General features: G+C 74.5%; 49 protein-coding genes and 2 riboswitches (2 of these 51 running past the window's edge). Of the genes, 25 read left to right on the top strand and 24 right to left on the bottom strand.

Going from position 1 to position 56,978, the window contains the following annotated elements:
- Positions 1–238, top strand: the 3' portion of a protein-coding gene (locus IE295_RS06920) for a hypothetical protein (RefSeq protein WP_190062618.1). The gene continues 146 nt to the left of window position 1, outside the view; the window shows 238 of its 384 coding nt (coding positions 147–384); its start codon lies off the left edge, out of view; the stop codon is at positions 236–238.
- 518 nt (positions 239–756) lie between these two features.
- Here the strand turns inward: IE295_RS06920 and kilB are convergent.
- A complete protein-coding gene (gene kilB / locus IE295_RS06910) occupies positions 757–1,224 on the bottom strand; it encodes a plasmid transfer protein KilB (RefSeq protein ID WP_190062616.1) in 468 nt (155 codons plus the stop codon).
- A 137-nt stretch (positions 1,225–1,361) separates the two neighbouring features.
- A complete protein-coding gene (locus IE295_RS06905) occupies positions 1,362–2,345 on the bottom strand; it encodes an NAD-dependent epimerase/dehydratase family protein (RefSeq protein WP_190062615.1) in 984 nt (327 codons plus the stop codon).
- 81 nt (positions 2,346–2,426) lie between these two features.
- Here IE295_RS06905 and IE295_RS06900 point away from each other — a divergent pair, with 81 nt between their 5' ends.
- The 3 genes from IE295_RS06900 (at position 2,427) to IE295_RS06890 (ending at position 6,058) form a co-directional block, all read left to right on the top strand.
- Positions 2,427–3,962 (top strand): FAD/NAD(P)-binding protein, encoded by a 1,536-nt coding sequence (locus IE295_RS06900; RefSeq protein WP_190062614.1) that lies wholly within the window; start codon positions 2,427–2,429, stop codon positions 3,960–3,962.
- An 82-nt stretch (positions 3,963–4,044) separates the two neighbouring features.
- The gene (locus IE295_RS06895) at positions 4,045–4,980 is read left to right on the top strand and encodes an oxidoreductase (protein ID WP_224323145.1); all 936 of its coding nucleotides are present in this window, start codon (positions 4,045–4,047) and stop codon (positions 4,978–4,980) included.
- 169 nt (positions 4,981–5,149) lie between these two features.
- The gene (locus tag IE295_RS06890) at positions 5,150–6,058 is read left to right on the top strand and encodes a 2OG-Fe(II) oxygenase (RefSeq protein ID WP_190062613.1); all 909 of its coding nucleotides are present in this window, start codon (positions 5,150–5,152) and stop codon (positions 6,056–6,058) included.
- A 7-nt stretch (positions 6,059–6,065) separates the two neighbouring features.
- Here IE295_RS06890 and IE295_RS06885 read toward each other — a convergent pair whose 3' ends face one another.
- Complete coding sequence (locus IE295_RS06885; protein ID WP_190062612.1) at positions 6,066–6,752, bottom strand: response regulator; 687 nt, start codon at positions 6,750–6,752, stop codon at positions 6,066–6,068.
- Entirely contained in the window at positions 6,745–8,814 is a 2,070-nt protein-coding gene (locus tag IE295_RS06880) for a GAF domain-containing sensor histidine kinase (protein WP_190062611.1), read from the bottom strand. The genes IE295_RS06885 and IE295_RS06880 overlap by 8 nt, the downstream gene beginning before the upstream one ends.
- 187 nt (positions 8,815–9,001) lie before the next feature.
- Between IE295_RS06880 and IE295_RS06875 the strand changes: the two genes are divergently transcribed.
- The 4 genes from IE295_RS06875 (at position 9,002) to IE295_RS06860 (ending at position 16,049) form a co-directional block, all read left to right on the top strand.
- Entirely contained in the window at positions 9,002–10,057 is a 1,056-nt protein-coding gene (locus tag IE295_RS06875) for a radical SAM protein (RefSeq protein ID WP_224323144.1), read from the top strand.
- A 47-nt stretch (positions 10,058–10,104) separates the two neighbouring features.
- Complete coding sequence (gene lanKC / locus IE295_RS06870; RefSeq protein WP_190062609.1) at positions 10,105–12,711, top strand: class III lanthionine synthetase LanKC; 2,607 nt, start codon at positions 10,105–10,107, stop codon at positions 12,709–12,711.
- Between the two features lie 118 nt (positions 12,712–12,829).
- A complete protein-coding gene (gene lanKC, locus IE295_RS06865) occupies positions 12,830–15,367 on the top strand; it encodes a class III lanthionine synthetase LanKC (protein WP_190062608.1) in 2,538 nt (845 codons plus the stop codon).
- A gap of 151 nt (positions 15,368–15,518) precedes the next feature.
- A complete protein-coding gene (locus tag IE295_RS06860) occupies positions 15,519–16,049 on the top strand; it encodes a hypothetical protein (protein ID WP_190062607.1) in 531 nt (176 codons plus the stop codon).
- A 71-nt stretch (positions 16,050–16,120) separates the two neighbouring features.
- Here IE295_RS06860 and IE295_RS06855 read toward each other — a convergent pair whose 3' ends face one another.
- From IE295_RS06855 to IE295_RS06845, 3 genes are all read right to left on the bottom strand, one after another.
- Complete coding sequence (locus IE295_RS06855) at positions 16,121–18,310, bottom strand: FUSC family protein (protein ID WP_190062606.1); 2,190 nt, start codon at positions 18,308–18,310, stop codon at positions 16,121–16,123.
- A gap of 130 nt (positions 18,311–18,440) precedes the next feature.
- Positions 18,441–18,971, bottom strand: coding sequence for a MarR family winged helix-turn-helix transcriptional regulator (locus IE295_RS06850; protein WP_263453559.1), 531 nt, complete (start codon positions 18,969–18,971; stop codon positions 18,441–18,443).
- A gap of 76 nt (positions 18,972–19,047) precedes the next feature.
- Positions 19,048–19,560 (bottom strand): hypothetical protein, encoded by a 513-nt coding sequence (locus tag IE295_RS06845; RefSeq protein ID WP_190062604.1) that lies wholly within the window; start codon positions 19,558–19,560, stop codon positions 19,048–19,050.
- A 254-nt stretch (positions 19,561–19,814) separates the two neighbouring features.
- Here IE295_RS06845 and IE295_RS06840 point away from each other — a divergent pair, with 254 nt between their 5' ends.
- On the top strand, positions 19,815–20,231 hold the full coding sequence (locus IE295_RS06840) for a YchJ family protein (RefSeq protein WP_190062603.1): 417 nt from the start codon (positions 19,815–19,817) through the stop codon (positions 20,229–20,231).
- A 65-nt stretch (positions 20,232–20,296) separates the two neighbouring features.
- On the opposite strand, the gene IE295_RS06835 is transcribed toward IE295_RS06840, so the two are convergent.
- Together IE295_RS06835 and IE295_RS06830 are read right to left on the bottom strand one after the other, a co-directional pair.
- Positions 20,297–21,796: a carboxylesterase/lipase family protein gene (locus tag IE295_RS06835; protein ID WP_190062602.1), complete on the bottom strand. Its 1,500-nt coding sequence runs from the start codon at positions 21,794–21,796 to the stop codon at positions 20,297–20,299.
- A 119-nt stretch (positions 21,797–21,915) separates the two neighbouring features.
- Complete coding sequence (locus IE295_RS06830) at positions 21,916–23,112, bottom strand: ABC transporter substrate-binding protein (RefSeq protein WP_190062601.1); 1,197 nt, start codon at positions 23,110–23,112, stop codon at positions 21,916–21,918.
- Positions 23,113–23,815: 703 nt separating this feature from the next.
- Here IE295_RS06830 and IE295_RS06825 point away from each other — a divergent pair.
- The 9 genes from IE295_RS06825 to IE295_RS06785 all read left to right on the top strand — a co-directional run bounded on the left by IE295_RS06825 (position 23,816) and on the right by IE295_RS06785 (position 34,239).
- Positions 23,816–25,975: a hypothetical protein gene (locus IE295_RS06825; protein ID WP_190062600.1), complete on the top strand. Its 2,160-nt coding sequence runs from the start codon at positions 23,816–23,818 to the stop codon at positions 25,973–25,975.
- Positions 25,976–26,040: 65 nt separating this feature from the next.
- Positions 26,041–27,558: a GT4 family glycosyltransferase PelF gene (gene pelF / locus IE295_RS06820; RefSeq protein ID WP_190062599.1), complete on the top strand. Its 1,518-nt coding sequence runs from the start codon at positions 26,041–26,043 to the stop codon at positions 27,556–27,558.
- Positions 27,555–29,009: a hypothetical protein gene (locus IE295_RS06815; RefSeq protein WP_190062598.1), complete on the top strand. Its 1,455-nt coding sequence runs from the start codon at positions 27,555–27,557 to the stop codon at positions 29,007–29,009. The genes pelF and IE295_RS06815 overlap by 4 nt, the downstream gene beginning before the upstream one ends.
- A gap of 88 nt (positions 29,010–29,097) precedes the next feature.
- Complete coding sequence (locus tag IE295_RS06810; protein ID WP_190062597.1) at positions 29,098–30,099, top strand: SDR family NAD(P)-dependent oxidoreductase; 1,002 nt, start codon at positions 29,098–29,100, stop codon at positions 30,097–30,099.
- A 44-nt stretch (positions 30,100–30,143) separates the two neighbouring features.
- On the top strand, positions 30,144–30,857 hold the full coding sequence (locus tag IE295_RS06805) for a sugar phosphate nucleotidyltransferase (protein WP_190062596.1): 714 nt from the start codon (positions 30,144–30,146) through the stop codon (positions 30,855–30,857).
- Between the two features lie 9 nt (positions 30,858–30,866).
- Positions 30,867–31,784, top strand: coding sequence for an NAD-dependent epimerase/dehydratase family protein (locus IE295_RS06800; protein WP_190062595.1), 918 nt, complete (start codon positions 30,867–30,869; stop codon positions 31,782–31,784).
- Positions 31,781–32,488 (top strand): spherulation-specific family 4 protein, encoded by a 708-nt coding sequence (locus IE295_RS06795; RefSeq protein ID WP_190062594.1) that lies wholly within the window; start codon positions 31,781–31,783, stop codon positions 32,486–32,488. The genes IE295_RS06800 and IE295_RS06795 overlap by 4 nt, the downstream gene beginning before the upstream one ends.
- Positions 32,485–33,363: an endo alpha-1,4 polygalactosaminidase gene (locus tag IE295_RS06790; RefSeq protein WP_372478832.1), complete on the top strand. Its 879-nt coding sequence runs from the start codon at positions 32,485–32,487 to the stop codon at positions 33,361–33,363. Before IE295_RS06795 ends, IE295_RS06790 begins: the two co-directional genes overlap by 4 nt.
- A 233-nt stretch (positions 33,364–33,596) precedes the next feature.
- Positions 33,597–33,762, top strand: a riboswitch (cyclic di-AMP (ydaO/yuaA leader).
- Positions 33,763–33,765: 3 nt separating this feature from the next.
- Positions 33,766–34,239, top strand: coding sequence for a C40 family peptidase (locus tag IE295_RS06785; RefSeq protein WP_190062593.1), 474 nt, complete (start codon positions 33,766–33,768; stop codon positions 34,237–34,239).
- A 73-nt stretch (positions 34,240–34,312) separates the two neighbouring features.
- Here IE295_RS06785 and IE295_RS06780 read toward each other — a convergent pair whose 3' ends face one another.
- The 3 genes from IE295_RS06780 to IE295_RS06770 form a co-directional block, all read right to left on the bottom strand.
- The gene (locus IE295_RS06780) at positions 34,313–35,236 is read right to left on the bottom strand and encodes an NADP-dependent oxidoreductase (protein ID WP_372478834.1); all 924 of its coding nucleotides are present in this window, start codon (positions 35,234–35,236) and stop codon (positions 34,313–34,315) included.
- 121 nt (positions 35,237–35,357) lie between these two features.
- Positions 35,358–35,888, bottom strand: coding sequence for an SRPBCC family protein (locus IE295_RS06775; protein ID WP_190062591.1), 531 nt, complete (start codon positions 35,886–35,888; stop codon positions 35,358–35,360).
- 74 nt (positions 35,889–35,962) lie between these two features.
- A complete protein-coding gene (locus tag IE295_RS06770; RefSeq protein WP_190062590.1) occupies positions 35,963–36,691 on the bottom strand; it encodes a 2OG-Fe dioxygenase family protein in 729 nt (242 codons plus the stop codon).
- A 116-nt stretch (positions 36,692–36,807) separates the two neighbouring features.
- On the opposite strand from IE295_RS06770, the gene IE295_RS06765 reads away from it, so the two are divergent.
- The gene (locus tag IE295_RS06765; RefSeq protein WP_190062589.1) at positions 36,808–37,614 is read left to right on the top strand and encodes a glycosyltransferase; all 807 of its coding nucleotides are present in this window, start codon (positions 36,808–36,810) and stop codon (positions 37,612–37,614) included.
- A gap of 12 nt (positions 37,615–37,626) precedes the next feature.
- Here IE295_RS06765 and IE295_RS06760 read toward each other — a convergent pair whose 3' ends face one another.
- Together IE295_RS06760 and IE295_RS06755 are read right to left on the bottom strand one after the other, a co-directional pair.
- On the bottom strand, positions 37,627–38,394 hold the full coding sequence (locus IE295_RS06760; protein ID WP_190062588.1) for a CbtA family protein: 768 nt from the start codon (positions 38,392–38,394) through the stop codon (positions 37,627–37,629).
- A gap of 20 nt (positions 38,395–38,414) precedes the next feature.
- Positions 38,415–38,639, bottom strand: a complete 225-nt coding sequence (locus tag IE295_RS06755) for a CbtB domain-containing protein (RefSeq protein ID WP_190062587.1) — start codon at positions 38,637–38,639, stop codon at positions 38,415–38,417.
- 295 nt (positions 38,640–38,934) lie between these two features.
- Between IE295_RS06755 and IE295_RS06750 the strand changes: the two genes are divergently transcribed.
- A complete protein-coding gene (locus IE295_RS06750; RefSeq protein WP_190062586.1) occupies positions 38,935–39,531 on the top strand; it encodes a histidine phosphatase family protein in 597 nt (198 codons plus the stop codon).
- A 93-nt stretch (positions 39,532–39,624) separates the two neighbouring features.
- On the opposite strand, the gene metE is transcribed toward IE295_RS06750, so the two are convergent.
- From metE to aceA, 3 genes are all read right to left on the bottom strand, one after another.
- A complete protein-coding gene (gene metE, locus IE295_RS06745; RefSeq protein WP_190062585.1) occupies positions 39,625–41,952 on the bottom strand; it encodes a 5-methyltetrahydropteroyltriglutamate--homocysteine S-methyltransferase in 2,328 nt (775 codons plus the stop codon).
- A 139-nt stretch (positions 41,953–42,091) separates the two neighbouring features.
- Positions 42,092–42,311, bottom strand: a riboswitch (cobalamin riboswitch).
- Positions 42,312–42,362: 51 nt separating this feature from the next.
- Positions 42,363–43,244, bottom strand: coding sequence for a 3-hydroxybutyryl-CoA dehydrogenase (locus tag IE295_RS06740; protein ID WP_224323143.1), 882 nt, complete (start codon positions 43,242–43,244; stop codon positions 42,363–42,365).
- Positions 43,241–44,518 (bottom strand): isocitrate lyase, encoded by a 1,278-nt coding sequence (aceA, locus tag IE295_RS06735; protein WP_190062584.1) that lies wholly within the window; start codon positions 44,516–44,518, stop codon positions 43,241–43,243. Before aceA ends, IE295_RS06740 begins: the two co-directional genes overlap by 4 nt.
- Before the next feature lie 184 nt (positions 44,519–44,702).
- Here aceA and IE295_RS06730 point away from each other — a divergent pair, with 184 nt between their 5' ends.
- The 4 genes from IE295_RS06730 to IE295_RS06715 all read left to right on the top strand — a co-directional run bounded on the left by IE295_RS06730 (position 44,703) and on the right by IE295_RS06715 (position 50,186).
- Positions 44,703–46,112 (top strand): short-chain fatty acyl-CoA regulator family protein, encoded by a 1,410-nt coding sequence (locus IE295_RS06730; RefSeq protein ID WP_190062583.1) that lies wholly within the window; start codon positions 44,703–44,705, stop codon positions 46,110–46,112.
- Positions 46,113–46,237: 125 nt separating this feature from the next.
- Positions 46,238–47,356, top strand: coding sequence for an alpha/beta hydrolase (locus IE295_RS06725; RefSeq protein WP_190062582.1), 1,119 nt, complete (start codon positions 46,238–46,240; stop codon positions 47,354–47,356).
- A 117-nt stretch (positions 47,357–47,473) separates the two neighbouring features.
- Positions 47,474–48,835 carry a serine/threonine-protein kinase gene (locus IE295_RS06720; protein ID WP_190062581.1) on the top strand — a complete coding sequence of 454 codons (1,362 nt, stop codon included), beginning with the start codon at positions 47,474–47,476 and terminating at the stop codon, positions 48,833–48,835.
- Positions 48,836–48,926: 91 nt separating this feature from the next.
- Positions 48,927–50,186, top strand: coding sequence for a DUF6777 domain-containing protein (locus IE295_RS06715; RefSeq protein ID WP_190062580.1), 1,260 nt, complete (start codon positions 48,927–48,929; stop codon positions 50,184–50,186).
- Between the two features lie 46 nt (positions 50,187–50,232).
- Here the strand turns inward: IE295_RS06715 and IE295_RS06710 are convergent, their stop codons facing one another.
- From IE295_RS06710 to IE295_RS06690, 5 genes are all read right to left on the bottom strand, one after another.
- A complete protein-coding gene (locus IE295_RS06710) occupies positions 50,233–51,366 on the bottom strand; it encodes a ferritin-like domain-containing protein (protein WP_190062579.1) in 1,134 nt (377 codons plus the stop codon).
- Entirely contained in the window at positions 51,363–53,264 is a 1,902-nt protein-coding gene (locus IE295_RS06705; protein ID WP_224323142.1) for a GMC family oxidoreductase, read from the bottom strand. Before IE295_RS06705 ends, IE295_RS06710 begins: the two co-directional genes overlap by 4 nt.
- Positions 53,261–53,797 carry a hypothetical protein gene (locus IE295_RS06700; protein WP_190062578.1) on the bottom strand — a complete coding sequence of 179 codons (537 nt, stop codon included), beginning with the start codon at positions 53,795–53,797 and terminating at the stop codon, positions 53,261–53,263. The genes IE295_RS06705 and IE295_RS06700 overlap by 4 nt, the downstream gene beginning before the upstream one ends.
- A 110-nt stretch (positions 53,798–53,907) precedes the next feature.
- Entirely contained in the window at positions 53,908–54,849 is a 942-nt protein-coding gene (locus IE295_RS06695; protein WP_190062577.1) for a serine/threonine dehydratase, read from the bottom strand.
- Positions 54,850–54,934: 85 nt separating this feature from the next.
- Positions 54,935–55,498, bottom strand: a complete 564-nt coding sequence (locus tag IE295_RS06690; protein WP_190062576.1) for a TetR/AcrR family transcriptional regulator — start codon at positions 55,496–55,498, stop codon at positions 54,935–54,937.
- 102 nt (positions 55,499–55,600) lie between these two features.
- On the opposite strand from IE295_RS06690, the gene IE295_RS06685 reads away from it, so the two are divergent.
- Complete coding sequence (locus IE295_RS06685; protein WP_190062575.1) at positions 55,601–56,044, top strand: nuclear transport factor 2 family protein; 444 nt, start codon at positions 55,601–55,603, stop codon at positions 56,042–56,044.
- Here IE295_RS06685 and IE295_RS06680 read toward each other — a convergent pair.
- Positions 55,989–56,552, bottom strand: a complete 564-nt coding sequence (locus IE295_RS06680; protein WP_190062574.1) for a cupin domain-containing protein — start codon at positions 56,550–56,552, stop codon at positions 55,989–55,991. The two genes, IE295_RS06685 and IE295_RS06680, sit on opposite strands and share 56 nt — an antisense overlap.
- 43 nt (positions 56,553–56,595) lie before the next feature.
- On the bottom strand, positions 56,596–56,978 hold the 3' end of the coding sequence (locus tag IE295_RS06675) for a cytochrome P450 (RefSeq protein WP_190062573.1). The gene runs 835 nt beyond the window's last position; 383 of the gene's 1,218 nt are visible here — the last part of the coding sequence; the start codon falls outside the window, past its right edge; the stop codon is at positions 56,596–56,598.

Raw genomic sequence — 56,978 nt, 5'->3', positions numbered from 1 at the left:
TTGGGGCCACAACGCCGGCCCCGCCGCCGTCGCCCGGCCGCGCGTGAGCTCCAGAGGCAGCCGGGTCGTTCTGCGGGGAAGACTCACGCTCGAGCCGGACGGCGTCGCGGTGCTGGAACTGGCCGGTACCCACATACTCCTCGACACCGCGGACCCGTTTCCGCGGGACGTCGACGGTACGTGGGCCGAGCTCCATTGCGAACGCGACAGCGTCTCCCTCTACCCGTACGAGCTCTGACGGCTCATGGCCGGTGGTAGTCAATTCCCCGTCGGCGTCAGCGGATCGACACGCGACAGCGTCTCGGCCAGCGGCAAGCCGGCACGGGTGGCCGCGATGCGGCGCGCCCTGAGTTCGGAGCGCCGGCGAGGGCGGAATTTCGGCTCCTTGCCGCAGCCGCAGGGTGTCTTCCCGTCGTAGCGAAGTCCTTCCGCCAGGACGGCGGCCACGACGGACCACGCACGGACGTCACGCCGCCGCGGCGGGGCGAAGTCACGGCCGGCGCACACAAGCGGCCGAGTGCAGCAAGGACACACGTGCCTGCGCTCCGGACCGGCGTCCTGCTTGAAGCTGACACGGCAGGCAACGCACACGTAGTGCGATGCGTGGGACACGAAGCCGTAGAAGCACATCCGCAGACCGTAATCGGCGACCCGTTGAACCAGCCACGCATTAACGTACGCGGTCGCCTTGCGGGGCTGCGCCGCCTCCGGCCGATGCTCCGGCTCCGGAGGTTCACTTCGAGATACATGTTCGGCTCAGCGAACCAGCGGTGAGGCACGGGATATGAACGCCTCCACAGCCCGCCTCGCTTGGGCATCCCGCGTGTCCCGGTCCGCCTGGTCCTGTGCGTTCGACACCTCTCGCGTGCATTCGTAGGCCCGCTCGGCCGCAAAAATCACTTCGCGGTCATCGGTGAGCAGTTTGACCTGATAGAGCCCTTGCCGGGCCACCGTCCGGAGGCGGTGTGCCTCGTCCCGGGCCGTGATGAACGCCTCTCCGTCCGGGTCCTCCTCCTTGCGGTACCAGCGGGTCGCCTGGCCATGGCGGTAGTCCTCCACCGCCGCGGCGAACGCGCCGTACGCGGCCATGCGCTCCTGCCGGAGCGCCTCGGCCCGCGTGAACAACTCACCGCGCCGGGAGGCGAGGCGCTGGAAGGCGTGCGTGATGACCGAACCCAGCAGTGTGCCTGCAACGGCCACGACACTTGTCCAGATGGCTTCCACGGCATCAGTCGATCACAGAAGAGACAGTCGGCAGTGGCAGCCTCAAGGTGATCGGCCTCGCCTTGAAGCCTCCAGCCACGGCATGCCCTACGACCGCGCGGCCGCCTGGCCCGAGCAGGAAAGCCCGTAGCGTGACGTCACCCCCGCAGCAGCTTCGCCTCCGTGTCCGGGTCCAGGCCCACCGGGTCGCGGTCCGGGCGCTGGGGGGCCACTCCGCCGAGGGACTGGAGCCAGGACCAGGTGTCGGCCACGGTCTCCTCCACCGGGCGGCAGCGCAGGCCGGCGGCGAAGGCCTTCTCCACGTCGCCCTGGTGCACGGCCTCGTGCAGGTCGCCCGGGGGCACCCAGACCGGGAGCTGGTTCCAGGGGGTGATGCCGGCCTCGAGGATCGCCTCGGGGGCGGTCCACCGCAGTTCGGCGCCGGCGCCCGTGGTGCGTGCGCAGGCCTCCAGCAGGGCGGCCATCGTGGCGTGGCCCGAGCGGCTGACGAGGTCGTAGGGGCCGCTGAGGCGGCGTTCGGCGGCGTCCAGGGTCCAGATGGCCAGGTCGCGGACGTCGATGTACTGCAGGGGGAGGTCGCGCGGGCCGGGGGCCAGGACGGGGCCGCCCCGGGCCGTGCGCTGCAGCCACCAGGGGAGGCGGCCGATGTTCTCGCCGGGGCCGAGGATCAGGCCGGCGCGGACGAGGAGCGCCCGGTCGCCGAAGGCGTCGAGCGCGGCCAGTTCGCCGCCGCGCTTGTCCTCGGCGTAGGCCACCTGCCCGGCGTCGGGCGAGGCGTCGACCACCGGCGCGCTCTCGGCGAGGCCGGGGTGGCGGGGGGAGCTGTAGACCGACCGGCTGGAGATGTAGACGTAGTGGCCGGCCCGGGAGGCCAGCAGCCGGGCGGCGTCCCGTACGGCCGTGGGGGCGCCGGACCAGGTGTCGACGACGATGTCCCACTCGCCTTCGGCCAGCTCCGCGAGCCCGCCCTCGGCCAGGCGGTCGCCCCGCAGCACGGCGACGCCCGGGGGAGCCTCGTGGCGTCCCCGGTGGAAGACCGTGACGTCCCAGCCGCGCGCCAGGGCCTCGTCCGTGACGGCCCGTCCGACGAATTCCGTTCCACCCAGCATCAGTACTCGCATGACGCAACCCTGCACGTCCGGCGTCACGTTGAGAACAGGCGCACGCTCTCAGCAGAATCGCCCAGGGCATAACATCGCCCCATGACGACCATGGGGCGGGACGTTGTGATCGTAGGGGCCGGTTTCGCGGGCACCAGTGTCTTCCTGCACCTGGTCCGCGCGGCGGCCGCGGCGTCGGAGCGCGGCGGCCGCCCGGCCTTGCGCTCCGTCCGCCTCGTCGACCCCCACCCCGTCGGCTGGGGGGTCGCCTTCGGCGACCGCGATCCCCTGCTGCTGTGCAACAGCGCCGCCGAGGTGAACTCCCTCCTCGCCGACGACCCCGGCGACTTCGTCGCCTACCTGCGGCAGCGGCACGCCTGGACCGGCGGGCCGCAGGACTGCGTCCCCCGCGCCCGGATGGCCGAGTACTGCCAGGACCGCCACGCCGAGGCCCGCGCGCACGCCCGCGCGCTCGGCATCGAGGCCGAGCACGTGGCCGCCACGGCGGAGTCGGTCGACGCGGGCCCCCACGGCCGCCGGCTGGTGCGGCTGAGCACGGGCCGGGAGCTGCCGGCCGACGCGGTCGTGGTCTGCACGGGCGTCCACCGGCCCCGGGTGCCGGACGGCTTCGCCGGCTTCACCGGCCATCCCCGCTATCTGGACAGCCCCTACCCCGCCGACCGGATGCGCCGGCTGCGGCCCGGCAGCCGGGTGCTCGTCCTGGGGACGCGGCAGTCGGCCGTCGACGCGGCGCTGCTGCTGGGCCGGGACGGGCACCGGGTCACCATGACGTCGCCGTCGGGGCTCCTGCCCGCCGTACGGCTGTCGCTGGGCGCGCCCGTACGCCCCTTGCCGCCCATCGACGGCATCGCCGGCCTCGACCCCGACGACCCGGCCCTGGAGGACAAGGTGCTGCGGCGCGTGGTGGAGGGGGTCCGGCTGCTGAGCGACCGCCCGCTGCGCCGCCAGGTCTCGACGGCGCCCGACCCCGTGCGGCGGCTGCGCGAGAACACCGCCCTGGTGGACGCGGGCGTGTGCGCCTGGCCGGGGGTCGTGGTGCCCGCGCTCGAGGCGGTCATCGCGCTGAGCGAGAGGCTCTCCGCGGAGCGGCGCGAGGAGCTGATGCGGCGCTTCTCGTGGTTCACCGGCCGCTACGCCACGGCGATGACGGTCGTCAACGCCCGTCGGCTGCTGGCGCTGTTCGACAGCGGCGCCCTGCGCGTGGCCGGCTCCTACCCCCGCGCGGTGTCCTTCGACGACGGCGCGTGGCGGGTGCGCCGGCCGGGCGGAGACGGGGACGGGGACGAGCGCTTCGACTACGTCGTCAACGGCACCGGCTTCCAGCAGCCCGTGCTGTACCGCTCCCCCGACGGCGCGAGCCTCACCTTCTCCTCCGGCGCCACGACCGTCGACCGGCTCGGCGCGGACCTGCGTGTGCGCCCGTACCCCGGCGCACCGCCCGAGCCCGTATGGCTGGTCGGGGTGGGGACGCACATCCGGATCCCGTTCTCCAACCACCTGCGCAACGTGGTGCGCCAGGCCCGCCTGGTCGCTCAGGCGCTGACGGGAGCGGTGCCGGGAGAGGTGCCGGAAGCGCCCGTGGGCGCGGTCGTGCCGGGCGCGCCGTCCGGCTCGTGACCGGGCAGAAGCCCGACAATGGCGGACAATACGGTGGCGGACAATACGGTTGCCCGTCCGCGCCCGGCCGCCGAGGAGTCACGTGCACGACAGCTGGACCACCGCGGACATGCCGCGTCAGCAGGGCCGGCTGGCCGTCGTGACGGGCGCCACCGGCGGCATCGGCTACGTCACCGCCCTCGAACTGGCCCGGGCGGGGGCCGAGGTCGTGGTGACCGGCCGGGACGCGGGCAGGACGCGGAACGCCGCCGAGCGCATGGCCGCCGCCCTGCCCGGCGCCCGGGTGCGGCCCGGCCTGCTCGACCTGGCCGACCTCGCCTCCGTCACCGGCTTCGCGCACCGCATGGAGCACGGCGGCCGCCCCGTCGACCTGCTGATCAACAACGCGGGGGTGATGGGCGTACCGGAACGCCGCACCACCAAGGACGGCTTCGAGCTCACCTTCGGCACCGACCACCTGGGGCACTTCGCCCTCACCGGCCGGCTGCTGCCCCTGCTCCTGCGGGCCCCCGACCCCCGCGTGGTCACGGTCTCCGCCGCCATCTGCCGCAGCCCGATCGCCGAGCTGTCCGACCCGCAGAGCACCCGCAAGTACCACCCGATGGCGGCCTACGCCAAGTCCAAGCTCGCCAACGTGCTGTTCACCCTGGAGCTGCAGCGCCGCGCGGACGCCGCGGGCGCCGCGCTGACCGGCGTCGCGGTCCACCCCGGCAGCAGCCCGACCGGCCTGCAGCGGTACGCCTCGCGGCCGGTGAGGGCCCTGGCCCGGCTGACCCTCGGCCACATCGTGGGCCAGAGCGTGACCGAGGCGGCGGGGCCGTCCCTGTACGCGGCCACCGCGCCCGGCGTCGTGCCCGCCGCGTTCTACGGGCCCACCGGCCGCTTCGAGCAGCGCGGCGCCCCCGGCCCCGTGGAGCTGCCCACCCTCGCCGGGGACCCGGCCCTGGCCCGTACGCTCTGGGAGACCTCCGAGACCCTCACCCGCGTCCGCTACCCCTGGCCGTCGCCCCCTGCGTGAGACCCGGTGCGCCCCCATGGCGAATCGGGCGGATGCTCATGGCGGGAACCGGTGCCTTGCCGGGCGGCGGGCCCGGCGCTGCAATCGGCTCATGACGACGACCCGAGAAAGACGCGACGGAGCCGGCAGAGGCGGCTCCGGCAGAGGTGGTCTCCTCAGCCATCCGAGCATGGCCACCGGGTTCGACCAGTTCGTCCACGCCCTGCGCGGCAGGCCGCCCCGGCGCCCGGCCGCGCTGCCCGGCGAGCCCCGCTGGCGGGGCGAGTTCGTGGCCCGGGACGTCAGGGGCCCGCGCGTGGGCCTGCGGGAGTTCGGTTACGCCGCCCACGAGCTCAACCGCGGCTACGGCACCGTGGACGACACCGCCCTCGTCGGCCCGGTGCGGATCCTCACCCCCGAGGGCCTGGAGTGCCTCACCGAGGTGTGCGACCGGCTGGAGAGCTCCGCCGGCACCGCCCGCTTCATCACCACGCGGCGGGTGCGCGGCGCCGACCTGATGTCGGCGTTCATCAGCAACATGATCCGCGACCGGGGCTTCCTCCTGGCCTGCTCCCGGCTGGCGGGCGTGCCGCTGATCCCGCATCCGCTGCGGATCCCCACGGTGCAGATCAACTACTTCGAGGCCGACGGCCGCTCGGACATCGTCAAGTGGCACCACGACGGCATGGACTACGTCCTGACCCTCCAGCTCAACAGCTACGCGGACTACGACGGCGGGCGCTTCAGCTACTTCCAGGGCCGCCTGGACGAGTTCACGGGCGCCCGGGAGGACGATCCCCGGATCAAGGAGGCCCCCTGCGGGGAGCGCGGGGCGGCACTGTTCCTGCACGGCAGCCGGATCTTCCACGCCGTCTCGCCCGTGACGCGGGGGCGGCGGGTGACGGTGGTGGTGTCCTTCTTCTGCCCGTACTTCGCCCGGCAGGACTCCAACACGTTCTGGCACCTGGCGGCGGACGACGGGATTCCGGCGACGGTGCCGAACTGGCTGCGGCTGAAGTGGCCGGTGCGCGAGCCGGCCATGGACTTCGCCCTGCGGGCCGGCAGCCCGGTGATCACCTGGGAGGACCTCCGGGCCTGAGGACGCCTCAGCCCAGGCCCCGGGGGGCGTGCTGGAGGTAGGCGAGGACCGCGCTCACGCGGCGGTGGAGCTGGGGCTCCTCGGCCAGGCCGAGCTTGGCGAAGGTGGAGTTGACGTGCTTCTCGATCGTCGACTCGGACAGCACCAGCGCCTGTGCGATGGCCCGGTTCGTCTTGCCCTCCGCCATGTGCCGCAGCACGTCCAGCTCCCGTCGCGTCAGCGCCGCCAGCGGGGCGTCGGCGGCCCGGGTGTGGCTGCCCATGAGCACCTCGACGATGCGGGGGTCGACCACCGAGCGCCCGGCGGCGACCTCCCGCAGCGCGCGCAGGAGCTCGTCCAGTTCGCCGATGCGCTCCTTGAGCAGGTAGGCCAGGCCGTCGGTGCCGCGCTGGAAGAGGTCGAAGGCGTAGTTCTCGTCGGCGTGCTGGGAGAGCATGACCACGCCGATGCCGGGGTGCCCGGCCCGGATGGCGTGGGCGGCGGCGATGCCCTCGGTGTGGTGGCCGGGCGGCATCCGGATGTCGGCGATGACCACCTCGGGCCGCAGCTCCTCGACGGCGTCGAGCAGTTCGGTGGCGTCGCCCACGGCGGCGACGACCGCGACGTCGCCGGTGTCCTCCAGCAGCCGCCGGGTGCCCTCGCGCACCAGGTAGTGGTCCTCGGCGATGACGACGCGCAGGGGCCGCTCAGTCATGGATCTCCTCCCGCACCCGCTCGGCCAGCCTCGATCGGATCGTGGTGCCGCCGCCGGCGCGGCTGGTGATCCGCAGGTCCCCGCCCACGGCCTCGATCCTGTCCCGCATCCCGGTCAGGCCCAGGCCCCGGGTGGTGTCGGTGGGGAACCCGACGCCGTCGTCGCTGACCTCGACCACCAGCCACCCGCCGGCGCGCGTTATCCGGATCGTCACATGGGTGGCCTCGGCGTGTTTGAGGACGTTCGTCAGCGCCTCGGAGACGAGATAGAACGCCGACTCCTCGATGTCGAGCGCGAAGCGGACCCGGTCCAGGGACTTCTCGATCCGCACGGTGACGGGGATCGGCATCCGGCGCGCGCGGGAGGTGACGGCGGCCACCAGTCCCTGGTCGGTGAGGACCGGGGGATGGATGCCGTGGGCGACCTCGCGCAGCTCGTCGATGACGCGGTAGGCGTCGTCCTGGACCTCGGTCAGCACGGCGTCGATGTCGCCGCCGCGGCCCAGCCGGTTGCGGGCCAGGCGCAGCTTGGCGACCAGGGCCACGAGGTCCTGCTGGATGCCGTCGTGCAGCCGGCGTTCGATGCGCCGCCGTTCACTGTCCTGGGCCTGCACGATCCTCGCCCGGGAGGCGTCGAGCTCGCCGGCCTGGCGCTGCACCTCGTCCACGCGGGTGGACAGTTCGGCGGCGAGGCGGACGTTGTGCACGGCCAGGGCGGCCTGCCGGGCGAGCGTCTCCACCACGTCGTGGTCCTCGGGGGTGAACCGGCCGTCGGTCTTGGGCCCGTACTCGATCAGGCCCAGGACGTCGTTGCCGTAGCGCAGCGGGATCCCGCCCGCCGGCGCGCCGTGCGCCCTGCCGGGGGGCCGCTCGCCGGCCGTTCCCAGGTGTACGGGCATGCCCCCGCCCCCGCCCAGCCGCACCCGCGCCCAGCTCAGGCCGAGTCCGCCCTGCAGTCCGGCGGCCAGCCGGGGTGCCAGCCGGCTGAGGTCGTAGGCGTGCTCGAGGGCGCTGCCGAGCTGGACGAGCAGCTCGAAGCCGCTGAGGCGTTCGCCGAAGACGCGTCGCTCGGCGAGCTGGTTGAGCCGGGCGCGCAGGGGCTGGAAGAGGGCCGTCGCGGTGACGGCGACCAGGACCGACAGCCCGATGGGGAAGTACTGGCCGGCCGTCAGTCCCAGCGTCATCGCCATGCCCAGGTACCAGCCGCTGATGATCAGCCACAGGGTGCCGTAGACGACCGAGCGGCGGATGACGATGTCGACGCCCAGGAGGCGGTAGCGGAAGGCGGCGTAGACGACGGACAGGGAGATCAGGACGTAGGGCAGGGCCCCGAGCAGCGCGCCGATCAGGTAGAGGACGCCGGTCTCGCCGTGCCAGGGGCGGAAGAGGCGGGACGAGGCGCGGGCCAGGAACAGCACCGCCGCCGCCACGGCGACGGGCAGCAGGGCGGCGATGTCGCGGCGTCCCGCCGCGCGGGCGCGCAGGCAGCGGACGACCAGCAGCACGGCGCCGACGCCCGGCAGCCAGGCCTCGGGGTAGTAGAACACCGCGTATTCCACGTCGCGGGTGGGCACTTCGGCCAGCGGCAGGGCGAGCGGCAGGACCAGCAGGGCCCACAGCGAGCGCAGCACGAGGCGTTCGTGGCGCAGGCGGAAGCGCCCGTCGGGGAGCAGGGCGAGGAGGTGGGCGACGAGGATGCTGACGGTGAGGTTGACCCACTCGGTCGGGAGGACCGCCAGGGAGGCCTCCAGGGACGGCAGGCCGTTCTCCGGGGCGGTCAGGTCCCAGCCGAGGCAGGTGGTCAGCAGCGCCGAGGTGTAGCGGATGGCGATGCTGACCGACAGGGCGGTGCCGATCAGCAGCAGGCGGCGGGCGACGTGGCTGGCCGGGGCGTGCCACCAGGCGAAGAGGCCGGCGCAGTAACAGGGCAGGACCGAGCCGAGGATCCACGGCAGGGTGACGGTGTTGTTCCGCAGCAGGAACGCTCCGGTCGCCACCGCCCACAGCAGGCAGAGCCCGCCGGCGAGCGCGGCGATCCGTATCGGCCGGCCACTCCCCCTCAACGCGTACGCCTCACGCGCGACATTATCGAGGGCGGGGAGGCGGCAGTCCAGACGATGTCCCACAAACCGTGTATAGCGGAAAACCTCCAGACAGATCGGAGGATTCCGGGGTACGCACCACGGATGCGGCGCGACAGACTCGGTTCGATTGTGCGATCCGAGGAAATGCCGAAAGGGAACCATGAGCATGTCTTCCGGTCCCGAGGTGGTCGTCTGGGACACCACCTATGCCTGTCCCCTGCGTTGCTCGCACTGCTATTCGGAATCCGGCAGGCGGGCGTCGCGGCAGCTGGGCCACGAGGACATGCTGAAGGTCGCCGACGCGCTGATCTCCCTCAATCCCCGGGTGGTCGCGCTCTCCGGCGGGGAACCGCTCGTCGTCAAAGGGATCTTCGAGGTCGCGGGGCGACTGTCCCGGGCCGGGGTGAAGACGGCCGTCTACACCAGCGGCTGGATCATGGAACCGTGGATGGCGACCGAACTCGCCAGGGTGTTCGACGAAGTCGTCGTCAGCCTCGACGGGGCCACGGCGCAGGTCCACGACCGCATCCGGGGCCGCCGCGGCTCCTTCGACCGGGCGCTGAGCGCCCTGACCCTGCTCGACGGCGTCGCGAAGGAACGCCGCCGCCAGAAGCGGACGCCGCTGTGGTTCGGCATCGACTGCGTGGTCATGCGCAGCAATTTCCCGCAACTGGAGGAATTCTGCACCGCGATCGCCCCGCGCTTCACGGAATTGCGCAGCCTGACCTTCAACGCCGCCGTTCCCGAAGGGCTGGCGAGCCGGCCGGAATTCGGCCGCTTCGAGCTCCTCGACGACGAGCAGGTGACGCGGCTGACCAGCGAGCCGCAACGCGCCCGGCTGCAGGAACTCGCGCCGCCCGGAGTGCGCGTCTACACCACCGACAACCAGAACCTCGTCATGCGCCCGGACCGCTTCGCCAGCGGCGTCGACTCGCTCGTGATGCAGATCGAACCCGACGGCGCGGTCCGGGCGTTGCCCGTCTACGAGGGAACGGTGGGAAACATCCTCGAGGAGTCCCCGCTCGACCTGTGGTACCGGGGGGTGTCCCGGCTGAGCGACCCCTTCGTGGTGGAGACGCTGTCGGCGGTGCGGACCATGAAGGACTGGGCGGAGGCCGTGCGGCGCATGGACTACCACTTCGGTTCGGAGGAGGTGCGCTCCCGCATCGACCGCCGGTCGGTGCGGACCAATCCGCCGGAATTCAGCGCCCTCGCGCTGTAGACCGGCTGTAGCCCACCCGACAGTCCTCGCCCCGAGAGGGACGCGCCGTGCTGACGCTCAAGGACTACGACCGCTTCTGCCTCGCCGACCCCGACTTCTACGACGTGCCCGAGCGCTACCCCGACGACCACGACCGCCTCGCCGCGGCCCGCCGGCCGGCTCCCGAGGGCTGGGAGCGGAGCGAGTGGGGCTGGTGGGTCACCCTGCGGCCGCAGGGGGCGGCCCCGCCCCGGCAGGGCTGGCGGATCCACGTCTCGGTGGCACTGCCGGAGCTGGCCCGCGCCGTGGAGATCGTCTGGGGGCACTGCGTGGCGGCCGGGCTGCCCTTCGACTTCGTCCGCAGCCGGGCCACCGCGCGCGAGCTGGGCGACGACCGCGCCGACCGGCTCGCCGGAGGGCGGCTGATCACGGTGTACCCCGCCGACGACAGCGCCCTGGAGAAGGCCCTGGGCGACCTCGGCGTGCTGCTCGACGGCCTCGCCGGAGCGTACGTCCTCGGCGCCCTGCGACACCGCTCCGGCCCCCTGTACGTCCGCTACGGCACCCACGGCACGGACACCCTCGAGCGCCCCGACGGCACCCGCGAACCGGCCTCCCGCCGGGCCGTGTTCACCCCGCCCGACTGGCTGCCGCTGCCCGAGGTGCTGCGCCCCGACCTGGCCGCCCTGCACGCGCCCGCGGCCGGCGACTTCCCCTACCGGGTGGAGCACGCCCTGAGCCTGCGGGCCGGCGGCGGCACCTACCTGGCCACGGACCGGCGCACCGGCGAGCGCCTGGTGCTGCGCGAGGCCCGGCCGCACGCCGGGCTCGACCGCCGGGGCGAGGACGCCGTCACCCGGCTAGGCCGGCTGTGGGCGCTGCGGGGGCGACTGGCGGGCCTGGAGTGCGTACCCCGCCCGGTCGAGCACCGGACGTGGGGCGAACACCACTTCCTGGCCGAGGAGTTCCTCGAGGGCACCTGCCTCGAGGAGGCCGCCTCGGCCGCCTTCCCGCTGACCTCCGGCCGGCGCGCCGCCGCCGAGGCCGGGCCGTACACCGCCTGGGCCCTCGGCGTCGTGGAGCGGGTCGCGGCGGCGCTGGAGGCCCTCGCCGACCGGGGGCTGCGCCCGGCCGAACTGCGCCCGCGCGACGTGCTCCTGCGGCCCGGCGGCGGCGTCGCCCTCGCCTGCCCGGCCTCGCTCACCGGCCTCGACGACGAGCCCCCGCCCGCCGCCGGGCCCCACGACTTCCGCGTCCCGGACGGCCGTACGGGCACCGCGGCCGCCCGCTACCTGCTGGACCGCCTGCGGCTGTGGCTGTTCCTGCCGCTGCCCTACCGCGGCCCGGAGAAGCTGCACACCCTCACCGCCGCCGTCGAGCGGCACTACCCCGTGCCGCCCGGCTTCGGCGCCCGGCTGCTGGCGGGGCTGTGGCCCGCCGGCCACCCGGCCGGCGAGGACCGGGCGGCCGCCCCGTTCGCGGCACGGCGGCCCGACTGGCCGACGATCCGCGACTCGCTGGTCCGCGGCATCCACGCCGCCGCCACCCCCGACCGCCCGGACCGGCTCTTCCCCGCCACCCCCACCGGCCCCTCGTCCCTCGGCGGCCACTCCTTCGGCTACGGCGCCGCCGGCGTCCTGTACGCCCTGCACCAGGTGGGCGCCGGCGTCCCCGACGCGTACACCGACTGGCTGATCCGGGCCGCCGAGCGCGACCCGCGGCCCCGGCCGGGCCTCTACGACGGCCTGCACGGCGTCGCCCTGACCCTCGAGCTGCTCGGCCGGCGCGAGGCGGCGCTGGCCGCCATCGACCGCTGCCGGCCGCTGGAGGAGCGGGTGACGGACGCGGGCCTGGCCGGGGGCAGCGCGGGCATCGCCCTGAACCTGCTGCGGTTCGCCGGACTGACGGGCGACGGCGCCCTGTACGACCGCGCGCTGCGCGCGGCCGGGCGGGCGGCCCGCGCCGTCGAGGACGGCCCGCCGCCCGCGGCCGCGGACGCGCCCGCGCCGTACGGCCTGCTGCACGGCGCGACCGGCGTGGCCGTGCTGCACCTGCGCCTGTACGAGGAGACCGGCGACCTCACCTGCCTCGACGTGGCGGACCGCGCGCTGCGCCACGACACCGCCCGGCTCACCACGCTGCCCGACGGCACGGTCACCCTCTTCGACGGCACCGTGGGCCTGCCCTACCTGCACGGCGGCAGCACCGGACTCGCCTTCGCCGTGCGCGACCTCCTCGCCCACCGCCCCGATGCGGACCTGGCCGCGCTCCTCGAGGCCCTGCGGCGCACCTGCGACCCCGTCCACGTCCACAACTGCGGCCTGCTGCGCGGACGCGCCGGGGCCGTCGCCACGCTCGCGGCGCTGGGCGAGGGGCCGGACAGCCCCGCCGTGCTGCGGCAGGTCCGCCGGCTGGCCTGGCACGCCCGGACCCACCGCGGGCACCTCGCATTTCCCGGATTCCGGCTGCTGCGCCTGTCCTCGGACCTGGCGACCGGCGCGGCGGGGGTCCTGCTCGCTCTCGGCCGCGCGTTCGACGGGACCGGCCCGGTCCTTCCCTTCCTCGACCCGCGGCCCTCGCCCCGCCCGCACCGGGAGGGAGGTGAGGGACGTGTCGGAGATCCTGGAGCTGCAGGAGCTGGAAGAGGAGGAGACCCCGGCTCAGTGGCCGTGTAGCAACAGCTACCACAGCACCTTCGGACAGGTCTGACCGGTCCGGAGGAGGCGCGCGCCGGCCGTCGCACCGGACGGCGGCGGCCGGCGCGCCGCATCGGGAGAACCGGAGGAGATCGTCGTGCTCGCTCAAGGACACCTCGTCGCGGACCCCCTCTTCGCGGACACGCTCGAGCGCGTCGAGGACAGCGCCAGCCGCTTCGCGCGCGCCGCGCACCCGGCGCCCGCGGGCTGGCGGCGCGCCGAGCGCGACGGCTGGGTCGTCCTGCGGCACGGTGACGCGCGGCTGCCGGAGCAGGGCTGGAAGATCCACGCCTCGGCCACGGCGGAGGAGGCCGCGCGGGTGGTCGACGCGGTGTGGGAGTACTGCGTCGAGCACGGCATCAGCTTCAAGTTCCTGCGCAGCCGCACCCTGCTGGCCCTCGTCAACAGCAAGCGGGCGCCGCGGTCGGCCGGCGGGAAGCTCATCACCATCTACCCGCGCTGCGAGGAGCTGCTGGAGCGCACGCTCGAGGAGCTGTCGGCACTGCTGTGCGGGGTCAAGGGGCCGTACATCCTCAGCGACCTGCGCTGGGACGAGGGGCCGCTGTACTTGCGCTACGGCGGTTTCGCCCCGCGGTTCTGCTTCTCGCGCGAGGGCGAGTACGTGCCCGCGGTCGTGCGCCCGGACGGCGAGGCGGTGCCCGACGTGCGCGGGGCGGCCTTCAAGGTCCCCTCCTGGGCGCGGATCCCGCCGTTCGTCGACGCCCGCATCCGCGCCGCCCGTACGAAGTCCGCGGGCTCGCTGCCCTACCGCGTCGAGAAGGCGCTGCGGTTCTCCAACGGCGGCGGGGTCTACCGTGCCGTCGACCCGCGCACGGGCCGGCGGGTGGTGCTCAAGGAGGCCCGCCCCTACGCCGGCGTCGACGACAACGGCATGGACGCGGTGGCCCGGCTGGAGAGGGAGCACGCCGTGCTGCGCCGGCTGGAGGGGCTGGACTGCGTGCCGGACGTCGTCGCACGGACCCGGCACTGGGAACACCACTTCCTCGTCGAGGAGTTCGTCGAGGGGGAGCGGCTGCACGAGGCGATGGGCCGCCGCCACCCGCTGCTGCGCCCCGCCGCGTCGCGGGAGGACCTCGCCGCGTACGCCCGCTGGGCCTGCGCGGTCCTCGGCCGGATCGAGGAGGCCACGGCCGCCCTGCACCGGCGCGGCGTGGTCTACGGCGACCTGCAGCCCGGCAACGTCCTGGTGCGGCCGGACGGCAGCGTGTGCCTCGTCGACTTCGAGACGGCCTTCGACCGGACGGAGGCCTTCGTTCCGGTCCTGGGCACGGCCGGCTTCACCGCCCCCTGGGCACGCTCGGGCCCGGCCGTCGACACGTACGCCCTGGACTGCCTGCGGCTGGCGCTGTTCTGCCCCCTGACGGAGCTGATGCGCTTCGACGCGCGCAAGTACGAGCAGCTGATCCGGCTGGCCGAGGACCGCTTCCCGCTGCCGCCCGGCTTCGGCGACCGGCTCCGCGAGGGGCTCGCCCCGCCGCCGGACGCGACCCCGAGGTCCGTGGAATGGCCCGCCGTCCCGGGCCCCCGGTCCGGCGCGGCGCGGTGCGAGGACGGCGGCCACGGGTGGTCCGCGGCGCTGGAGTCGATGCGGGAGGCCATCCGGCGCAGCGCGACCCCGGAGCGTGAGGACCGGCTGTTCCCGGGCGACGTCAAGCAGTTCGACGGCCAGGCGGCCGGCCTCGCGTTCGGCGCGGCGGGGGTGCTGCACGCCCTGCACCGCACGGCGGGCCCCGGCGAGCGCTGCCCGGACGGTCACGTGGACTGGCTGGCCCGGGCGGCCGAGCGCACCCGGTGGCCCCGGCCCGGCCTCTACGACGGGCTCGCGGGCGTGGCGTACGTCCTCGACGAGCTGGGCCGGCCGCAGCAGGCGCGCGAGGTGCTGGACAGGCTGGCCGGCTTCGACCTCAAGGGCTGCGGCGTGGGGCTGTTCGGCGGCCTCGCCGGAATCGCCCTGGCCTTCCTGCGGTTCGGCGAAACGGAGACGGCCGCCCGGCTGGCCGGCCGGCTCGCGGGGGCGCTCGAGGGCGACGGACCGGACGAGAGCGCCGGGGTGGGGCTGATGCGCGGCTGGTCGGGCCCCGCGCTGCTGTTCGTCCGTCTCTTCGGCGCCACCGGCGAGGAGCGCTGGCTGTGCCGCGCGGCCACCGCACTGGCGCGGGACATCGGCCACTGCGCGGTGACCGGCGACCGGCACGTGCTGGTGCGCGACGGGCGGCGGCTCTCGGCGGCCCTCGGCCGGGGCGGCGCGGGCGTCGGCATCGTCCTGCACGAGTACCTGCGGCACCGCGAGGACGCCCACTTCGCCCTGCTGCGGGACCGCGTGCGCGACACGCCGGGCAGCGAACTCCAGCTGTCCTCCGGCCTGCTCGACGGGCACGCCGGGCGGCTCTACGCCCTCGCACACCTGGGCGGCCCGGCGGACGCGCGGGAGGCCGAGCTGCGCGGGCTCGGCCTGCACGCGGTGCGGTTCCGGGGGGAGCTGGCGTTTCCGATGGACGGCCGGCTGCGGCTGTCGATGGACCTCGCCACGGGCACGGCGGGCGTGCTGCTGGCGGTGCACCGCGCGGTACGGCCGGGTTCGGCGGCGGCGCTGCCGTTCCTGTGCTCGTGCTGAGGGCCGTGCGCCGGAGGGCGCGCGCCGTGGCGTGGTGACGGCGGTGTGCTGCCGGTGCCGTGGGTGACCGGGTGGCGGGGAGGAGCCCCGGGGGTAGGGAGGGGGCCGGAGGCGCCGGTTCCAGGGCCTCAAGGCTCTCGAAGGGGTACGCATGTTCGGTAAGCGTGGCATCGGAGTCGCCCTGTCCTCGCTCGCGCTGCTCGGCGCGTCCGTGGTCACGGCTCAGGGCGCCCGGGCACACGAGGGGCCGATCGGCTGTACGGGGCAGGAGAACACCTCCTACACCCCGGGACTGTCCCTGACCCAGCGGCCGACCGCCGTCGTGGCGAACGGCGCCTACACCTGCACCGGCGCCCCCGGCCGCACGGTGGCGGCCACCACGCGGATCGAGGCGACGTCGCCGAGCACCGGCTGTGTCCATCTCGGCGTGCTCCGGGCCGAGGAGACCGTCCGCTACGGCGACGGCCGTACATCGGTGATCTCCTACACCACGGGCCGCAGCACCCGGGCCCTGGGCCTCAACACGGTGCGGCTGGAGGGGGTGGTCGTCAAGGGCCTCGGCCGGGGCGGCCGGGCGGAGCGCGTCATCCAGACGGCGCCCGCGGGCCTGCCGACGGAATGCCTGACGCCGGGCGGCCTCCGGGAGGTCACGGCCTTCGTCCAACTGCGCATCCTGCCCTGAGGACTTCATGGGCGAGGAGTGCCGGTCGGTGGCCGCCGGCACCGCGTGGCACGGGACGCCCCGCGCCCGCCCTACGCGTGTTCCGGCGCCCGGACCCTGGCCACGTCCTGTGCCACGCCGGTGAGCCAGGCCTCCGCGTCCACGGTCAGCAGCACCCGCCCGGCGTCCGTGACCGCCGCCCGCCGCGCGGCGCACCGCAGCGTGCCGGAATCGCCCGCGTGGTACGTGTCCGGGGCGGCCACGGCGGGGGCCGTCGCGGTGTCCGTCGTCGTGTCCGTCGTCGTGTCCTCGGCCGCGTCGCCCCGGCGCAGGGCGTCGGCCGCCCGCAGGCATTCCCCCGTCACCCGCTCGGCCAGCGCGGTCAGTTCGGCTGCCGCGTCCTCGGGCAGCGGCTCGTCGCCGGCCCGTTCGCGGTACCGGATCAGCATCAGCTCGCCACCGCGCAGCATGCGGTAGCCGGCCACGAGGGCGGCCTCCCAGGGCGGGTCGACGCCCCGCTCCCCCATGCGTTCCGTCTGGTACTGGCAGTAGGAGGCCTCCGCCAGGATCATCGTGCGGCGCGCGGGCCGCATGGGGTCGGCGGGGCCGGGCCGGCCGCACAGCAGGCCGGTGACCGCGCGGCATCCGGCCGCGCCCTCGACGAGGACGTCGGCGAGCGTGCAGCGCAGTTCGCCCCGGCCGCCGCGCGGCCAGGCCAGCAGACTGGCCAGCGCGCCGATCGCGCCGCCGATCAGCACGTCGAGCAGCCGTACGGCGGACAGCCGCCAGTCCGGGGAGGACAGCTGGGAGAACATCAGCACGAAGGCCAGCGTGAACGCCGCCTGGTTCCAGGCGGGGCCGAGCAGCGGGCCGGCGGTGAACCCCACGAGGAGGACCAGGGGCAGCACGGCCGCGTAGAAGGGGGGTACGTCGCCGACGGCGAGCAGCAGGAGGGCGGCGGCGCCGGCCCCGCCGACCGTACCGGCGAAGGCCGGGCGCAGGGCGGTGCGGGTGTCGGCGGCGGAGGTGCGCATGAGGCTCAGGGTCGCCAGCAGGACCCAGAAGCCGTGCGACAGGTCCAGGGCGCCGGCGATCGTTCGGGCGGCCGCCAGGGCCAGGGCGAGCCGCACGGCGTTCTGCAGGTGGACCGACCGCGGCGTCAGATGCGCGCGCAGGCGCCGCCACCACAGCAGGGGCGCGGGCGCGGCGGCGTACCAGAACGGTTCGCCGGGCCGCGCGGACCCGGTGCCCGGGCGGGCGCCGAGCGCGATGCGGGAGGCCGTGGTGGCCAGTTGGGCGCCCTCGGCGGCCGCCCGGACGACGGCGTCATGCCGCAGCCGCAGGGCGGAGGCGGCGGGCAGGTCGCGCACCCGGACGGCGTCGAAGGACACCAGGTCCCGCCGCAGCCCGTCGGCCGGCGGGGGCGGGTTGCCGCCGCACAGCCCGGCCGCCACCGGCCGCAGCGCCTCGGCGGTGCGCCGCAGCAGGCCGGCGGCCTCGGGGTGGCGGGGGTGCGGGCCGTCGCCGGCGGGCAGCCGCTCGAGCTGGTCGCGTACGTGCCGCACGGCGGCGCGGGTGTGGTTGAGGGCGCGGTCGCGCGCCGAGGGCGAGGCGGGGCGTTCCTCGGGTGGGAGCCGGGAGGGGCGGGCGGCGTCCAGGGCCCGGTCGGCAACGGTCCGGTCGGCGGCGGCCCGGTCGGCGTCCGGCCCGTCGGCGGTCCCGGCGCAGCAGGCGGCCACGGCCGCCGTCGCGCCGGCGAGGCGCAGGCGGTAGGGGACGGCGGGCGGCGGCTGGGGCAGCAGGTGGTCCACGAGGACGGTGAGCAGGAAGCCGATGGTGAGCCCGGCCAGCCGGGAGTCCAGGACCTGCGGGTCGTAGGGCGGGAAGCAGGGCAGGACGTAGAAGAGCTGGAAGGCGACGCTGAGGGCGGCGAGGCGGGGGCCGCCCACCGAGCCGTAGGAGACGGCGAAGCCGACGACCAGCATCCCGCAGGCGGCGGCCCAGTCGCGGACGGCGAGCAGGCTGCCGGCGGTGACCAGCAGCAGGGCCACCGGCAGCGCCGCGAGCAGTGTGCGGGTGCGCCGTGCGGCGCCGCCGGGGAGACGGGCGAACATCACCAGCGGCAGGCAGCCGAAGAGGGCGTACAGGCCCATGACGGCGTCGTCGAGGCCGTAGGTGCAGGCGTAGAAGCCCGTGCACCCGGCGAGGGTCACCCACAGGGCGCGCCGCACGGCGTCGCGGCCGTCCGGCCGGCGCAGGCGCCGGCCGAGGGCGGTGGTCACGGCCTGGTCCCGGCCCGGGCGGCGGTCGCGGCCGGATGGCCGCTCCGGCGCCCGCGCCATCTGATGGTCATCGTTTCGACGGTACGCGAACGGGCCGGTGACGGCTGCCGGTGGCGGGCCCGGACAGGCGCTAGCGCAGGCGCGGCAGGGCGTCGCGCGCGGCGTGGCTGAGGGTCCTCAGGTCCTCGGCGAACCGCTCCCGGTGGTCCTCGGGCAGCGGTTCGAGGAAGAAGCGCCGGATGTTCTCGCGGTGGACGCGCGCGGCCCGCACCACCGTCTCCTCCCCCGTCCCGGTCAGCCGCACCAGCCGGCCCCTGCGGTCCCCGGGGTCGGCGTCCCGCACTACCAGGCCCGCGGCCTCCATGCGGTCCACCAGCCGGGTCACCCCGCCGGTGCTGAGGACCCGTTCCTGGGCGATCGCCCGCATCGGCAGCCCGGCCCCGCCCGCGCGGCCCAGGATCAGCAGCACCTCGAACATCAGGTGGCTGATCCCGCACTCCTGCTCGATGGCCCGGCCCAGGATGTACTCCAGCCGGTTCGCGGCTCCCTGCAACCGCCCGAACGCCAGCACGAGGCCGTCGTTCGCCGCCTCCTCGGCCGTCGCGATGTCCGCTTCGTGTGCCACCTGGCCGCCCCTCTCACGCGTCTCCCGGCATTCCATGGCACGCACGCGCCACTCCGGGAGCCTACGAGGAGAACTGCCGCGCCACGGGGCGGCCCCACGCCCCGGCCGCGGACTACACCGGCAGCGGGACGGGCAGCGGCGCGGCGTCCGTCACGAGCTTGGGCACCGACAGCAACAGGGCCTGCAGGTCGGCGACGACGGTGGCGACGAGCGCCGTCACCTTGGCGACGTCCTTCGCCAGGACGGCGGCGAGCAGGTCGGTGACGTCCTTGACCAGCTTGTCCAGTTGCGCCTTGACGTCGCCCACGGGGTCGTTCGCGTGCGCCCGGGCCCTGACGTCGGACATCAGACGGTCCGTCGACTCCATCAGCCGCTGCCGCAGGTCCCTCAGGTACTCCACGTCGGGGTTCCGGGAGCGGGCCTCCTTGCTGAACCGGGAGCCGAGGGAGACGGTCTCGCCGAAGCCGTCGACGGGGTCGCCCCGGTCGGCGCCGCCCGGCGCGGGCTCCTGGCCGATCACGGGGTCCGGGACCTTGCCGGCGGCGAGGGCCGGGCCGGCGATGCCCAGGGTGAGCGAGCCGGATATGAGGGCGGCGGCCACGGCGGTGAGCTTGTTGGTGCGCATGCGGTGGAACTCCTTCCGGATGCCTGTCGCGGGATGCGACCACCGTCCGCTCGCGCCCGGTTGCGCGCAACCGATCGCCCGTCCGGGCGAGGCGCCGCACGACTGCGGACACAACGGCGATGACCTGCGCGTTCCCGGCGGCGGGCGGCGGCTTCCGGCGGCGGGCGGCCGTGCGGCCGAAAGGGTCGCGGGGCGCGCCGCCCCGGCCGTACCCGGTGTCCGTGGCCGTCGGGCGGACCAGGCAGAATCGGGGGATGCCCACAAGAAGCACGCGCCGGCAGCCGGCGATCACCGCCGCCTCTCCCTGCCCCTGCGGCCTCGACGCCACGTACGGGGAGTGCTGCGGCGCCCTGCACGCCGGCCGGGCGACGGCACCGACCGCCGAGCGCCTGATGCGCTCCCGGTACAGCGCCTTCGCCGTCGACGACACCGCCTATCTGCTGCGGACGTGGCACTCCACGACCCGCCCGCCCCGGCTCGCGCTCGACCCCGGCATCCGGTGGACGGGGCTGGAGATCCTCGCCACGGCCGGCGGCAGCGCCTTCCACACCGAGGGCACGGTCGAGTTCCGCGCCCACTGCGTCATCGACGGCGAGGCCGACGACCAGCACGAACTCAGCCGCTTCGTGCGCGAGGACGGCGAGTGGGTCTACGTGGACGCGGCCGCCTGACGCCCGTCCGGCGGATCATGACCAACGCACCCCGTGCGGTGGCCGCGTACTCCGCCGGACAGGCGCTACGGCAGGTCGTACGGGGCGACGCCGTGTCCCTCCCACACGCGGCGGGACGGCTCCTCCGGGTAGGGCGCCGTGCGGGTCGTGGCGTCGAACAGGCGGGTGAGCCGGCCCTCGGTGGCCCGGTAGGGCGGCCAGCCGGGGTCGCCGTGCGCGGCGAACGACGTCCACGAGCGGCGGATCTCGTCCCCGACCGCGAGCGCCTCGTCCGGCGGGGTTCCCTCCGGGAAGTACAGCGCGGCGGCGGGGCTCGCGTAGTTGCCGAAGAGCAGGTGCACGTCGAGTCCGTGGCCGGAGCCCAGCGCACCGCCCTGCGCGGGGGCGGGCCAGCACAGTTCGTACAGGTGGGCCGTGCCGCCGCCGGCGGAATGCGCGTCCGCCAGGTGCACGGAGGGGATCCGGAAGAGCACGTCGGAGTGGACGTGGTCGAACAGCCGGGCGGGCGGCGCGTCCGGGTAGGCGGCCCGGTAGGCGCGTTCGCCGTCGGGGCGGGGGGCGAAGGCGCGCAGGGCCGCGCCGGCCTCCTCCTCGGTCACCTGGCGGCCGGTCGCCACGAGGAACGGCCGGAACTCGTCCCGGGTGTGGCCGGTCAGCAGGTCGATGCCGCTCGCGCGCCCGTCCCGCAGGGTGCGCCAGGGCACGTCCGGCACCACGTCGCCGTCCACGACGGGGCAGAACGCGACGCCCGTGCGGGCCAGGTGCCCCCATACGTCCTCCCGCGCGGGGAGCTCGTCCATGAGCGGTCCGATCGCGTCGGCCAGGCGCCACGGGTCGATCGCGCCGAGCCCGGCGACGGTCGGCTCGGCGCCGAGCCGCGCGGCGAGGGAGCCGGCGATGCCGGCGGCGAGGGCGGGCGTGGCGTAGAGGCCGGGCACGGACTGCGTGACGGCCCTGCGGAAGAGCCCGTCGGCGGCGGGCGCCGCCATCAGCGTGGCGATCGAACCGGCCCCGGCGGACTGGCCGAAGACGGTGACGCGGTCCGGGTCGCCGCCGAAGCGGCCGATGTTCTCCCGCACCCAGCGCAGGGCGGCGATCTGGTCGAGCAGACCGCGGTTGGAGGGCGCGCCGGGGAGTTCGGCGAACCCCTCGGCGCCCAACCGGTAGTTGAGCGTGACCACGACCAGCCCGCTGTGCCGGGCGAGCGGCGTCGCCTCGTACATGGGGTCGCCCGAGTACCCGGAGATGTAGCCGCCGCCGGGAATCCACACCAGCACCGGCAGTCCCGGGCCGCCGGGGTCCGGGGACCAGACGTTGAGGGTGAGCCAGTCGGTCCCGTCCCTGCCCTCCGTCACCCGGAACGGCCCGGACTGCGGGGGCGGCGGCCCGAACCGCACGGCCTCGCGCACCCCGTCCCACGCCTCGGGCGCCTCGGGCGCGGCGAACCGCAGGGCTCCCACCGGCGGCCGCGCGTAGGAAATCCCCCGGAACACCGCGAGCCCCTCGCCCCACTCCCCGCGCACCCTTCCCTGGGCGGTCCGCACTTCCACACTGTCGCCGGTCATCGGCAACCCCCCGGGTTCGGCCGTACGGAGCGGTGCCCCGCCCGGGGCCTACGGTAGCGGGGTGCACGGGAGGGGCGAAGAGCGCCCGGCGAGCCCGAGCCCCTTCGGAGCCCGAACCGTCAGAGTCCGACCGTGAGTTCCGCGTCCGGTGCGATGCCCGGCAGCCGGGTGGTGGTCACCAGCGTCAGTTCGGGGGCGCGGTCGCGGCGCCGGCGCCACTGGCCGCCGATCAGCGGCAGCAGCGCGACGTTGGGGGTGGGGCCGGCGGTGAAGTCGAGCGGGCCCGCGACGGTGTCCAGGCGGGTGCGGGCGAGGGCCGCCGCGACGGCGAAGCGGTCCGTCGGGTCGGGCGCGGTGGCCAGGGCGTGGGCCGCGACCTCCAGGAGGGCGTGGGCGGGGCCCAGCGGCTGGAGCCAGAGCCTGCCGGTGGCGCGCCGGTAGTCATGGGCCAGCCGGCCCGCCGTGGTGCCGTCGAGGGAGGAGCGGAAGGGGTGGCGGGGCGTCCAGTAGACCAGCGTGGCGATCCGGGTGCCCCGCAGGCCGTCGGTCGCGGCGTTCGCGCGCGGACAGGTCAGCCGGCGCGAGCAGGTGATCAGCCGCGGCCGCAGCCCGGCCTCGCCGGCCTGCCGGTGGAAGAGCGCCAGGTCCTCCACGGTGGCCGCGCTGGTGACGATCTCGGCCCCGGCCTCCTTGAAGCGCCGGATGTGGGAGGCGAAGCAGGCGGCCGGCTCGTGGTAGCCGCCGGGGTCGACGAGGGTGTGCCCGCGGGCGGCGGTCACGGGCGCGAAGCCGTGCCGCGGATGCCGCAGCAGCCGCCCCTGCAGGCCGTCGTTCCACAGGGTGCCGACGGTCCGGCCGGATCCCACGCGTTCCCACATCTCCGCGAAGACCGTCGCGATGTCGTCCAACCCCCAGGCGAAGTGATACGTCCAGCGGCGCGGCCGCACGGGCGGCTCGGCGCCGGCGCCGTAGAGGTAGGCGTGCCAGGGGAACACCGTGGACACGCACGGAATCCCCAGCACCTCGCAGGCCTCGGCCACGGCGGGCAGCACGCCGCCGCCTCCCATCGCCACCACCACGGACGCGCCCTCGTCGCGCACCAGCTCGGCGACGGCCCGGCGGGCGCCGTCGGGATCGCAGCGGCTGTCGCGCCGGGCCAGCCGGACGGGCCGCCCCTGCGTGGCGTCGGCGCCGCGCGCCAACCGGGGTGCCAGCCGGTCCAGTACGTAGTCCAGCGGCTCCCCGGGCCGGGCCGACCGGCCCGTCCGGGCCACGACCGCGCCGACGCACAGCCCGTCCGTCCGGCGCGAAGCCACCCGACCGCCCCCGTTCCCCGCGTCCTCCGGTGTTGCGGTATCAACCTCCCCTTCACGCAATCTCGTTGACACACGACACCCCGGACCCGGAAGGGTGATTGCGCACCCGAAACGTGCGGCACCTCCGCCGAATGCATGGCGTACCCGGCATATCGGACAGTCGTCATCGGGCCGATCTCATGGAGTCCGGGTGTACCGCACAGCGGTGCACGGGCGTCCGGAGTATGCGACTCCCGGGGCGTCGTATACAGAAGTTGCCACAGGTCACGTCAGCGATGGCCGTACGCGCGAACGATCCGGGGCGGATCGCGGGCCGCGCGAAGGGGTGACGAGTTTCGGCCAGGGTTTCACGAAAGGTGGCCGTCCTCCTCGCCGGTGAGCCCGGCGCGGCCTTCGGGCATGCCGCACTATAAGGCTGAGCGGTCGGGAGGCAGTGGTGTCTCCCGAGGCCGTGGCACGCCCGTGCCCGGAGCCCGCGTCATCGTCGCGCGACCACGGCTCCGGCCGTGCGGCTCGGGACCGGACATCGGCGTCCGTTCCCGTGGCAGGGGAGGAACGGTAGCGACCGGGTGGGGAGCCCGGCCGCCACGGGGCCGACAGTGGGGATCATTCAATGTGCGCGGGCGCCTTCGCGACGCCGCGCGCACGCGTCTTGGGGGACGGCGGCGCGCCCCACGCGCGGTTTGTCCTGGGGGGAGAAGGCATGGGGCGTACGACACGTTGGGTCGCGGCATGGGCCGCGGCCGTTCTGCTGGGGGTGACACTGCCGGCGGCCGGGGCCGCGGCGGCGGAGCCCGCGGCGCGCATCGACCTGCGCGTGCTCGTGGTCGACGACGGCGGACCGGCCGTCACGGCGATCCGCAACGAACTGGACACCTCCGGCACGCCGTACACCAGGGTCGACCTGGGCGACGCGGGGCGCCCCCGCGTCGACGCGGCGTTCCTGGCCGACACCGTGGCCGGCGGCCCGAGAGCCAAGTACCAGGGCGTGGTACTGCCCAACGACAATCCCTTCGGTGCGGGTTCGGCCGAGATGGCGGCCCTGGCGGAGTACGAGAAACGATTCGGCATCCGGCAGGTGGACGCCTACACCTATGCCCGCCCGGCCGTCGGTCTGAACACCGGCTACGCGGGTTCCCTGGACGGGCAGACCGCGCAGGTGACCACCGCGGGGGCGGCGGGACCGTTCAACTACCTGCGGAAAAACGTTCCGTTCGAGAACAACGACGGCGGCGTGCACGAGAGCTACGGCTACCTCGCCACCCCGCTGGACAAGCAGGCCGAGGGCGCCACCTACACCAGCTACGTCGACGCGCCCGTGCCCGGCAGCTCCCGGCGCGGCTCGCTGGTCGGCCAGTACACCCACGACGGCCGCAGCGAGCTGGTGATCACCTTCGTCTACAACCACTACCAGAGCCAGTTCCGGCTGCTCTCGCGCGGCATCGTCGAGTGGCTGACCCAGGGCGTCCACCTGGGGGCGGCCCGCAACTATTTCGCCCTGCACGTCGACGACGTCTTCGGCTCCGACGACCGCTGGGACTCGGTGCTCAACTGCACGCCCGGTGACATCGACTGCCCGCCGGGCAGCCCCGAGAACGACCCGATCCGGATGACCGCCGCCGACGCCCAGCACGCCAAGCAGTGGGAGAAGGACCACGGCCTGACCCTCGACCTGGCCTTCAACGGCGGCGGCAGCGAGGCCCACAAGGAGGCGCACGCCGGCTCCGACCCGCTCGCCCTGCAGCTGATCGCCGACCAGGGCTCCTTCCGCTGGATCAACCACACCTACAACCACCCGTTCATGGGCTGCCTCCAGGACACCTCCACCGTGCCGTGGAAGTGCTCCACCGACGCCCAGGGGAAGATCCGCTGGTACAGCAGGGCGAACATCGTCGCCCAGATCAACGACAACCGCGGCTGGGCGGCCCGCCACGGCCTGGCCCTCGACAAGGACGAGCTGGTCACCGGCGAGCACTCCGGCCTGCGGACCCTGCCGCAGCAGCAGGACGACAACCCGGAGCTGGCCCCCGCCCTCACCCAGACCGAGGTGGCCTGGCTGGGCAGCGACACCTCGCGCGAGCGCGAACAGCGCCGGGTCGGGCCCTCGCTGACCGTGCCCCGCTACCCGATGAACGTCTTCTACAACGTCGGCAAGGCGGCCGAGCAGGTCGACGAGTACAACTGGCTCTACACGCGCAAGGCCGACGGCGGCAGCGGGGTCTGCGAGAACTCCTCCACCACCACCTGCCTGCCCGAACCCCTCTCGCGCACCACCGGGTTCGCCGACTACATCGTCCCGCTCGAGAGCCGGATCGCCATGAGCCACGTGCTCGCCAACGACCCGCGCCCGCACTTCATCCACCAGTCCAACCTCGCCGAGGAGCGCATCGGCTACCAGCCGGCGGAGAAGCTCCTGGCCGACTACCGGAACCTGTTCGCCGACAACACGCCGCTGGTCAACCTCCGCATGCGCGACATCGGCGGCGAGCTGCGCAAGCGCGCCGCCTGGAGCGCGGCCGTCAGCGCCGGCAAGGTCTCCGCCTTCCGCGTCGGCGACGCCATCGCCGTCAGCGCCCCCGACGGCGTGGAGGTCACCGCCACCGTGCCGTCGGGCACCGTCCAGGTGCGCGGCACCGGCCGCGTCGCCTTCGGCACCTCCTACGCCGGACTGCGCTCCGGCTGGGCCACCCCGGACACCGGGCAGAACACCGTCGTCCTCGTCCTGCCCGCCGACGGCCCGACCGCCTCCCGCCCCCTCTCCGGCAAGGCTGCCCGGGTGCAGAACCCCGCGGCCGCGCTTCCGGTGCCCCAGGGCGTCAGCCACCGCGTTCCCTACGGCCCCGGCGACTCCGTCCGCCGCTGAGCCGGGACCGTGCCCGTGCTGACCCGCCCATCGCCGCACCGTCTGTCTGGAGAGAACCGACTTTCATGCACGGACCGTCAGTTGAACCGGCGTCCGCCACGCCCTCGGTGACCCTGCTCACCGAGGGGACCTACCCGCACAGCCACGGCGGGGTGAGCGTGTGGTGCGACCAACTCGTCCAGGGGATGCCCGACGTCGACTTCCGCGTCATAGCCGTCACCGGCACCGGCCGGGAACCGCTCGCCTGGCAGCCGCCCGGCCACGTCCGCGGGGTGGACGCCGTCCCCCTGTGGGGGCCGCCGCCCGCCGGGCGCGCCCCGCGCGGCAGGCAGCTGCGCCGCTTCCTCACCGCCTACGAACTCTTCCTGCTGGCCCTCCTCGACCCCGCGCGGGAGCACCACTTCGCCCGCGCCTTCTACCGCCTCGCCGACCACGCCACCGAGGGCACGCTCTTCGCCGCCCTGCGCGGCGAGGAGGCCGTCCGCCTGCTCACCCGCGTCTGGAACCGGCCCGGCCTGGCCACCGCCGCCGCGCGCCCCACGCTCCACGACGCGCTGACCGCCACCGACCTGCTCGAGCACGCCCTGCGCCCGCTCGCCGCGCGGCCCCCCGCCGAGGGGATCACCCACGCGGTGAGCGGGGGGCTGGCCACCCTGCCCGGGCTGGTCGCCCACCACCGTTACGGCACCCCGTTCCTGCTCACCGAGCACGGCATCTACCTCCGCGAGCGCTACCTGGGCTTCCGCGCCGAGCCCTACCGCTGGCCGGTCAAGGCGCTGATGCTCGGGCTGTTCCGGATGCTCGCCGTGGAGAGCTACCGCAGCGCGGCGCTCGTCACCCCGGGCAACCGCTACAACCGGCGCTGGGAGGAGCACGGCGGCACCCCGTCCGACCGCATCCGCACCGTCTACAACGGCGTCGACCCCGCCGCGTTCCCGCCCGCCGGGCCCGAGCCCGACGTGCCGACGCTCAGCTGGGCGGGCCGGGTCGACCCCATCAAGGGCCTGGAGACGCTCATCCGCGCCTTCGCGCTGGTACGGGCCGAGATCCCCGACGCGCGGCTGCGGCTCTTCGGCGGCACCCCGCGCGGCGGGGAGGGCTACCGCACAGCCTGCGAGAACCTGGCCACCGAGCTCGGCGTGGGCGACGCCGTCACCTTCGAGGGCCGCGTCGAGGACATCCGCGACGCCTACGCGGCCGGGAACGTGGTGATGCTCTCCAGCATCAGCGAAGGCTTCCCCTTCACCCTGATCGAGGCCATGTCGTGCGGACGGGCCACCGTCTCCACCGACGTGGGCGGGGTCCGGGAGGCCGTCGGCGACAGCGGCCTGGTCGTACCGCCGCGCGACCCGCAAGGCATGGCGCGGGCGGCACTGACCCTGCTGAGGGACCCTGGCCTGCGGGCACGGATGGGCGAGGCCGCGCGGCTGCGCGTCATCGAGCAGTTCACCCTCCGGCAGACCATCAGCGCCTTCCGCGACATCTACCACGACCTCGCCGGACTGCGGCAGCCCGTGCCCGCGCACATGCCCCTCGCACGGCCCGCACCCGTCATGGCCATGGCCGCGGGCGGTGCCGGATGAGCGGACTGCTGCGCCTGCTGCCGGAGGAGCCCGAGCCGGCCCATGACCTCGCCGTCGCGCCGGTGTCCGTGCGCCACCGGCCGCGGTGGGCCGCCGACCCGGTCGACGAACTCGCCCAGGAACTGGCCGCCGTCTGCGCGGCGGCCGTCCACCCCGACGAGATCGCCGCCGTGCTGGAGGCCGACGGGCTCACCGGCGAGCAGATCGCCGAGCGCTACGGGCGCGCCGACGCCTTCGAGCTCGCGGCCGAGCTCTTCGCCCGCGTCCCGCGCAGCCACCCCGAGCCGGAGCCCCGGCCCGACCCCTGGAAGGTGAAGCCCGGCCAGTTCCTGCTGCGGTCCCTGGTGTTCACCCTCCCGGGCTTCGGCTACACGCTCGGCTCCCCCCTGATGAACGGCGGGCAGGACCGTTTCGGGCTGCCCGCCGGGACCGGGGCGCTCATCGCCTCCGCGCTGGTGGCCTGGGCCTGGAACCAGGCCCTCGCCCACCGCGCGTACCTCCGGCTGGCGGCCGGCGGCCGGGGCGCGGCCGCCCGCTGCCTGGCCGTGGGGGCCCCGCTGGGCGTCCTGCTCGCCACCGGCGCGGCCCTCGCGCTCCCGGCGCCGCCCGGGACGCTCGCCTTCGGCGTCGGCCAGGTGCTCTACCTCGCGGCGGCCACGGCCCTGCTGGTGCTCGGCCGGGAGCGGCTCCTGCTGCTCGCCCTGCTGCCGACCGCGACCGGCGGCGCGGTGGTCCTGCTCGCCCGGCCGCCGTCCGTGGTGGGCGTCGTCCTGCTGCTGGCCACGGCCGGCGGCGCGCTCTTCGCCGCCGTCTACGAGATCGTCCGGGCCCGCCGGGCGGAGGGCGAGCGGCCCCCCGGGCAGGCCGGGCCACCGCTGGGCGCCTCCGTCCCGTACGGCCTGTTCGGCCTGGGCTGCGGCACGCTCACCACCATCGCGGCGCTCGGCGACGTGCTCGTCGGGCACCACGGCGGCGCGAGCGGGCCCGCCGTCCTCGCCCTCACCCTCAGCATGGGGGTGGCGGAATGGCTGCTCTACCGCTGCCGCGGGCTGGCCCTGGCCGCGCTCGCCGCCTCGACGAGCACCGGCGGACTGCTGCTGCGCGTGGGCCGCGTGCTCACGCTGTGCGTCGCCGGCTACCTCGCGGCGCTGACCGTGCTGACCCTGGCCGTCTCCGCCCTGTGGCCCGACGACCCGCCGCTGTCCGCACCTCGCCTGACGGCACTGCTGGCGCTCGGGGCGGTGCTGTGGACCGGGCTGCTGCTCCAGGCCTACGGCATCGGATGGCTGCCGGCCCTGCTCTGCCTCGGCGCCGCCGGCGCCGAGACCGCCGCCCTCGGCCTGCGGATCTCCGTGCCGACCACCGACCAGGTTGTGATCTGTACCGGCGCGGCCGCCGGGCTGCTGGCCGCCGCCACCGTCCTGCTCGGACGGATCACCACGCACCGCTGAACCACGCACCGCTGAACCACGGCACCTCGTTCCGTTCCGTCCCTGTTCCGCATTCCTGCTCCGCCCGTCATGCCAGAGGAGACCGCTCATGTCCGCACCGGCACTCGTCGCCGTCACCGGAGCCGAAGGGTTCATCGGATCGCACCTGGTCGAGGCGCTGGTCGCCGACGGCCACCGGGTGCGCGCGATGGTCCAGTACAACTCGTTCTCGTCCTTCGGCTGGCTCGAGGACCTGCCCGCCGAGGTGATGGACAACGTGGAGGTCGTGCTCGGCGACGTCCGCGACCCCGGCTCCGTCACCGGGCTGGTGACCGGGGCCGAGGCCGTCTACCACCTGGCCGCGCTGATCGCCATCCCGTACTCCTACCGGGCCCCGCACAGCTACGTCGAGACCAACGTCACCGGCACCCTCAACGTCCTGGAGGCCGTACGGCACCTGGGCATCCCGCGCCTGGTGCACACCTCCACGAGCGAGACCTACGGCACGGCCCGGACCGTGCCGATCAGCGAGGACCACCCCATCAACACCCAGTCGCCCTACGCCGCCTCCAAGGCCGGCGGGGACCGGCTGGCCGACAGCTACCACGCCAGCTTCGGGCTGCCCGTGGTCACCCTGCGCCCCTTCAACACCTTCGGCCCGCGCCAGTCCATGCGCGCGGTGATCCCCACGGTCATCGGCCAGGTCGCCGCCGGGCAGCGCGCCATCACCCTCGGCGACCTGCGCCCCACCCGCGACTTCAGCTACGTCAAGGACACCGTCGCCGCCTTCCGGGCCGTCGGCACCGCGCCCGCCGACGACGTCGTCGGCCGCACCTTCAACTCCGGCACCGGCGAGGAGATCTCCATCGGCGACCTCGTCACCCTGATCGGCAAGCTCATGGACGCCGAGCTCGAGGTCACGGAGGACGCCCAGCGCGTGCGCCCCGCGAACTCCGAGGTGATGCGCCTGGTCGCCGACGCCTCCCGGCTGCGGGCGGCCACCGGCTGGGCCCCGGCCCACACCCTCGAGGAAGGACTCGCCGAGACCGTCGCGTTCTTCCGCGACCCGGTCAACCTCGGCCGGTACAAGACCGGCATCTACAACGTCTGACGTTCCACCCCAACCCACGCGGCACGAGAGAGGAACGGCACCCCATGCACGCAGTCATCCTGGCCGGAGGCAAGGGCGTCCGGCTTCGCCCGTACACCACCGCACTGCCCAAGCCCCTGGTGCCCATCGGCGACCAGCACGCCATCCTCGAGATCGTCATGCGCCAGCTGGCCTGCGCCGGGTTCACCAGCTGCACCCTGGCCATCGGCCACCTCGGCCACATCATCCGCGCCTACGTCGGCGACGGCTCCCAGTGGGGCATCGACGTCGACTACACCACCGAGGAGAGCCCCCTGGGCACCATGGGGCCGCTGCTGACCATGACCGACCGGCTGCCCGAGCACTTCCTGGTCATGAACGGCGACATCCTCACCGACCTCGACTTCGGCGACGTGCTCGGCGACCACATCGCCTCCGGCGCGCCGCTGACCATCGCCACCTACGCCCGCACGGTGAACATCGACTTCGGGGTGCTGACCACCGACTCCGGCCGCGTCGTGGGCTTCGCGGAGAAGCCGAGCATGGACTACCGCGTCTCCATGGGCGTCTACGGAGTCTCCCGTAGCGCCCTCGACCGCTACACCCCCGGGCTGCCCCTCGGCTTCGACGAGCTCGTGCTCGACCTGCTGGAGGCGAACACCCCGCCCAACGCCTACGAGTTCGACGGCTACTGGCTCGACATCGGACGCCCCGACGACTACGACCGGGCCAACGCCGAGTTCTCCGTACGCCGCGACCTGCTGATCAAGGGAGCGTGACCGGCCGCGATGCGCATTCTCGTCCTGGGCGCCACCGGCTTCCTGGGCCGGCACGCCGCCGACCGCCTGCGCGCCCTGAAGGGCGCGCGGGTGCTCGGCGGCGGCCGGAGCCCCGGTGCCGACGTGCCCGTCGACCTCTACGGCGCCGACCCGGCCGCGCTCGCGGCCGCGCTGCGCGACGCCGCACCCGACGCCGTCGTCAACTGCGTGGGCGCGGTCGGCGGCGACGCACTGTCACTGACCGCCCTCAACGCCCACGGCCCCGCCGTGCTGTGCGAGGCCCTGCGCCGGGCCGCCCCCGACGCCCGGCTGATCCACCTGGGCTCCGCCGGCGAGTACGGTCCCGCCGACGGGCACCGGCCGGTCGGCGAGGCGCACCCGGCCCGCCCGCTGGGCCTGTACGGCGCCACCAAGCTGGCCGGCACCCTCGCGGTGACCGCCTCCGGCCTGGACGCCGTGGTGCTGCGGGTGTTCAACCCCGTCGGCCCCGGCGCCCCGGCCGCCTCGCTGCCCGGCCGGCTGGCCGCCGAGCTGCGCAAGGCCGGCCCGGACGGCCGGGTGCGCACCGGCGACCTCTCCGCCCACCGCGACTTCGTCGACGCGCGGGACGTGGCCGAGGCCGTCGCCCTCGCCGTCACCGCGCCCCGGCCGCTGCCCGGGATCCTGAACATCGGCAGCGGCACGGCCCGGCCGGTCCGCGACGTCGCCGAAGGGCTGCTGCGGGCCTCGGGCTTCGGCGGGCCGGTGGCGGACCGCGTCGACGAGGACGGCGACGGCTCGCCGCGCTCGGCGGCCGTGCCCTGGATCCGGGCGGACATCACGGCCGCGGGCCGTGCCCTGGACTGGGCCCCGGCCCGCTCCCTGGAGGACTCCCTGGCCGACCTGTGGGCCGACGCCGCCGGCCCCGCCGCGGAGTCCCCGCGATGAAGGGGACCACGCGTGAGGCGTCGCCGGACGACGGGCAGCGGCTGCTGGTGCCGCTGTACGTCCATCCGGCGACGCACCCCGGGGAGTGGGAGGCGCTGCTCGAGGCCGCGCCCCGCCTGCACGCCGTCGTGCTCAACGTGGCCGACGGCCCCGGCGGGCGGCCCGACGCGGACTTCCGGGCCGCCGCCGGCCGGCTGCGCGGCGCGGGGGTGCCGCTGCTGGGCTACGTCGACACCGGCTACGGCCGCCGCCCGGCCCGCGCGGTGGTGGCCGACGTCCACCGGCACCGCAGGTGGTACGGCGTGGACGGGGTCTTCCTCGACCAGGTACCGGCGCACGCGGCACAGCTGCCGCGCTACCGCCGCCTGGTGACGGCCGCCCGGGTGCTGGGCGCGCGGACGGCGGTGCTCAACCCGGGGACGCATCCCGACCCGGGCTACGCGGCACTGGCCGATCTGCTGGTGACGTTCGAGGGCACGTGGGAGGAGTACCGGCGGTCCCGCGTGCCGCGGTGGACCGCCGACCATCCGCCGGCGCGCTTCTGCCACCTGGTCTACGGGGTGCCCGAGGACGCCGCGGCGCTGGTGGCCCGGACGGCCGGCGGGCGGGGTGCCGGAGTGCACTGCGCGGTGCCGGGGACGGGGGCCAACCCGTGGCGGACCGCGCCCCTGACGGCGGCCGGGACGACGGGGGGTGCCCGGTGAGGGGGGCGCGGCGGGCCGGGGTGCTCGGGGTGCTGCTCCTGGTCCTCGCGGGGTGTTCCTCCTCGCCCCCGTCCGACGACGGCGGCGGCGAGGAGCCGGAGGCGGAGGCACAGGCGCCCACGGACCGGATGACGACCGCCCCCACGCCGGACGGCACGCCGGCCCAGCCGTCCGGGCGGTGGCAGCCGAAGCCGGGCACCCGCTGGCAGTGGCAGCTCGGCGGGCGCGTGGACACCTCCGTGGACGTGCCCGTCTACGACATCGACGGCTTCGAGAACTCCGCGGAGACGGTGGCGCGGTTGCACGACCGCGGCCGCAAGGTGATCTGTTACATCAACGCGGGGGCGTGGGAGAACTTCCGTCCCGACAAGGGGAAGTTCCCCGCGGCGGTGCTGGGGAAGAACAACAAGGGCTGGGACGGCGAGAAATGGCTGGACATCCGCCGTCTCGACGTACTGCGGCCGATCATGGCGGCCCGTATCGACATGTGCCGGCAGAAGGGCTTCGACGCGGTCGAGCCGGATCTGACGGAGGGATTCCGCAATCGCACCGGCTTTCCGCTGACGGCCGAGCACCAGCTGGCGTTCAACCGGATGCTGGCGGAGCTGGCGCACGAGCGCGGGCTCGCGGTGGGGCTGAAGAACGACCTGGAGCAGATCCCCCAGCTGGTGCGCGACTTCGACTTCGCGGTGAACGAACAGTGCGCACAGTACGACGAGTGCGAGAAGCTGACGCCCTTCGTGAAACGGAACAAAGCGGTCTTCCACGTCGAATACGAACTCCCTCCGGGGGATTTCTGCGACACGGCCAAGCGGCTCGGGCTCAGTTCGATGAAGAAGAACCTGGACCTCGACGCATGGCGGCGCCCCTGCTGACGGCCTCTGCGGAGCCATTCATTCCATTGCTTCGGAAACCAGTGGGCACAAGGGTTTACCGCCAGTTCGGCGGCCCTGGGAATACCACGGTTCCGGGTTTGCATCCGAAGTGAAGAAGTTCACAGATGACCGTTTGGGCACCGAATTTGAGCGATTGATGGTGCAGGATCTCTCACCGAACACAAGATCCCGTCACAGAGGCGGGCGACCCGGGCGGACGCCGAGTCCTGCCGCCGCACCGGGTGCGGAATCGAATTGATGGATCGGCAGGAGCGGGAGACCCAAGCGGTACGAACCACGAGGTCGGTGGTTCTAGGGGTGAAGCCACAACGGTGGCCGGGCAACTTCGCAGCCCGAACCCGACAGGTCATCTTTCGCAGGCGGATGTCGAAGGGCTTAGGCATGTCTGCGCTGCCTCGAATACCCGCGCTCGCCAAGCGGGCCGGTACCGCGTCCGCCCTCACCGTCGCCACCCTGGCGGCGTCGGTGCTCGTCCCGGGCCTCGCCCCCGACGCGTCGGCCGCCACCGCCGGCGAGCAGGCTCTGAAGGTCGCGGCCTCCAAGAAGGGCTCCCCCTACCAGTGGGGCGCCACCGGTCCGAACCGGTTCGACTGCTCGGGCCTGACGCTCTACTCGTTCAAGAAGGTCGGCAAGTCGCTCCCGCGCACCGCCGCCGACCAGTACAACAAGACCCGTCACATCTCCGGCGGCTCGCGCCAGACGGGTGACCTGGTGTTCTTCCACTCCGGAAGCAACGTCTACCACGTGGGTATCTACGCGGGTAACAACAAGATCTGGCACGCCCCCAAGCCCGGCACCACCGTCCGGCTGGAGAAGATCTGGAGCAACAGCGTCTGGTACGGCCGCGTCAAGTAGCCGCCGGACGCCCTGTGCCCGGCACGCGCATCCCGCGTGCCGGGCACAGCCGCATCCGGGCCCCCGGCCCCTCTCACGCCACCGCCAGCACGATCTTCCCCGTCAGATGGCCGTGCTCACTGGCCCGGTGGGCCTCGGCCGCCTCGTGCAGGCGGTAGACGCGGTGGATCGGCAGCTGGAGGATGCCGGCCTCGTGCAGGGCCAGGGCGGCGGTGAGGGCCGGACCGGTCCCGGAGGCGGGACCGCCGGAGCTGAAGCGGGCGCCGCTGCGGCGGGCGCCCTCGGGGTCGGCGATGCTCACCACCCGCCCCGGGGCGCCGGTGAGCTGGACCGAAATCCCGACGGCGTCGCCCTTGCCGACCGCGTCCAGCGCGGCGTCCACACCGCCGGGCGCGGCCTCGCGCACCCGGTCGGCGAGCCCCTCGCCGTAGGCCACCGGAATCGCGCCCAGCCCGCGCAGGTACTCGTGGTTGAACTCACTGGCCGTGCCGATGACCCGGACGTCCCGGGCGCGGGCGAACTGCACCGCCAGCGTGCCCACTCCCCCGGCCGCGCCGTGCACGAGCACGGTCTCGCCCTCGTTCAGGGCCAGCAGGTTCAGCGCCCGCCAGGCCGTCTCGGCGGCCACCGGCAGGGCGGCCGCCTCCTCCCAGGGCAGGGAGAGCGGCTTGATCATCAGCTCCTCGGCCGGGGCCAGGGCCTGTTCGGCATAGGCGCCGGTGGCGGTGCGGCCGAGGACCGCGTCCCCCGCCTGCACCCCCACCACGCCCTCCCCCACCGCCTCCACCACCCCGGAGGCCTCCACGCCGGGGACGTGCGGCAGGCCGACGGGGAAGAGGCCGGCCATGGCACCGCTGCGGATCTTGTGGTCGAGCGGGTTGACGCCGGCGCAGCGCACGGCGATCCGCACCTGCCCGGGCCCCGGGACCGGCTGGTCGACGTCGGTGAGCCGGAGCACGTCGGCGGAGCCGTAGGAGCTGAAGGCGACGGCCTTGATCTTGGTCATGGCATCAGCTTCACCGGATACCGGGCTTTTCCGCATGAGACTGGCCGTCGCACCCGGATACCGCGCCCGATCTCCGTACGCGCCCTTCCCGCCGAGGGGGGCCGGCGAGCCGTCAGGCGCGTCCCTCGGCGAGGTCCTTGATGCCCTGGAGGGTGGTCCGCATGCCGGCGCGGAGGTCGCCGAGCCGGTGCTCGATGATCGCCTCCTCCTTGTCCGGCATGCGGTCCGTCGCCAGGCTGACCCCGGAGCGGGCCGGGCCGAGCCGCACGGACAGCCGCAGCAGCGTGCCCTCCGACGCGGGCTCGAGGGTGAACGTCCAGGTGGCCATCGGGTGCGCCGGGTCGGCGGGGCCGCCCCCGTATATGCCGTCGGGGTCGGTGACCGCCCAGCCGAACGCCCGCTCGGGCTCCAGCGCGACCACGTGGGAGACGGTCCGCCAGTCGCCCAGCACCGGATTGTGGTTGTGGCCGGCGAAGGCCGCGCCCAGTACGGCCTCGGTGGCACCGTCCAGCCACTCGGCGCGCCGCAGCTCGGGGCTGAAGCGGGCGGGCAGCTCGATGTCCGTCACCATCTTCCAGACCTCGGGCGGCGCCGCCTGGATGTGGACCTCTTCGTGGGCCGTGGGGCCGTCCGCGTAGCGCATGCGATCTCCTCAGTGCGGGTGTGTCGGGGCCAAGTCTGCACCTGGCCCCGCGCGTTGCCCCCACCGCCCCCGGTTCAGGCCGCCGGGAAGAAGTCGACGAGCAGCATGTCCCGTACGCCCCTGCGCGCGCCCGGCGCCGGGCGCATCGGCGAGACGTCGTGCAGAACGCGCCGGTCGTCCAGGACGATCGTCTCCAGCGGAGCGCTCAGCGAGGCCCTGTACACGGGCCGCCGGTCCAGGTCGTACAGGCACGACTCGGCGCCCCGGACGTCCTCGCGCCGGATCAGCACCTGGGCGACGTAGCTGTGCCCGTCCCGGTGGACGCCCTCGGGCGCCGGATGACCGTCCGTGGTGTCCGTGGCGGTGACGCGGATCTGGTGGACCCCGCACAGGCCGGTGCCGGTGCGCGGGCCGGGCAGGTGCTCCCGGAGCGTACGGACGACCGCGCTCAGCACGGGCCCGCCCGCCACGGCGTCGTCCAGCGGGGCGAACATGCGCGGCACGCCGCCGTTGACCTTGTTGACGGCCCGGTCCTGGAAGAAGGCGACGTGCGGCAGCCGCTCCAGGTCGTCGCCGGCGATGCGGAACCTGCCGTAGCGGCGGAAGCGGTAGGGCGTGGCGGAGCCGAGGTGGGCGTCGGCGGGCAGGTCGTCCCAGGACTCGGTGAACGCCGCCACCGCCTGCGCGGGTATCGGCGCGAGGGCCTCGGTGAGCAGCCCGGGGCCGTGGTGGACGAAGGGCGGCGGGGCCGGCGGTGCGCAGCGGCGAGCGGCGTGACCGGCCTCAACAAGCGGGTACGACATGGCACTTCCCCCGTATTTCTGTGCTGGTGAGCACCACCGTACCGGGCGCTTCCCGGAGGCGGACCGTTCATCGCGCGTACACCGCACGTCCGCGCGGCGGGGGGACGCTTGGCCCTGTGAGCGCCGTCTTCGTGGTCTCGGTGCACGACGTGGCCCCCTGGAGCCTCGCCCCGTGCCGTCGGTGGCTGCCGCTGGGCCGGGCGGCCGACGCCTGGAACCGGCGCCTGGCCGGGGCGTTCGACGCCGTGGTCGCCGCGTCGGCCTTCTCGGCCGCGGAGTTCGGCCGGCTGGGCGGCCGGGTGGTGTTGCACCGGGTGCCGCTGGGCGTCGATCTGGAGGTGTTCGCCCCGGCCCCGGGGCGCGGTGACGGCGTCGGATTGGTGTACTCGGGGCGGCTGTCGGCGGAGAAGTGGCCCCATCTGCCGCTGAGGGCCGTGGCGGTGCTGCGCCGGCGCGGCATGGACGTCCGCCTGGACGTGCTGGGCGACGGGCCGGAACGCGGGCGCCTCGAGCGGTGGGCGGCGACGGCGGGGCTGCCAGTGCGTTTCCACGGTCATGTGGCCGGACGCCGGGGCGTGGCCGCGGTGCTCGCGCGGGCTGACGTGGCGCTGGTGCCGTGCGCGGTGGAGTCGTTCGGGCTGTCGGCGCTGGAGGCGCCGGCGTGCGGGACGCCGGTGGTGACGGCCGATCGCGGGGCGGCGCGCGAGCTGGTGGTGCCGGGGGCGGGGGCCGTGGCGCCCGCCGGATCCGCCGCGGGGATGGCGGACGCGGTGACGCGCGTGCTGGCCTGGCCCGAGGAGGCGCGGCGGGCGACGGCGCGGGCGCGTGCGGAGGAGTTCGGCTGGGCGCGGACGGTGGAGCGGATGCCGGCCGTACGCGCGAACGCCGGACGGGCCCGCTTCGGCCCGTCCGGCGTCCGGTGACGACGCGCACGATCAGCTGACGGCTGCCGTCTCCGGCTGCCGCTCGTCCCGCTCCGCGGCCTTCGGCACGATGAGCCGCTCGGCGAGCTCACCGAAGATCAGGCCGAAGCCGGTCCACAGCACGAGCTCGATGGCGAGGGAGGACATGCGGAACTCCCACAGCAGCGACGCCGGGAAGTGCTCCGGGACGTTGTCGCCGGAGGGCAGGAACGCGAACGCCAACCCGAGCGCGACGACCAGGGCGGCGCAGGCCGCCACGGTGGCGTTCCAGTTGCCCAGGCGCGGCGCGAGGCGCCGGCCCAGGATGACCGCGGCGATCGCGAGCAGCACGCTGAGCGCGATCATCAGGAAGAACAGCGCGGTGCGCTGGTTCAGGGTGTCCGGGTCGCCGACGGCCGGCGGGTTGGCCGGGTACTTCAGGAACGGCACCAGGAAGACCGCCACGAACGCGCCCAGCGCGACCAGCGCCGCGGTCGCGCGCGGGCCGAAGCGGCCGATGCGGCCCAGGGCCACGCAGAACGCCAGCGCGGCGATGCCGCCCAGCGCCACGCCGTAGACCAGGACGCCGGTGGCGAGGCCGCCGGTGGCCTGCATGGTCCGGCTGACCAGCTCCACGCCGTCGTCGTGGCCGTGGTCGTGGCTGTTGGCCTCCTCGAACGCGATGGCCGAGTCCACGTGGGGCTCGCCGAGCAGGTAGGCCGTGATCAGGGCCAGCACGCCGGTGGCCAGGCCGGCCAGCATGCCCCGTACGAGCAGGGCCCTTACGGATACGGAGTTCATGGGCTCGTGCTCCCGCGGGATCAGTGGCAGGGGAAGCCGAGCAGGTGGCGGCCGTCGTGCACCCACTCGTGGACGTCCTTGCCCGCGATGAGGGAGGTGGCGCCCTGCTCCGCGCCGACGAAGTACAGCAGGACCAGCATCAGGATCCCGCCGAAGGCCAGCCAGGGGGCTATCTCCTTGAACGAGATGGGGGCGATCTCCGGCAGGGCGGGGCGGCTGGAAACGGGGGCGGCGGACTGGGCCATGACAGAACCTCCTGGGGAACACGCGTCCCGGTCGTTGGTGCTCGACGACGGTGGCGGGTCTGACTTTCCTGCCGCCGACCCCGGAGCCGACCGGGGTGCCCGCCAGGTACACAGTGGCGCGACCGTGCCGGATTCGCACCGGCTTCCGAACGCACCGTCGTCATGTACACGCGACCGTACCGCCTGGTCCGCCACCGCGCTACGGGCGTACGGATGCACGCCCCCGGCGCACTCCCCCGCCAAAGCCCGTGGTCTGCTGGGCGCGTGGGCACGAGCGCCCCGGGAGGAGAGGACCATGACCACGCGTGTGATGTTGATCTCGCCCGCGACCGGCTCCGCGTTGCGGGCGGCGCGCTTCGACGACGGCTCCCCGCTGGACGAGGCGGGCGTGCGCGACGCCCGCGCGGCGGCCGGGGCACTGCCGCGTGCGGACCTGGCCGTCACGGCCCCCGCACCGCGCTGCCGTCAGACGGCCGCCGCCCTCGGGCTGGACGGCGCCGAGCCCGTGAGCGCGCTGCGCGATCTGGAGACGGGCCGCTGGCGCGGCCGTTCGCTGGACGAGGTGATGGCCGCCGAGCCGGAGGCGGTGGCAGCGTGGCTGGCGGACCCGGACGCCGCGCCGCACGGCGGGGAGTCGGTGACGGCGCTCACGGACCGGGTCGGCGCGTGGCTGGACGGCCGGGCCGAGGACGGCGGCCGGGTGCTGGCCGTGGTGGAGCCCGCCGTCGTCCGGGCGGCGCTGGTGCACGCGCTCGGCCTGCCGGCGGCGGCGTTCTGGCGCCTGGACGTCTCACCGCTGTCCCTGACCGAACTGAGCGGCCGGGCCGGGCGCTGGAACCTGCGCTGCGGCCGCCCGCTCGCCCCGGCGGAGCCAAAAGCCGGGACGGAGTGAAAAGCCGCCGCGCCCGGCCGGATTCCCCGCCCCTCAGCGGGGATTCCGGCCGGCGCGGCGGCGGCTCGGTGGGCGGTGCCTGCCGCCCGACCCCTACCGCCCGGTGCCGTGTTCCGCCCGCACCCGGCGGGCGCCCTCGACCAGGTTCGCCAGCGACTCGCGCACCTCCGCCCAGCCACGGGTCTTCAGGCCGCAGTCGGGGTTGACCCACAGGCGCTCGGCCGGGATGGCCTCGAGCCCCTTGCGCAGCAGGGCCGCGACCTCGCCGGCGTCCGGCACGCGCGGGGAGTGGATGTCGTAGACGCCGGGCCCGACCTCGTGCCCGTAGCCGGCCACGGCGAGTTCGCGGGCGACCTGCATGTGCGAGCGCGCGGCCTCGAGGCTGATGACGTCGGCGTCCAGGTCCTCGATGGCGGCCATGATGTCGCCGAACTCGGCGTAGCACATGTGGGTGTGGACCTGGGTGTCCGCCCGGACGCCGGCGGTGGCCAGCCGGAAGGCCTCGGTGGCCCACCGGAGGTAGGCGGCGCGGTCGGCGGCCCGCAGCGGCAGGGTCTCGCGCAGCGCGGGCTCGTCGACCTGGATGACGGCGGTGCCCGCGGCCTCCAGGTCGGCGACCTCGTCCCGCAGGGCTAGGGCGACCTGGCGGGCGGTGTCGGCGAGCGGCTGGTCGTCGCGGACGAAGGACCAGGCGAGCATGGTGACGGGCCCGGTGAGCATGCCCTTGACCGGGCGGTCGGTGTGCTCCTGGGCGTAGGTGGTCCACTCGACGGTCATGGGAGCGGGCCGGGAGATGTCGCCGGCGAGGATCGGGGGCCGCACGTAGCGGGTGCCGTAGGACTGCACCCAGCCGTGCTGGGTGGCCAGGTAGCCGGTGAGGCGCTCGGCGAAGTACTGGACCATGTCGTTGCGTTCGGCCTCGCCGTGGACGAGGACGTCGAGGCCGGCCTTCTCCTGGAAGGCGAGGACCTCGCGGATCTCGGCGGCGATGCGCTCGTCGTACGCGGCGGCGTCGATCCGCCCGGCGCGCAGGTCGGCGCGGGCGGCGCGCAGTTCGCGGGTCTGCGGGAAGGAGCCGATGGTGGTGGTGGGGAGCAACGGCAGGCCCAGGCGGGCGCGCTGGGCGGCGGAGCGCTCGGCGTAGGGCTGCGGGCGGCGGGTGTCGGCGGGAGTGACGGCCGCGGCGCGGGCGCGTACGGCCGGGTCGCGGGTGAGGGCGGAGGCGGCGCGGGATCCTCGGGCGGAGCGGTTGGCGGCGAGCTGGGGGGCGATGGTGTCGCCGCCCTCGTTCAGGCCGCGGGCGAGGGTGACGATCTCGTCGGTCTTCTGCCGGGCGAAGGCGAGCCAGCGGGCGACCTGCGGATCGACGTCGCGTTCGGCGGCGGCGTCCAGGGGCACGTGCAGCAGGGAGCAGGAGGGGGCGACGTCGACCCGGCCGGCGAGGCCGAGCAGGGTGGCGAGGGTGGCCAGGGACTGCTCGAGGTCGTTGATCCAGACGTTGCGCCCGTCGACGACGCCGGCGATCAGCCGCTTGCCGGGCAGGCCGCCGGCCGCCGCGAGGTCGCCGAGGTTGGCGGCGGCGGGCCCGGTGAAGTCCAGGGCCAGGCCCTCGACGGGCGACTTGGCCAGCACCGGCAGGGCGTCGCCGAGCCGGTCGAAGTAGGCGGCGGCGATCAGCCGGGGGCGGTCGGTGAGGGCGCCCAGTTCGCGGTAGGCGCGGGCGGCGGCGTTCAGCACGGCCGGCGGCTGGTCCTGGACCAGTGCGGGCTCGTCGAGCTGCACCCATTCGGCGCCGGCCGCGCGCAGGTCGGCGAGCACCTCGGCGTAGACGGGCAGCAGCCGGTCGAGGAGGGTGAGGGGCTGGAAGTCCGGGGCGGTGCCGGGGGCGGGCTTGGCCAGCAGGAGGTAGGTGACGGGGCCCACCAGTACGGGCCGGGCGGCGTGGCCGGCGTCGAGGGCCTCGCGCAGTTCTCCGACGGGTTTCGCGGAGTCGGCGGTGAAGACGGTGCCGGGGCCCAGTTCGGGGACGAGGTAGTGGTAGTTGGTGTCGAACCACTTGGTCATCTCCAGCGGCGGCGCCTGCTGGGTGCCCCGGGCCATGGCGAAGTAGCCGTCGAGGGGGTCCTCGGCCACGAGGGCGCGGTGGCGCTCGGGGACGGCGCCGACCATGACGGTGGTGTCCAGGACGTGGTCGTAGAGCGAGAAGTCGCCGGTGGGGACCTCCTGGACGCCGGCGTCGGCCAGTTGCCGCCAGGCCTCGCGGCGCAGGCCGGCGGCGGTGCGGCGCAGTTCGCCGGCGCTGACGCGGCCGGCCCAGTAGCCTTCGACGGCCTTCTTCAGCTCCCGGCCGGCCCCCTGGCGGGGGTAGCCGTGGACGGTGGCCAGGGAACGCGGGGCGGGGCGGGATTGGTCGGCTGCCACGGAACTCTCCTTCGCGAGTCGCGGAACGTCCCGGTGGCCGACGGGGTGCGAAGGAACGGCAGGGCGGGGCGGGGCCGCCTCACGCGTGCCCGCCCGTACCCGTCGGCCCGCCCACGGGACCACCGAGATCACCGCGTGCGGTCGCACGCGGGCAGTGGCAGGTATTCGGACTCGCGGGCCCGCCGCGTCCTGACGGACGCGGCACCTACTGGCCGTCGCTTCCCGGGCCCGGGGGCCCAGTGCGTATGACGGCGGTCGTTCCCACTCACCGCTGCGGGGCAGTCCCGGATTCGCACCGGGTTCCCTCTTGCGACGCCGCCGTCCGGGGACGGGGCGAACCGACTGCACCCCCAGCCTAGACACACCGGACTCCCTGACAACAGGGGTTCCCGGGGGTTGTTCCGATCTTGCTAGCGGTCCCGGGGCGGGTAGGCGTGGAATCCCTGACCGCTCTTGCGGCCCAGCAGCCCGGCGTCGGTCATGCGCCGCAGCAGCGGGGGCGGGGCGTAGAGCGGTTCGCGGAACTCCTCGTACAGCGACTCGGCGATCGCCATGACGGTGTCGAGCCCGATGAGGTCGGCCAGGGCGAGCGGTCCCATGGGGTGGGCGCAGCCCAGCCGCATGCCGGTGTCGATGTCCTCGGGCGCGGCGAAGCCGGACTCGGCCATGCGGATCGCGGAGAGGAGGTAGGGGATCAGCAGGGCGTTGACGACGAACCCGGCGCGGTCCTTGGCGCGGACGACGCCGCGGCCCAGGGTCGTGGTGGCGAACTCCTCGGCGGTTGCCAGGGCGTTCGCCCCGGTGTGGAGCGAGGGGACGACCTCGACGAGCGGCATGACGGGGACGGGGTTGAAGAAGTGCAGGCCGACGACGCGGTCCGCGCGGGAGGTGGCCATGCCGAGCCGCATCACGGGGATCGAGGAGGTGTTGGTGGCCAGGACGGCCTCCGGGTCCTCGACGATCTTGTCGAGTGCGGTGAAGACCTCGGCCTTGACGGAGGCGTCCTCCACCACGGCCTCGATGACGAGCTGCCGGTCGGCCAGGTCCTCGAGACCGCTGGTGAAGACGAGCCGGGCCAGGGCGTCGTCGCGTTCGGCGGGGGTCGCCCTGCCCCGGCCGACGGCGCGGTCGAGGGAGCGGACGACGCGTTCGCGGGCGGCGTGCGCGGCGGTGGCGTCGGCTTCGCAGACGACGGTGTCGAGCCCGGCGCGGGCGCAGACCTCGGCGATGCCGGAGCCCATCTGCCCGCCGCCGACGACTCCGACGCGCCGGACGGGCCGGGTGCTGCTCACTGGAACTGCTCCTCTTCGGTGGAGCCGCGCAGGGCGAGGGTCTCGGCGGCGGGGTTGAGGGCGGTGCTGACCAGGTCGAAGTAGCCGGTGCCCACCTCGCGCTGGTGGCGCACGGCGGTGAAGCCGTCCGCCTGGGCGGCGAACTCCCGTTCCTGCAGGTCGACGTAGGCGGTCATGCCGTGCTCGGCGTAGCCGCGGGCGAGGTCGAACATGGAGTGGTTGAGGGAGTGGAAGCCGGCCAGGGTGATGAACTGGAAGCGGTAGCCCATGGCGCCCAGCTCGCGCTGGAACTTGGCGATCCGGTCGTCGTCGAGCGCGGCCCGCCAGTTGAACGAGGGCGAGCAGTTGTAGGCGAGCATCCGGTCGGGGTAGCGCGCGTGGATGGCTTCGGCGAACTCCCGCGCCTGGGCGAGGTCGGGGGTGCCGGTCTCCATCCACAGCAGGTCGGCGTAGGGGGCGTAGGCCAGGCCGCGGGCGATGGCGGGGGCCATGCCGGGCTCGACGCGGTAGAAGCCCTCGGCGGTGCGTTCGCCGGTGCAGAAGCGGGCGTCGCGCTCGTCGACGTCGCTGGTCAGGAGGTTGGCGGCGAGCGCGTCGGTGCGGGCGACGATCACGGTCGGCACGTCGGCGATGTCGGCCGCGAGGCGGGCCGCGTTGAGGGTGCGGATGTGCTGGGCGGTGGGGACGAGGACCTTGCCGCCGAGGTGGCCGCACTTCTTCTCGGAGGCGAGCTGGTCCTCGTAGTGGATGCCGGCCGCACCGGCGGCGATCATCGCCTTGGTGAGCTCGAAGGCGTTGAGGGGGCCGCCGAAGCCGGCCTCGGCGTCGGCGACGACGGGGGCCAGCCAGTCGAGGGAGTCGTCGCCCTCGGCGGTGGCGATCTGGTCGGCGCGCAGCAGGGCGTTGTTGACGCGCCGCACCACGGTGGGCACGGAGTTGACGGGGTACAGGCTCTGGTCGGGGTAGGTGTGCCCGGCCTGGTTGGCGTCGGCGGCGACCTGCCAGCCGGAGAGGTAGATCGCCTGCAGTCCCGCCCTGACCATCTGGACGGCCTGGCCGCCGGTGAGGGCGCCGAGGGCGTGGACGTAGTCCCGCTCGTGCAGCTGCCGCCACAGCCGCTCGGCGCCGCGCCGGGCGAGGGTGTGCTCCTCGCGGACGCTGCCGCTCAGCCGGACGACGTCCGCCGCGTCGTAGGTGCGCTCGACGCCGCGCCAGCGGTCCTCGGTCGCCCACCGCCGTGCCAGTGCCGCGGCAGCGTTCTCTTCCTGCGCCATGGGTGCTCCTGGGGTGCGAGTCGGGATGTCTGCGAAGGCTGCGAACCCGGCGCCACGGGGGCCGGGTCCGGCTGCGGAACGACTCTCCCACCGGCGCGTTCACGGCGTCGACCATGGCCAACTGCCAAGTTGTGCGGAGTATTTGGCGCGCCTTTGCGAAGGTTGCCAATGCTAGTCTCGCCGGATGAGCAAGACGTACGCGGGAGCCCGGCTGCGCCGGCTGCGCGAGGAGCGCCGGCTCAGCCAGGCCGAGCTGGCCCGGCGGCTGGCCATCTCGCCCAGCTACCTCAACCAGATGGAGCACGACGCGCGCCCGCTGACCGTGCCCGTGCTCCTGCGGCTGACCGAGACCTTCGGGGTGGACGCGGGCTTCTTCTCCGGACGGGACACCGCCCGGCTGCTGGCCGACCTGCGCGAGGCCCTCGCCGACGGCCCGGGCGGCGCGCGGGTGCCGGCCGCCGAGCTGGCCGAGCTCGCCGAACGGCTGCCGTCGGTCGGCCGCGTCCTGCTGGAGTACGACCGCCGCAACCGCGCGCTGACCGAGCGCCTCGCCGAGCTCGCCGGGGACCGCGGGCCGGACACCGGCCCGGCCGCGGGCCGCACCCCGCACGAGGAGGTGCGGGAGTTCTTCTACCGCCGGCAGAACTACCTCCACGACCTGGACGCGGCCGCCGAGCGCCTGGCGGACGGCATCGGGCTGCGGCGCGGGGAGGTCCGCCAGGCGCTCGCCGCCCGGCTCGCCGAACGCCACGGCGTGCGGCTGGTCCCCGACGCCGAGCAGCTGCACCGCTACGACCCCGCCACCCGCGTCCTGCACCTCTCGCCCCGGCTGCGCCCCGGCCAGCAGGCCTTCCGGATGGCCACCCAGCTGGCACTGCTGGAGTACGGGAGCGAGCTGTCGCGCCACGCGGCCGAGGACTTCGCCGAGGACTCCCCCGCCCGGTCGCCGGCGCGCATCGGCATCGCCAACTACTTCGCCGCCGCCCTCGTCCTGCCGTACGGCGTCTTCCACGCGGCCGCCGAGGAGATGCGCTACGACATCGAACGGCTCGGCGACCACTTCGGCGTCGGCTACGAGACCGTGTGCCACCGCCTGTCCACGCTGCAGCGGCCGGGGGCGCGCGGCGTGCCGTTCTCCTTCGTCCGCGTCGACCGGGCGGGCAACCTCTCCAAGCGGCAGTCGGCGAGCGGCTTCCACTTCTCCCGGGGCGGCGGGACGTGCCCGCTGTGGAACGTCTACGAGGCCTTCGCCTCGCCCGGCCGCGTCCAGGTGCAGATGGCGGCGATGCCGGACGGGCAGCGCTATCTGTGGACGGCCCGCACCGTCACCCGCTACCGGGGCGGCTGGGGCGAGCCCGGCAAGACCTTCGCCATCGGCCTGGGCTGCGAGATCCGGCACGCGAGCCGGCTCGTCTACTCCGCCGGCCTCGACCTGGACGACGCGGCCGCGGCCACCCCCATCGGCATGGGCTGCAAGGTCTGCGAGCGGCTGGACTGCCCGCAGCGGGCGGTGCCGCCGCTGGGCCGGCGCCTGGCGGTCGACGAGAACCGGACGACGTTCGTTCCCTACCCGGTGGAGCCCGCCGGGCCCTGAGGCCACACGGCGGGCACCCCCCAGACATCCCCATAAGATGATATTTGCCCTCTCAATGGGAAACCTCGAGTGGTCGTGATCCCTCTCTACAGGAGAAATCTCTTGCCGAAGAGGAGCGACAACGCATGGGTCTCACGTCTCCCGAACTCCTGCTGGTCCTCGGGGTCGTCGCGCTGGCGGTGACCGCGCTGGTGCTGTGGCTGTGGCCACGGGTTGCGAAGAAGGGCCCCCTGGCCTTCGCCTCCCGCCTCGGCATGCTGCTGGTGACGCAGGTCGGCATCCTGGCCGTGCTGCTGGTGGCGGCGAACAACGAGTACGGCTTCTACTCCACCTGGAAGGAACTCCTCGGCCAGAACTCCCGCAAGCAGACCCTGCAGACCGGCTCGGGGAACGGCAAGCGGCCTCCGGCCCTGACGGTCAAGGGGCAGGAGCCCGTCGGCCTGGGCCCGAAGGAGAAGTCCGGACAGGTGGACCGGATCGAGATACGCGGCCCGGTGACCGGGCTGAGCATGGACGGCTTCGCCTACCTCCCGCCCCAGTACTTCCAGAAGGGGCACGAGAAGGACACGTTCCCCGTGATCGTGTCGATCACCGGTCAGCCCGGCCAGTCCATCAACCTCATCACCAAGGCCAAGGTCCCGCAGGCGGCCTCCAAGGCCATGATGGCCAAGGAGATGCGACCGGCGATCGTGCTCATGCTGCGGCCCTCGGTGGTGGCGGACCGCGACACCAACTGCACGGACGTGCCCGGCGGTCCGCAGGCGCTCGCCTTCTTCAACCAGGACGTCCCCATCGCCGCCAACGACGCCTACCGCGTGGACAACACGCGCGGCTCCTGGGGCGCGGTGGGCAACTCCACCGGCGGCTACTGCGCGCTCAACATGGCCATGACCAACCCGGCCCGCTACGGCGCGGCGGCGGGCCTGTCCGCCGACCTCTTCGCCCGCCAGGACCGGGACACCGGGGACCTCTACGCCGGCAGCAAGCAGCTCAGGAACGAGTCCGACCTCACCTGGCGCCTGGAGCACATGCCTCCGCCGCCGGTGTCCCTGCTCCTGGCCGCCAGCGAGAAGGGCGAGGAGAAGTACTACGCGCAGATGAAGAAGTTCGCGGGGAAGGCCAAGGCCCCCACCAGGATCGAGAAGCTGGTCCGCGAGGAGGGCGGACACAACTTCGTCACCTGGCGCGACGAGTACCCCGTGGTGCTGCGCTGGCTCGACAAGGAGCTCGCCGCCCGCCGCTGAGCCCTCTCCCCCGGGTTCCACGGACGGGAACGGTATGGCCCACGGCCACGTCTCAGCCAGTGTGGCCCGAACGCGCACGGCTCGGTATGCCGTACGTACGGGGAGGGGGCGTACGGCATGGACACGGAACGGCGTCATCCACTGCTGGCCGGACGATACCGGCTCATCGAGCAACTGGGCCGCGGCGGCATGGGCGTGGTCTGGCTCGCCATCGACGAGGTCCTCGACCGCGAGGTCGCGGCCAAGGAGGTGCGGGCCCCGGAGAACATGACCGAGGACGACGTCCGGGTGCTGTACGCGCGCCTGAAGCAGGAGGCCCGGGCGGCGGCCAGGATCAGTCACCCCAACGTCATCACCGTGCACGACGTGGTGGAGCAGCGGGACCGGCCCTGGATCGTGATGGAGTACGTGCGCGGGCAGGCCCTCGCCGACGTGCTCGCGGCCGAGGGGGCCCTCCAGCCCAAGGAGGCGGCGCGGATCGGGGCCCTGGTGCTGCAGGCGCTGCGCGCCGCCCACGCGGTCGGGGTGCTGCACCGCGACGTCAAGCCCGCGAACGTCCTGCTGGAGGCGGGCGGCCGGGTGGTTCTGACCGACTTCGGCATCGCGCTGATCGAGGGCGCGAGCACGCTGACCCGCACCGGCGACCTGGTGGGTTCCGCCGAGTACCTGGCCCCGGAGCGGGCGACGGGCAAGCGCCCCGGCATTCCCTCGGACCTGTGGTCGCTGGGCGCCATGCTGTACGTCGCGGTCGAGGGCGTGTCGCCCTTCCGGCGCGGCGACGCGCTCAGCACGCTGCGGGCCGTGGTCGACGAGCCGCCTCCTTCGCCGCGGCGGGCGGGGCCGCTGACCCCGGTGCTGGAAGGGCTGTTGCGCAAGGACCCGCAGGAACGGATGGGCTCGGCCGAGGCCGAGCAGCTGCTGGACGCCGTCGCGAGCGGGCGCCTCACCGAGACCCCGGGGTACGTGCCGACGGCCCTCGGCACGGTCCCCTCCGCCCTGCCCCGGCCGGAGCCCCGCCCGGCGCCGCGCCCGGTACCGGCACCGCGGCCGCTGCCCCCGCCGGTCCCGGCTCCGGCCCCCGTCGGGTCGTCCCTCGGCTCGTCCCTCGGGTCGTCCAGCAGCTCGTCCCTCGGGTCGTCCGCCGGCTCGTCCGCCCACTCGTCCCTCGGGGCGGATTCCGGGGCGCAGCCCCGGGTGGCTCCCCCGGGCGAGGGCGGCAGGGCGTGGCTGATCGTGGGCGCCGTGCTGGCCCTGGTGCTGGTCCTGGGAGGGACCGTCGCGCTGATCGCCCTGCGCGGCCAGGAGGGCACGGGCGGCACGGGGAAGGACACGCCGGGCGGCGCCTCCACGCCGTCGGCCACCATCGGGCAGCCGAAGGACCCCACCGCCGGGGCGACCTCCGGCACGGTCCCCGACCCCACCCCGTACACCCCTGCCCCGACCGCCACGTGCGGCGGCGGCTGGGTCACCTCGTGCTAGCCGCCATCGCACGAAGTGTCAGGAACGCCAGGAACATCAGGAACGCCAGGATCCATCGGGAACGCAAGATCGGCTATGGGGGGAGTGCGCTGTGCAACGGATACGTGTCGTCGCGCTGCTGGTCGCGTCCGGACTGCTCGCCGGCGTGGGAGTGGTGGGCTGCGGGAAGGGGGACGAGGCGAAGGCGGTGAAGGACATCGCCCTGGAACCGACCGGTGTGATCGCCGCGAACGCGTTCCTCAAGTCGCCCGGCGTCGACGTCCAGGGCGTCCGGTCCGTCCCCCAGGCGGGGGACACCACGCGGGGCGACGCCCGGGGCGCCTTCGGCGGCACCCGCAAGGCCTCGCAGTGCGACAAGGCGCAGCTGCTGACGGAGCTCGCGCGCGACGAGGTCAAGGCGCGGGCGTGGGCGGAGGCCCGGGGCATCGTCTACGAACGGCTCAGGGAGCACGTGGACAGCCTGACGTCGGTGGTGCTGCTGCGCGACACCCTCGTGCGCAACCACAACTACCAGGGCGACGGCAAGACGGTGGAGTACCTCTCGGTCCTGCAGGCGGGCATCGCCGTGCTGGTCGACGAGTACGGTCAGCCGGCGGTCAAGTGCAACTGCGGCAACCCGCTGAAAGAGCCGGGGAACATCGACCGCAAGGACTCGACGTACAAGGGCCCGCGCTGGGAGGGCTTCGTGAACGTACGGGTCACGGTGGTCGTCCCCCGGGACAAGGACGACGGGCCGATGCGGAAGATCACGCTCGTCGACCCCAAGCAGCCGGACAAGGGCTTCGAGCGCCCGGCGGGCACGGACGGCACGAAGGACTCCGGCCCCGTTTCCGTGCCGACGGTGCCGACGACGCCGACGGCGACGCCGTCCACGGCGCCGAGCGGGACCGCGTCCACGACGCCGGACCCCTCGGGGTCGTCCTCCGGCAGCGCCTCGGAGCCACCGGTTTCCACGCCCTCCGGCACCCCGTCGTCCGGCGGGCCCGGCACGTCCCGGCCGCCCCTCGGCACGCCGTCGACACCGCGCCGTACGGCCACGCCCCCGCTGCCGCCGCCCCACACCCCCACGGGCGGCGGCGCCTCCACCGCCCCGCGCACGCCCGGCGTGCGGCCGCCGGTGACGCAGCCGGTGGACAAGACGCCCGCCCAGCCCGTGCGCACGACCGCGGCGGCTCCGGTGGAAAGGACGGCGGCGCCGCCCGTACGCACGACCGCGGCCGCTCCGGTGGAGCGCAGCGCCCCGCCGCCGGCCACGGCACCGCGGGAGCGGACGGTGGCACCGCCCGCCGAACCGCCGCCGGCGAAGACCGCGGCGCCGCCGGCCGGGGCGTCCGGAGCCGGCCACTCCTGACCGTCCCTGACCGCCCCTGACCGTCCTCCGCCGCCGGGCGGGCCTCTCAGCCCGCCCGGCGCCGGGGGACGAACCGGCGGGCCCGCTCGAAGTGCCGCTCCGTCACCTCATAGGTGGCACTGGCGTGCAGCCCCCGGGCCCGCTTGGCGGGGTCGGGGTGCGGGTTCCGGTACAGCCGCTCGGCGAGGTGCCGCAGCCGCAGCATCACCGGCGCCGCGTCCCCGATGGCGCGCGGCGCGCCCGTGAAGGCGGACTCGAGGACGCACAGCAGCTGGGCGTACACCTCGTTGAACTCCTCGGCGGCCCGCCGCACCGCGCTGCCGGGCGGGTAGTGGGCGACCCTCGCCCCGGGGTCGATGGGGTAGGCGTCGTGCCAGGTCACGTCGACGGCGGGGCCGGTGGGGCCGCCGGCCGGGGTGTCGTCGGGGGCGTAGGAGCGCTGTTGCAGGATCTCGTTGAAGCGGAAGTAGTGCGCCGGCTCCCGGGCCTCGCCGAAGATCCGGTCGTCGGAGTCGAAGACGGACATGTTCACGCCCTCGCCCTGCTCGGTGATCACCCGCAGGGCCTTGAGGGCGGAGGCCAGGTCGGTGACGGCGAAGACCTCGCCGCCGGAGTTGTAGAAGTGCTCGGGGCCCACCTGCAGGGCGCGGTCGCCGTTGAAGAGCCGTCGCTCGCCCAGTTCGGCCGACAGCCGCAGCACGCCCTCGCGGATGGTGCCGTAGAACTGCCCGATGGACGTCCAGCCCTCGTCCCCCCGCGTCGAGGGGTGGCCCGGCGGACCGCTCATGAACTCGGGCTGTTCGATGCGCAGGAACGTCTCCAGGGCCGTGACGCCGAAGTGGCGCAGGGCCACCGTGATGCGGTCCCTGCTGTAGGGCAGCAGGGCCGGGTAGCCGGTGACGAAGCGCGGGTCGGCCACCAGCACCTCGCCGCCGACCGCGTTGAGGAGGTTGGCGACGAGCGCCATGTGCAGCATCTCCTCGAGCACGACGGCCCGGACGGCGTAGAAGGCGGGCCGGTTGGTGCCGGGGCGCAGCGTGTACATCGCCGTCAGGTAGGGCGGGATGGTCAGGTGTTCCAGCGCGAGCGCGGCCTGGAGGAACAGGTGCAGGTCGGCGCGGTCGGCGGGGACGCGGAACGGCGGTTCGGCGAGGACCGAGGGCCTGGTCGTGGCGGTCACGGCCGTCCTCCTTGCTGCCGGCCGACGGTCGCCGGCCCCTTCAGCTCCCGCAGGTCGCGGTGGATGCGTTCGCCGCTGCGCAGGGCGAGGGCGGCCATGGTGAGCGACGGGTTGGAGGTGCCCATCGAGGGCATGCTGCCGCAGCCGACGGCGTAGAGGTTGGGGTGGTCCCAGCAGCGCTGCCACTGGTCGACCACGGACGTGCGGGCCGTGGTGCCCATGATGTGGGTGCCGCCGCCGTGGCCGGCGCCGTTGAAGACGTAGTCGCGGCCGTCGTGGCGGAACCAGCCGGGTGCGAGGGGGCCGGGGGCGTAGCCGGTGCGGTCCTCGGCGCCGAGCAGCCGGAAGATCTGGTCGGAGACGGTCCTGGCGGCGGCCATGCCGCGCTTGACGTGCTCGGACAGGTCGTAGGTGAGCACGGGCCGGGGGTTGCCGAGCGGGTCGCGGTGGGAGGGGTCGATCGTGACGCGGTTGCGGCTCTCGGCTTCCTGCTCGAAGGCGAACTGCAGGCTGAACTGGCGGCCGAGGTCCCGTCCCAGGCTCTCGCGCAGCTTCTTCCCGAACACTCCCCTGCCGCGCGGCCGGCCGGTGTCGGCGTCGATGCCCAGCAGCCGGGCGACGTCGGTGCCCGGTGAGCCGGCGGGCCAGCTCCAGCCCCAGTTGCCGATCTCGATGCGGAAGGGGGCGCGGGTGCCCCGGGCGGGGCCGGTGCGGAAGCTCTCCAGGCCGGAGGTGGACCCGGGCCCGCGGAAGGGGCCGACCTGCTGGTCCATCAGTCCCCAGGTGAGGAGCATGGGGTGGTCCATGAGGTTGCGGCCGACCTGTCCGCTGCTCCCGGCGAGCCGGGAGACCAGCAGCAGCCTGGCGTTCTCGATGGCGTGGGCGGCGAGGACGACGATGTCCGCCTCGGCGGTACGGGTGGTGTGCGCGGGCGTGGCGGGGTCGTCGTACCGCTGGTACTCGACGCCGCGGACGCGGCCGTTCGCGGCGGTGAGCACCCGGCTGACGACGGCCCGGTCGACCAGGGTGACGCGGGGGCTCCAGGTGGCCTGCGTCTTGAGGGGGTTGTACTTCGCCTGCACGGGACAGATCGGCACGCAGGAGGCGTTGCCGACGCAGCGCTCGCCGTAGTTGGGCAGGCCCGCCGCCCCGGCGGGACGGTGGCCCCGGCCGCCGTCGTACCGCGGGTCGGGGGTGCCGTTGCGGGCGTGGGGGGTGGCGACGACGCGCAGGACGGTGTCCGGGCCGTCGGGCCGCTCGCGGACCGCGGCCCCGTCGAGCCGGTGGGCGAGCACGGCGTCGAGGTAGCTGCGGGGGATCGCGCGCATCGGGTAGACGTAGCCGGGCGGGAACGGCAGGCCGGCCCCCTCGCGCTGTTCGTCGGCGTCGCCCGCCACTCCCAGGGCCCGCTCGGCGGCGCGGTAGTGGGGCTCGAGGTCGTCGTAGCCGATGGGCCAGTCGCGGCCGTAGCCGTACCGCCGGCGGACCGCGAAGTCCTCCGGGTGCATGCGCGGCACGATGCCCATCCAGTGCATGGCGGTGCCGCCGGTGGCGCGCAGGTAGTCGCTGGAGTAGGGCAGGGGGCCGTTCTGCAGGAAGTAGCCGTGGGCGCGGTAGCCGCCGGCGGGCAGGCCCTCGAGGTCGAGGACGCTCGGGGAGGGGGCGGCGGCGTTGGGGCGGTAGGGCGCGTTGGGGACCTTGGCCGTGGCCGCGTAGTAGGTGTCCAGGGCGTCGAGGTAGCCGGGCCAGGTGTCCAGGGTGCGGGTGCCGGCCTCCAGGACGAGGACGCGCCAGCCCTGGTCGCCCAGCTGCTTGGCGAGCAGGGAGCCGGCCATTCCGGCGCCGACGACGATGACGTCGTGGCGGCGGGCGTCCCGCCCGGCGGGGCCGGCGCTCACGCGGCTCCCTCCGTCCGCCGGGCGACGGGCCGGACGGGGGCGCCGGGCGGCGCGGCGGCCCAGGTGCCGTGGCCGGGCGGCTTGGCGCCCGGCGGGTGGCCGTGGAAGGTCCGCCAGACCAGGCCCTCGGTGTACGCCTCGGGCGAGACCACGAACGCGGTGTTGGCCCGCTCCCGGCGCAGCGCGGCGTGCGTGGAGCGGGCGAGCTGCGGCCAGACGCCCAGGTACCACAGGTGGGTGATGGCCCGGGCGATGTCGCGCGAGGTCTCGTCGGTGATCCGGTCCGGGTCGCCGCCGGCCGCGTCCAGGTCGGCGAGGAAGCGGCCCACGGCGGGGCGGCCCACCTGGTCGAGGGTGGTGTCGTGGTAGAGCCGGACCAGGCCGGTGGCGCGCAGGTCGAACTCGTCGAAGCCGGTGAGGCGTACGGAGACGGCGACGAACCCGGCGTGGTCCTCGGGCGCCTTCCCGGGGTCGCTCCCGTCGTCCGTCCCGTGTCCGGGATCGGGTGTGGGCGCTGCGTGGCGGCCGTTCATGTCCGGTACCCCCCGTGTGTGCGACTGCCCCCATTTCTAGCGGAGAGTCCACTTTGAGTGAAGGGCCGTGAAAGCCCTTCACCTTCAGGGGTGCGGCCCTGGGGCACGCCCTAGCGCCGCACGAGGTCGCTCGGGTCGGTGTTGGCCCCGCAGATCACCACCGCCACCCGCTCGCCGTCGGCCGGGGCGTAGGCGCCGGGCTCCTTGGTGCCGAGCGCCGCGAGGGCGGTGGCGGCGGCGTGCTCGATGGCGAGCCGGCGGTCGTCCCACAGGGCCTGGCGGGCGCGGACGATCTCGCCGTCGGGTACGAGCACGCAGCGCACGCCGTCGCCCTGGGCCGCGGCCAGCGCGGCGCGGGAGACCCGGCGGGCGCCGAGGGCGTCGGCGGCGACGGAGTCCACCTCGACGTCGACGACGCGGCCGGCCTCGAGGGCGGCGTCCAGGGCGCGGCAGTTGAGGGGTTCGGCCGCGACGGTGCGTATGCCGTGGTGCCGGGCGGCGGTGGCGACGCCCGCGAGGAGCCCGCCGCCGCCGACCGCGACGACGACCGTGTCCAGGCCGGGGACGGCCGCGCGGAGCTCGTCGAGGAGGGTGCCCGCGCCGGCCGCGATCAGCGGGTGGTCGTAGGCGTGGCTGGCCAGGGCGCCGGTCGTGGCGGCGAACTCCTCGCAGGCGGCGAGTGCCTGGGCGTACTCGGTGCCCACCAGGCGGACGTCGGCGCCGTAGCCGCGCAGCCCCGCGACCTTGACGTGCGGGGCGTTCTCCGGCATGAAGACGGTGGCCCTCACGCCCTGCTGGCGGGCGGCCCAGGCGCAGGCCAGTCCGGCGTTGCCGCCGGAGGCGATGGTCACGCCGGCCTCGGGCAGGGTGCCGGCCTCGCGGTGGGCGGCGAGGAAGTTGTGGGCGCCTCTGGCCTTGAAGGAGCCGGTGTGCTGCATGTGTTCCAGCCCGAGCCACACATTCGGGCCGGCCTGGGTGACGGTGACCGGCCGGACGTGGCCGGCGACGCGGCCGGCGGCCCGCTCGACGTCGTCGTAGGTGAGGCGGTGCACGGAGGGCTCCTTACGGCGCAAGATCCTTTTCGGGAAGGGGCCTTCCCTCCGGGGGCACCGTCCATGCGGCGGGCCAGGACACGCCCTAGGCGGCGTCGAGCAGCACGCCCGCTGCCTCGCGGGCCTGCCGGGCCGGGGCGGCCGTGCCCGACAGGGCCGCCGTGGTGATCGCGCCCTCGGCGAGCAGCAGCAGCTGGTCCGCCAGGTGCGCGGGCGCCCCGGCCCCGGCGGCCAGCCCGGCCAGGTAGCGGCGGAAGGCGTCCTTGTGCGCCCGGGCCGCCGCGGCCACGCCCGGCGAGGAGGAGCCCAGCTCCCCGAAGGAGTTGACGAACGCGCAGCCGCGGAAGCCCGGTTCGGCGAACCAGGTCCCGAGCCAGTCGAAGACCGCGAGCAGCCGCTCCCGGCCGGCGGGCCTGGCGTCGGCGTACGCGGCCAGCTCCGCGCGCCAGCGCTCGTCGCGGCGCCGCAGATACGCCTCGACCAGCGCCTCCTTGGACGGGAAGAGCCGGTAGAGGCGCTTGAGGGAGACGCCCGAGGCCGTGCGCAGGGCGTCCATGCCCACGGCCTGCAGGCCGTGGGCGTAGAAGAGTTCCTCGGCCGCGTCGAGGACGCGGCCCTCGGCGTCCTCCCCCGCCGGTGCCCCGCTCATGCGCAACCCGCCCTCTCCTTGCGTGAGAACCATCGTTCTCCTACGCTACCGCACACCGGGGAGAACGATCGTTCTCCATGTCGTACGGACCAGGGGAGAGTCATGCCCGACAGCAAGCCGCCGTTCCCGCCGTTCACCACCGAGACCGCCCTGCTCAAGGTCAGGGCCGCCGAGGACGCCTGGAACAGCCGTGACCCCGAGCGGGTCGCCCTCGGCTACACCGAGGACTGCCAGTGGCGCAACCGCGACGTGTTCCTGACCGGCCGCGAGCAGATCGTGGCCTTCCTGCGCGAGAAGTGGGCGCGCGAGCTCGACTACCGCCTGCGCAAGGAGCTGTGGGCACACACCGACGACCGCATCGCCGTGCGCTTCGAGTACGAGTGGCACGACGCGGCGGGGCAGTGGTACCGCAGCTACGGCAACGAGAACTGGGAGTTCGCCCCCGACGGCCTGATGCGCCGGCGCTACGCCAGCATCAACGACCTGGCCATCACGCCCCGGGAGCGGCGTCTGACGCCGGGACCGGACGCATCCGCAGCGGAGTGAGCTGCTCGATGTCGTAGCGCTTGCGCAGCTCGGCGACCGCCTCGTGGTCCACCTGCGGGCCGGAGTTGAGGATCTCGAAGAGCTCCTCGAAGTAGCGCTCGTGGTCCGGCGGCGGCGACGCCTGGAAGAACATCCGCACCGGCTCGGACGTCGGGTTGGCGAAGGCGTGCGGGCAGCCCGGCGGCACGACGATGATCGTGCCGGGCCGTGCCCGCACGCTGCGCTGCCCCGTCGCGGACTCCCACTCCCGCCAGTTGTCGCGGGTGCGGACGCGGGGCTCGAAGGCCAGGACGTCGAGCTCGCCCTCGAGCACGTAGAACAGCTCCTCGCTGCGGGTGTGCAGATGGGCCCCGACGTCGAACCCCGGCGGGACGAGGACCTCGAAGCTCGAGGCCGCCCGGGAGTGCTCGCCGGTGACCTTGAACGTCACCTGCTGGGCGGCGGTGACCAGGGTCCGCCCCTCTCCGGGGGGCACGACCAGTCCGTCGGGGGCGGTGATGAGCGTCATGGTGCGGGCCTTTCGGTGCGGCCGGGGCGTGGCCGGACGTCGGTCACCAGGTGACGGGCAGGTTCTCCGGGCCCCGGATGAGCGCGCTGCGCTGCCAGCGGATGTCCTCGAGCGGCTCCGCCAGGCGCAGCTTCGGGAAGCGCGCGATCAGCGAGGAGAGGATGATCTCGGACTCCAGCCGGGCCAGCATCGAGCCCAGGCAGAAGTGCGGTCCGTGGCCGAAGGACAGGTGCGGGACGTGCTCGCGGTTGAAGTCGAGCTCGTCGGGGTGCTCGAAGACGGCGGGATCGCGGTTGGCCGTGAGGTAGGAGGAGTGCACCACCTCTCCCGCCCGGATCCGCACGCCCGCCACCTCGACGTCCTCGGTGGCGACGCGGGCCAGGCCGACGGCGTTGCGGTGCGGGATGTAGCGCAGGAGCTCCTCGA

Source organism: Streptomyces griseocarneus, from assembly GCF_014655595.1.
Lineage (GTDB): Bacteria > Actinomycetota > Actinomycetes > Streptomycetales > Streptomycetaceae > Streptomyces > Streptomyces griseocarneus.
The sequence above is the reverse complement of the archived record's forward strand: the minus strand, read 5'-3'. Positions and strand labels throughout refer to the sequence as shown.

Coding starts and splice junctions, on each gene's coding strand:
- IE295_RS06750 (WP_190062586.1), top strand. CDS start 38,935: ATGACCACGCGTGTGATGTTGATCTCGCCCGCGACCGGCTCCGCGTTG.
- IE295_RS06685 (WP_190062575.1), top strand. CDS start 55,601: ATGCCCGACAGCAAGCCGCCGTTCCCGCCGTTCACCACCGAGACCGCC.
- IE295_RS06875 (WP_224323144.1), top strand. CDS start 9,002: ATGTCTTCCGGTCCCGAGGTGGTCGTCTGGGACACCACCTATGCCTGT.
- IE295_RS06690 (WP_190062576.1), bottom strand. CDS start 55,498: ATGAGCGGGGCACCGGCGGGGGAGGACGCCGAGGGCCGCGTCCTCGAC.
- IE295_RS06775 (WP_190062591.1), bottom strand. CDS start 35,888: ATGCGCTACGCGGACGGCCCCACGGCCCACGAAGAGGTCCACATCCAG.
- IE295_RS06730 (WP_190062583.1), top strand. CDS start 44,703: ATGAGCAAGACGTACGCGGGAGCCCGGCTGCGCCGGCTGCGCGAGGAG.
- IE295_RS06810 (WP_190062597.1), top strand. CDS start 29,098: ATGTCCGCACCGGCACTCGTCGCCGTCACCGGAGCCGAAGGGTTCATC.
- IE295_RS06770 (WP_190062590.1), bottom strand. CDS start 36,691: ATGTCGTACCCGCTTGTTGAGGCCGGTCACGCCGCTCGCCGCTGCGCA.
- IE295_RS06885 (WP_190062612.1), bottom strand. CDS start 6,752: ATGACTGAGCGGCCCCTGCGCGTCGTCATCGCCGAGGACCACTACCTG.
- IE295_RS06760 (WP_190062588.1), bottom strand. CDS start 38,394: ATGAACTCCGTATCCGTAAGGGCCCTGCTCGTACGGGGCATGCTGGCC.
- IE295_RS06800 (WP_190062595.1), top strand. CDS start 30,867: ATGCGCATTCTCGTCCTGGGCGCCACCGGCTTCCTGGGCCGGCACGCC.
- IE295_RS06890 (WP_190062613.1), top strand. CDS start 5,150: ATGGCCACCGGGTTCGACCAGTTCGTCCACGCCCTGCGCGGCAGGCCG.
- IE295_RS06805 (WP_190062596.1), top strand. CDS start 30,144: ATGCACGCAGTCATCCTGGCCGGAGGCAAGGGCGTCCGGCTTCGCCCG.
- IE295_RS06825 (WP_190062600.1), top strand. CDS start 23,816: ATGGGGCGTACGACACGTTGGGTCGCGGCATGGGCCGCGGCCGTTCTG.
- IE295_RS06815 (WP_190062598.1), top strand. CDS start 27,555: ATGAGCGGACTGCTGCGCCTGCTGCCGGAGGAGCCCGAGCCGGCCCAT.
- IE295_RS06850 (WP_263453559.1), bottom strand. CDS start 18,971: ATGGAATGCCGGGAGACGCGTGAGAGGGGCGGCCAGGTGGCACACGAA.
- IE295_RS06840 (WP_190062603.1), top strand. CDS start 19,815: ATGCCCACAAGAAGCACGCGCCGGCAGCCGGCGATCACCGCCGCCTCT.
- IE295_RS06795 (WP_190062594.1), top strand. CDS start 31,781: ATGAAGGGGACCACGCGTGAGGCGTCGCCGGACGACGGGCAGCGGCTG.
- IE295_RS06680 (WP_190062574.1), bottom strand. CDS start 56,552: ATGACGCTCATCACCGCCCCCGACGGACTGGTCGTGCCCCCCGGAGAG.
- IE295_RS06900 (WP_190062614.1), top strand. CDS start 2,427: ATGACGACCATGGGGCGGGACGTTGTGATCGTAGGGGCCGGTTTCGCG.
- IE295_RS06785 (WP_190062593.1), top strand. CDS start 33,766: ATGTCTGCGCTGCCTCGAATACCCGCGCTCGCCAAGCGGGCCGGTACC.
- aceA (WP_190062584.1), bottom strand. CDS start 44,518: ATGGCGCAGGAAGAGAACGCTGCCGCGGCACTGGCACGGCGGTGGGCG.
- IE295_RS06845 (WP_190062604.1), bottom strand. CDS start 19,560: ATGCGCACCAACAAGCTCACCGCCGTGGCCGCCGCCCTCATATCCGGC.
- IE295_RS06755 (WP_190062587.1), bottom strand. CDS start 38,639: ATGGCCCAGTCCGCCGCCCCCGTTTCCAGCCGCCCCGCCCTGCCGGAG.
- IE295_RS06905 (WP_190062615.1), bottom strand. CDS start 2,345: ATGCGAGTACTGATGCTGGGTGGAACGGAATTCGTCGGACGGGCCGTC.
- IE295_RS06725 (WP_190062582.1), top strand. CDS start 46,238: ATGGGTCTCACGTCTCCCGAACTCCTGCTGGTCCTCGGGGTCGTCGCG.
- IE295_RS06835 (WP_190062602.1), bottom strand. CDS start 21,796: ATGACCGGCGACAGTGTGGAAGTGCGGACCGCCCAGGGAAGGGTGCGC.
- pelF (WP_190062599.1), top strand. CDS start 26,041: ATGCACGGACCGTCAGTTGAACCGGCGTCCGCCACGCCCTCGGTGACC.
- IE295_RS06860 (WP_190062607.1), top strand. CDS start 15,519: ATGTTCGGTAAGCGTGGCATCGGAGTCGCCCTGTCCTCGCTCGCGCTG.
- IE295_RS06720 (WP_190062581.1), top strand. CDS start 47,474: ATGGACACGGAACGGCGTCATCCACTGCTGGCCGGACGATACCGGCTC.
- IE295_RS06700 (WP_190062578.1), bottom strand. CDS start 53,797: ATGAACGGCCGCCACGCAGCGCCCACACCCGATCCCGGACACGGGACG.